Consider the following 57671-nt stretch of genomic DNA (forward strand, 5'->3'; position numbering starts at 1 on the left):
GGATCTGCTTGCCGCCGACTGTTACAACAAGGCGCTCCCGCACGGTCTGATTGTTCAGGTTCGTGAGGGGTTCACTTGGATCCGGGTCCATGACCGACTGGCTCGCCGTCCAGGAGGCAATCCATTGGGGCTGCTTGGGCTGCTGACTCGCCGCGAAATGGGAGAGCAACACAAGAGGAAGGAGCAGAATAATCTTTTGGAATGCAGGACTCTGTTGCAGACGCTTCGCCCTTTCCATTGCTATTTCATCTCAGAATAGACAGACGGCCGCATGAATACTTCGTCTACCTTGTACTTCCCGTCGACTTGCTGGATAAGAGGTATGGCGGCCGTGCGATAGGGCGGAAACGCCGGATCGGAATGCAGTGCGCTCCAGTTTGTCTCGGCGGCTTGACGGCTGGGATGATCGAGGAGGTATACAAAGGTGTTTTCCCACGCAGGATCTTTGCTGTCGGCTACCCAATATCCGACGGCTTTGAGGCCATGCTTGGATTGCAGTTTGGAGACATCCTGGAAGATGGATTCGAGGTCAGAAGTCTTACCGGGCAGCGTGTGGTAGACCATTAATTCGAAGACGTGATCCGAGTCTGCTTCTACTACCTGCGGGTGGGGTATGCGGGCAGAAAAGAACGTGCCGGCGAGGAAAGAGATTAACGCAATCGCTGCCACGCCTGACATTTTCACCATTTTGCGGCTGAATGTCTGATGGGAAACATTGGTGGTGTCCACAGAGGCTCCTCGCAAGTCTGAGTTTCCAGAAAGTCGAAGCATATCGGAGCAGGCTGTGCCTGCCAAGAGATATCAGACTGCCGGGGGCACGAATCCGGCTGCTGTGGGCCTTGCCACGCTACCGTTTTCTACCTTCACAATTTCGCCGTCGCGCATGTGGAGGATGCGGTCTGCCACCTGGGCGGCCTCGGGGTTGTGTGTGATCATCAGCACGGTCTGGCCCAGTTCGCGGTTGGAGCGCTCAAGCATGTTGAGCACGGCTTCAGAGTTCTTCGTGTCCAGGTTGCCGGTGGGCTCGTCGGCCAGTACCAGGGCCGGACGGGTGATGAGCGCGCGGGCGATGGCCACGCGCTGCTGCTCGCCGCCGCTCAGCTCGGAGGGACGATGCTTGAGCCGGCCCTTGATGGAGAGCAGATCGCTGAGGTGGTCGAGGAACGGATGATCAAGCGGCTCTTTGCGACCGCTTACGGTGTAGGCCACTTCAATATTGCCCATGGCTGAGAGCGTGGGGAGCAGATTGAATTTTTGAAAGATGAAGGAGATGCGGTGCTTGCGCAGCCGGGTGCGTTCGGCGTCATCCAGTGTGGCGAAATCCACGCCGTCGATGACGATGCGGCCAGTGGTGGCCTGGGTGAGTCCGCCCAGCAGATAGAAGAGTGTGGATTTGCCGGAGCCGGAGGGGCCGACGATGGCGACGAACTCGCCGCGCTTGATGGAAAATGAGACGCCACGAACGGCGGGAACTTCAAGCCGGCCTGACCGGTAGGTCTTGGTCAGCTTTTCGGCAACAATCATGGGCGAATCAGTTGGGTCCGGCACATGCATGATTGTATATGGGTGGGAGACTATTCCTTGACGGCATCCATGATGGTCTTAATCGGCAGGAACATTTCCAATCCAGTATCACCCTCTTTAAATGTTTGGAAACCAAACTTGTCTTTATAATAAGTAGCTACTTTTCTATCGAGAGCATCCAGCGTCAAGGCGTAAAGACCGGCGTGTTGGGCAATTTTAGCTGTACGCTGGATGGCATCCATCATTAAGAGCTTTCCAATACCTCTCGATTGATAGTCCGCGTGAATGCCAATCATGCCTAAATACACCGCCGGAACCGCTTCTACACGTTCAAACTTCGCATCAGACGTGTTATCTAAATGCAAGGCAGACTCGTCTTTGGCCCCAAGCTTGTACGAAGTTAGAGACAGATAGTAATAGCCAATAACATCCTGTGATGTGCCATAACAAGCCACAAACACGCGCACCATAAACGCATCATTGTTTTTGCGTGCGTTATTACGACAGTAGTTCTGGATGGTTTGATTTGTGCAAACAAAAGCCCCTCTCCGGTGTTCACTGGAGAGGGGCTCTATACGAATCGCATCTAAATTGAATGCCAGTTCTTCCTGGCTCGCGGAGACGAGAGCAGGCTCTTTAGTTGAGTTGTCGGCTCCGGTGGATTTTTGCATGTTTGAATGAGCTTATTATACTCAGCCTCGCTGATTTCCTGCACAGCGGGAAACCGCCCCTCTTCAACTAATAATGCAGCCATCTCTCCTCCTTCTCGGCGCGTTATGTCGACATTGTCGACAATCTGACAGGCCGTCGCTTAATGAATTCAATACAACCCAAGTGTACATCGACTGTGCTTCAAACTTCAATAGAAGTATTCGATTCATGCCACACTCACATCACCATCAATTCGCTTCATTGCTGCAAGTTTGATAGATGCTTGCCATGATGCAGCCACCATGAGAATACGAGAGGCAACTGCAAACAGAGTAGCGCCTTCTCGGCTTGCCTAATTGTGCATTAAATCGTCCTATAGGCAAGAATATACTTGACTCATCAGACCTAATCGGCTAACGTAGATACATGAGCACGGAACCCAAGACGCTACAGCAAGCAATCATCTACTTCTCCAACCCTGATAACTGTGTGAGCTACATGGTAGATCGGCGCTGGCCGAACGGTGTTATTTGCCCTACCTGCGGTCGCACGGATGCGGCCTATGTACCCGCACGGCGCGTATGGCAGTGCAAGACGCGGCATCCTAAGAGCCAGTTCAGTGCCAAGGTCGGTACGGTTATGGAAGACTCGCCGATTGGCTTGGATAAGTGGCTTGCGGCAATGTGGCTGGTAGCGAATTCAAAGAACGGCGTTAGCTCTTGGGAAGTGCATCGCTCGCTGGGCATCACGCAAAAGACGGCGTGGTTTCTCCTGCACCGCATTCGTTTGGCAATGGGCCAGGATACATCAGAGCCTATGGGCGGCGAAGGGCCATTCGAAGTAGACGAGACTTTCGTTGGGCCTGATCCTCGCAAGATGCATGCTAACAAGCGGCAAGAACGGTACAAGGCTCTCAGCGCCCGTCCCAAGACTCCTGTAATGGGAATGCTTGACCGTGACAGCCGTCAGGTTCGCGCCAAGGTTGTGCCGAACGTCAAGCGCGAGACTTTGCAGGGAGCAATCCTAGACCAAATCCAGAAGGGATCAACTGTCTACACTGACCGCGCTACTGGCTATGACAATCTAGCCGCTCAAGAGTACATCCATGAGACGGTCAACCATGTGGAAGAGTATGTGCGCGGTCAGATTCACACGCAGGGCATTGAGAACTTTTGGGCGCTGATGAAGCGTGGCCTCAAGGGAACATACATTGCAGTCGAGCCGTTTCACTTGGACCGCTACATTGGGGAGCAAGTATTCCGCTACAACAACCGGGCAACAAAAGACAATCCGCTGACTGATTCGGATCGCTTCGCATTCGCAGTCACACAGATTGTTGGCAAGCGTTTGACCTACGCAGAGTTGACCGGGAAGGAGTTGAAAAAACCGGACGCTTTCTAAGCGAGAGGCGAAGCGTCAGGGACGGGGGCAGCGGAAGGTTTAGACTTCCGTTTCGTTCCTTTTTTGGGGCCGCGCTTCTTCGGATTAGATTCTGCTTTGGCGCGGTATGCTGACTCACGTCGCTTCATCTCTTCGTGAGATACGGACAGAACCGCTTCCACTACTTTTGTGAACGCTGCGTATTCGGCAGAGTGTCTCATCTACTCGGATTTTAACACTCTCTACTGTAAGGCTGCTGTAGCAACCGCTATCAAGTCGTCCGTCCAAGATTCAAGCACAGTCCTTCCCCCAGGAGTGTAGTTGTTTAATTGAAATACTCTTGTCCTGGGATGCCGCCCCGTGAAGTTCCCAGACCGAATTGCCTGTTCTGCGGTTTGCTTTTTTCGGTGCGCATAAAAATTTCTTACTTCCCTCAGATAGTTCGCGGGCGAATTTACGGCACCTAATGCCGCCGAAACCGTAGTTAGGTTTTGAATGTTTAGCCTTTGTGCGGCGCGGATGCATTGATCTGACGCGTACCACTTTGGCTCGTTGAGTCTTCCACCAGATAGGCTCATCAGTACAGGAACAACGTCTCCCCTGCTCTTGATTGTGGGCAAGCTAGTGCTGAGTCTTATTCCCCCAAGTGTTTCAGTCCTGCCGTAAGCCGAGAGAACGATCAATTCTCGGCAGAACCTTGCCCATGAGTCGTGAAGTCTAATAACTACCAGTTCGCCAGCGAAGTGGCCTTGGCGGTGATCAGTACTTGCGCCAAACCGCGAGAACTCCTCGCGAAGCCACTCGGCTTCCCAAGTGAACTTACGTAATATGTTCTCAAAGGCGGTTCGGCGCATGACTTAATCAATCGATTCGGATGTAAGAGCCCTTACAAATTCCGGGAATCTCACGCGCCGACTGGCAATTTTATGTGCAAAGTCTCGCGCTTTCCAGAACGCTACGAAAGGCTCTGGTGGCTCATCTGCGCCAGAGGTGACGGATGCAAGGGTCAGAAGATTATCTTGCACCTGCTCAATATTCGGATTGAGTACCTTTCGCTCTAGCACTTCTGTCGGCTTTATGTCTCCGCTTGGGATTCCAACCATAGAGTAAGCGACAGCACTAAAGAGCATGAGAAGTGGAGCAGGATTCATTATCGACGTTCCCTTGAGAAACGGTCCATAGGCATCCCTAATCTTGCTCATTACTGCATTGAAGTTAGGGACGGTCTGGGCATCAAAGCCAGAATCATATTTGTTGTAAAGTGTGTCTATTTTTGGCTGCCCTCCGTCCTTCACTCCCTCAAGCAAAACTCCGAACATTTCAGCGGTAAGAGAGTCATCCATCATTCGAACTCGTTCCCTGACGCTAAGAACGTCAAATTCCTCCCAAAAACTAGCCCAGGCCCTTGAAGCATTTCGAACGGCCCACTTGAACTCCCCCTGATACTTTCCGTGGCGCTTCTCTGGGGCGTTGAGAGTTACTGTGTAGGAGTTCAATCGCGCGAATACTTCGAGAACATCATCTGTGGATGCGTTAAGCAATTGGTCTACGGCAATTGCGTATCCAAGAAAACTCTCCTGCTGTTCAGGGGTAAGAGTGGAATACTTTTTACCGGCGAACTCAGAAGCTCGCTTTGAAAGAGCGAAACCATCCTCAGCAAAGCTCATAATCGCTCGAAGGCGCTGTTGGCCGTCTACCACTTCCCTAATTGATTTCTTAGTGACGACATCGACGCGAGTCCTCAGATAAACCTTAGGAATGGGCAACTGGCGAAGAATTGTATCAATCAGGAACGTTTTAGCGGCAGGACTCCACACGTCTCCCCTTTGAAAATCGGGGTTTAGTATCAGAGCCTTTTTTTGGTGCCATTCCAGAAAGTCCGAAACGCGATATTGTTCGAGAATTGAAGGCATCCAGTTCCTTGAGGGCACGAAGCCAGGTGTGAGATCGAAGGTTTCAATCATACGCGACCCCCTTGCGAGAAGTCGCGCACAATGCTTTCGCCAGCTCCAGCGCCGAAAACGGCACAAGCCAAGGATAGCAGAGTTGATGAGACAGGTATATTATTACCGTCCTATATTATTCGATTCATTGATCTTAATTCATTTTTATGGTGTTTACTGATTGTGCAATAGAGCCGGTGAAAGTGGTTACTTTCTATAATAAATTGAAATTTTTTCCTTTTTTTCATGCGGCTGGCTGGACTTGCTCCCGGAGCTGGAGCTTTGTTTTCTGGCGTTCTTCGCGGGACTGGGCTAGGGCGATTTTGGCGTTGGCGTGCGCGATTTTGGCTGCGGATAGCCGCTGCTGGTCTTCTGCGCGAACGGTCTGCATGACGACCCTGGCGGTGGCCAGCATGGCATTGCCATCTTTCGGCTTGATGACGCTGATGGCGATGCCGTGGTTGATGCAGGTGGCGTAATCCTTAATATCCTGAATGGAGGCGAGATCAGGAAGGTTGGCGAGATAGTTCTCGGCGGCGATGTCAGCGGATTGGTAGTCGGAGACGTTGAGGCCTTTGCAATCTGCAATGGCGCGGTTGCGGGCCTGGCAGCAGCGTTGAACGGCGGGGTTGCGGGTTTCCTTGTGAATGCATGGACGTGCGTGGCGCATGATGGGTCTCCTTTGGACGGGAAAAACAGAAAGGCCGCGCGGGTGCGCGGCCTTCTGTTTTGCTCTCTATGTCTATTGTCTACAAATGGGGGAAATAATGTGCAAAGTGCGCGAAAAATCTTGACCTTTAGAATGAGTGGGTTAGAAAATATTTTCGGCGCGGGGGCTTGACAAGATTTCCACAGGGGCTGACTGAGAGGTGTGGGGCCCACCCTTGCGACAAAAACAACTACGTCGCAAGAATCCGCCCACACGGCTTTTGTGGCGCTACTGGGGAAAGCAACCACAAGAACAACCGCAGATCCTTCGATGCCCTCACCCCAGCGACGAAGACCTGTCGCCCGGAGGCCCCGATTCGCCTGAAAAACGGCTACGCTCAGGATGTCAGGCTTCAATAGGGACGCGAGTGGAAGCGCCGTCCCGCCCTTCCCTACCCCATCGCACAAAGATCGCACGCGGGTGACCCAGTGGCGCGATGAAACTGCGCCAAGGATGGGGCATCCGCCCAGTGTGGTAGTAAAAGGGCGCTAAAGCTGTCCAGAATCGGGCAAAAACGGGCAATTTCGGGAGAAATACCCATAAAAGCCAACAAAACTTGTGGAAAAGCCTGCTTTTTGCCTTGACTTTGAGTACCTTCAGGCCGCATGGTGTTGAACGGTAGGGTTCTCCGGACCCGCATGAATACAGGGGTTTCGTTCACACGTTGCCTCAGTCGACTCCCTCCATGCGGTCCCGGCGCGAGCGGTCTTGAAGTAAGTGGAAGGACACTGCGGCGAGCGGAAGCCCAAGGCAACATTTTGATCTTAAGGAGAATACGCATGGCATCTGGATTGACGAAAACCGCATTGACTCGCCACCTGGCAGAGAAGCTGGAATTGACCAACAAGCAGGTCGGAACCTTCCTGGACCTGTTGGCTGAGACCGCCATCAAGGAAACGAAGAAGAACGGTGTCTTCGTGATCCCCGGCATTGGCCGCTTGAAAAAGGCAGAGCGCAAGGCGCGCATCGGCCGCAACCCACAGACGGGCGAAGCCATCAAGATCAAGGCGAAGACCGTGGTGAAGTTCACTGTGGCGAAGAGCGCGAAGGACATTATCGCGCCCCCGAAGAAGTAGTTTCAGGTTCGTATGAAGAAGCGGGAGAGGCCAAGGCCTCTCCCGTTTTACTTTTGGTGCGATGTTGATGGTTATTCAGCGGGCGGGGCGGTGGGGAAGAAAGCATGCGCGACGAGCGAGAGGCCGAAACTGATGAGATAGGCGCGGCCGAGGAGGGTTGCGTCATAGCGCCACCAAAGAATGGCTGTGGTGAGAAAGACACCGATGGGGGTGAGCTCTGCGAGGACTGCTCGCAGCCAGTGGGTGGGGCGCGGCCCGATGGGGAGAGTGGAGCGCAGGCACGGGATGAGACGCGGCACCGATTGCAGATAAGCCTGATAAGGCGCGCCTAATTTGTTGCCGAGGAATTTTTCTTCGCCGAGGATGAGGCGGAGATCAAAGAACGGGACGAGGATGAGGACCAAGACCGCTCCCGAGACGGGCATGGCGAAGGCCATGGCGGCAACCATGAAGATGACGCCGAGGTAGAGCGGGTTGCGCACGTAGCGGTAAGGCCCGCTGGCCATGACCCTGCCGGCGTTCATGCTGGCGGCGTGAACGATGCCGGGGTCAAGATACGCGGTTCCCCAGACGCGGAGCCACACGCTGAGCGCGGCGATGAGCGTGGCAAAAATGATGACGATGGGCGTGGCGTAGGCAAAGCTCACCACGCCGAGGCGGCTTAGCTCAAGCGCAAGCCATTCGAGAAGCGAGATACGGCGGCCGAGATTCCAGTATTCGATCCATGGAGACCAGAAGCCGAGAATCACAAGGACAACGTGGATGATGACGCGGAGACGGAATTCAAGTGCGGATGCGCGCATAGGTTTCTCTATAGGCTATACGCGCAGGGCCTGTCGGGTTTCAATCAGCGCGCAGAGCGACCATGGGATCGACGGCGGCGGCGCGGCGGGCCGGGATCCACGCAGCTGCGAGCGCGACGATGAGCATGAGCGCGGGAACGGCGAAGAGCGTGACTGGATCGAAGACGCCGACCTCAAAGAGGAAGCTGCGCAACAGGTGGCCCAGAGCGATGGTGGCAATGATGCCTGCTGCACAGCCGATGGCAGCCATCAGAAGGCTCTGGCGGACAACATCCATGACGATTTGCCAGCGCTGCGCGCCGAGAGCGAGGCGGAGGCCGATCTCACGCACGCGCCAGCTGACGAGATAAGCGATGAGGCTGTAAACACCGACCGCACCGATGATGAGCGCGAGCGCGCCGAAGCCAAGAAGCAGGACGGCGAGTGCGCGGGGCGCAGCGACGGAAGATGCGACGACTTCATTGAGCGTGCGGACGCGGGTGACAGGAACGAAGGAGTCGATGCCGTCGACGGCGCGGCGCAGGCCGGCAGCGGCCTCTGAGGGTGTGGCCTGGCCGCGCATGAGCGCGAACATTACGGGCGGCGTGCGCTCCGGCGTGATGGGCAGATAAATCTGATTGCTGTATTCGTCTCCGAGACTTCCATCGCGCGTGTTGCGTACGACGCCGACGATTTCCACGGCCTTCTCGGGATACCAGACAGCGGGGAGGGTTTCATCCGTGAGGTTGAGTAAGTGCTTGCCTATAGGATTTTCATTCGGCCAGAGGCGTTCCGCCATGTGCTCGTTGATGACGGCAGCGCGTGTAGTGCCAGACAAGTCCTGCGTGCTGAGCAAGCGTCCGCGCACAAGCTTCAGGTCGAGCACATCAAAGTATTCGGGGGTTACGTTGCGGCTGGTGCCAAGCTGTGCGTTTGCTTGTGCGTTGCGGGGATGGTTTTCCGCATCGAAGGCGTAATTGCTGTCGCTTCCGTTGAGTGGCAGCGCATCGGTAAGTGCTGCCTTTTCGACGCCGGGGATGCCGCGCATGCTGGAGGTAAGTGCAGTGAAGAAGGAACTGCATAGTCTTCCCGACCATTGCGGAGGCGCATGCGGCGCTTTGCAGGCGTTGGAGTCGACCGAGACTTCGGCCGAGACGATACGGTCGGTGCGGAAGCCGGGATCGACCTGAGAGAGCTTGTAAAGGCTGTGGAGGATGAGGCCTGCTGCGGTGACGACCACGACGGAGAGAGCGATCTGTGCGATGACGAGAATCGTAGATGCGCTGAAGCGCGAGCCTTTGCCCATGAGGCTGCGGCTGCCGAGGCGCAGAGACTCGAGGAGGTTGAGTGAGGCCATGCGGATGGAGGGAATGATTCCGAAGAGCAGGCCTGCCAGGACCGATGCGCCGAGGGTGAAGAAAATGTCGGAGGGGCGAAGCGAAATGGTTTCGATGCGGGGTGTGCCTGCGGGAAGCAGGTGTACGAAGAAGTGGAGACTGAAGAATGCAGCGGCGAGACCGATGATGCCGGCGGTGAGCCCGAGGACCACGCTTTCTGAAAGGAACTGCTGAATGAGCCGGCGTGAGGATGCGCCGAGCGCACCGCGTACGGCGATCTCGCGCTCGCGGGAGGTGGCGCGGGCGAGCATCATGTTTGCGACGTTGGCGCAGGCGATAAGGAGGATGAGGCCCACTGAGCCGAAGAGCAGCAAAAGACGCGGGCGCATATTGCCGGTTTCGGATTCAAGCAGCGGGACGACGGTCATGTCGGATACCCAGGTATCGGGCATTTGCCATGGAAATTGAAGCACGGCGATGCCACGCAGACGGCGCAGTTCAGCCTGCGCCTGTCCAGGCGCGACGCCTGGAGCGAGACGGCCCAAGATATGGAGGGCGAAAGAATTCCAGGGATCGTAGACATCGGTGCGTTTGTAGGAGACGGGGATGAGGAAGTCGGTGTCTGCGTAAGGAAAGCGCACGCCGGCGGGAAGTATGCCGATGATGCGGCGGGAAACGCCGTCGATACGCAGCGTACGGCCGAGCGCAGAGGGCGCGCTGGCAAAGCGTCGCTGCCAGTAGCCGTAGCTGAGGATGACGTCGTTATCCTGGCCGAGGACTTCGTCGTCTTTCGAGAAGAACTGACCAAACGCAGGATGAATGCCGAGCGTGTCAAGCGCATTGACGGTGATGGTTGCGCCGAAGACGCGCTCGGGTATATCGGAGCCGGTGATATTGGACTCGATGTTGTCGCCGAAGCCGGCGATGGAGGAGAATGCACGAGATTCCTCGCCGAGCGCGCGAATGAAGCCCTTGGGCAAAACGCCGAAGGTGTTTCCCGTGACGCGCATGAGGCGATCCTGCTGAGCGTACGGGAGTGGGCGGAGCAGGATGGAATCGACCAGCGTGTAGATGACGGCGTTTGCGCCGATGCCGAGGGCGAGCGTGAGCACGGCGGTGAGGGTGAAGCCGGGAGATTTGCGCATCTGGCGGAGTGCGAAACGGACGTCCTGCAGGATGCCTTCAAGGACTGGCAGCGTGGCGCGATCGCGGTAGGCCTGGCGGGCTTGTTCTTCGCCGCCGAGCTGAATGAGTGCCTGGCGGCGAGCTTCTTCCGCAGGAAGGCCGGCGCGGAGATTGTCTTCCGTATGCATGGCGATGTGCTCGGAAAGCTCGGTGTCGATTTCCGCGCGCGTGTGGCCGATTTGCAGCGTAGCGAAGAGGCGCACGATCCAGGCTCTTAATTTGCGCATGATTCTCCTATTCAGTCCTCAATGCGTCGGTTGGATTGACGGAAGCGGCTCGCCGGGCAGGGATCCAGCAGGCCAGCAGCGCGACACAGCATAAGAATGCCGCAGACGCCGTGTAAATCAACAGGTCCGCTGCGCCGCTATTGAGCAGGGCAGACTGTGTGCCCATTGCCGAGTTGGTGTAAGAGAAGCCGGCGACCGCTCGCGCTAAAGCTACGGCACAAAGCATGCCGGCGGCGACACCCGCTACTGTGACGATCATTCCTTTGCGCACAACCATACGCAGCACATGGGACGGTTGTGCGCCAAGAGCCATGCGCACGCCGATTTCCTGCGTGCGCTGAGCCACCCAGAATGCCATGACGCTATAAAGTCCCGCGGCTGCAAGCAGAATGGCAATGCCGCCCATGACGGCCATGACAGTGGCGGCAATCTTCTGCGGATAGAGCGATGCGCCGATGAATTCCTTGAGTGGCGCAGCGTCGAAGACCGTGACATTGGGATCGATTTCGTGAGATTTTGTGCGCAATGTGGTCAGCACATTGTTCAGGTTTCCACGCGCACGAACATAAAATGCCAGATTCATGTCGGCGCGATAAATCTGGCGGAAAGGCACGTAGAAATAGGGCGTCGCGCCTTCATTGAGGTAATGGTATTTCGAATCCCTGGCTACTCCCACAACACGGAACGTATCTCCCCAGCCCTTGATCTTTTTGCCGATGGGGTCGCGGCCGGCAAAGAAGCGCTTCGCGAAGGATTCGTTCACGATGATCGATCCAATATCCTTCGTTTCGTTGTCGTCCTCGGTAAAGTTCCGGCCTTCCACAACAGGAATGTGCATCAGCGGCAGATATCCGGGCGAGATCACGTTGCGGAAGATGTTCATGTTCTCTCCGAGATGTCGCGGGTAACCCTCAATGTCGAGTTCTTCCCACCAGCTAGGCTCAAAACCGAGCGGTACGCCGTCGGAATATGCAACGTCGGTTACCCCTGGAGTCGAAGCCATTTGCTCCGCCAGCTTTCGGCAGAATTCCTTGCGATGCTGTACGTCATATCCGTTGGTGTTGAGGTAGAACTGGCTCAGCAGCACGCCATTGGGATCGAATCCCGGGTCGACATGCATTGTTTGCTCAAAGGCGTGCGCAAAGAGCCCGGCACCCACAAGCGTGATGAGAGCCAGCGCAACCTCCGCCGTTACCAACGCGGAATGCAGGCGGTTGCGCGAACGGCCTGCGGTTCCTGAACGCCCGCCATTGTTGAGGCGCGAGCTGAGGTTCAAGCGGCCCACCTGAAGCGCAGGCAATAATCCCGCCGCGAGCGCCGTGAAAATGCATAGCCCCGCAGTGAATGCAATGACTGCAAGATCAGGCCGTGCATCCGCTGCAATCAGCGCCTGTGAAGGCCCGGGCGGCATGAGCAGCTTAAGCGACCGACCGAGCAGCGGCGTGGCTGCAATGCCAAGCAGTGCACTGCATGCGGTGAGCAGCAGAGTTTCTGTAAGTACCTGGCGGATTAGCCGTCCGCGTCCGGAGCCCAGTGCAAGGCGCGTGCTGAATTCCTTCTCGCGATTGGCCGCACGCGCCATCAACAGATTTGCAACATTGACGCATACGATGAGCAGGACCAGAATGCTGACGCCCATAAGAATGCGCAATGGTCCGGCGAGAAGGCCCTGCGGGCCGTGCGGCGACTCCGCCAGTGGCAGCAGAGTTGCGCTCATGCCCTGGCTCACATCGGCATTTGCGATGGCCATGCGATCTGCGAGCGCCTTCAGTTCCTGACGTGCCTGAGGCAGGCCGACACCGGGCCGAAGGCGTGCGATGCCCAGCATGTTGCGGTTATGGCGGTCACGCAGCATCCATTCATTCACACTGTTGAGTGTGGGCTGCTGCATGTAGGGAATCCAAAGATCGTAAGAAACTACAGGCAACGATCCGTGAAACTGCGGAGCCGCCACTCCCACCACGGTGAGTTCGTGCTGGTTGACGCGGATCGTCTTGCCGACGATAGAGGTGTCCGCGCCAAGATGGGAGCGCCAGTAGCGATCACTGACGACCACGATAGGGAAGCTGTTCACCGTATCGGTGTATTCCGTGGGAAGAAACAGGCGGCCTATTTCAGGCTTTACCCCGAGAACGGCAAAGAAGTTGCCGCTTACTAATTCTCCCCATACGCGTTCGGCATGATCTTCACGGCCCACGCTAAAGGCATTGGGGCGTGATACCGCAACGCCGTCAAGAAGCTTGAGATTCTTGCGGAAGTCAATGAAGTCCGGATAGGAATTCGGTACCAGTTCTCCATTCGGTGTAACGGATTCCAGAACGACAAGCCGGCCTGGATCGGTGACACCTCCTAGCGGCTGCAGAAGGACGGAGTTGATCCATGAAAACGCTGTTGCGCTCGCGCTTATGCCGATTGTCAGCATGAGCACGGTGGAAATCGTGAATCCTGGAGATTTGTGTATTTGGCGCAGCGTGAACCGGACATCCTGCAGGATGCTTTCGAGGATAGGGAGCGTGGCGCGGTCGCGATAGGCCTGGCGAGCTTGTTCTTCTCCGCCGAGCTGGATGAGTGCCTGTCGGCGAGCTTCTTCCGCAGGAAGGCCGGCACGGAGATTGTCTTCTGTGTTCATGGCGATGTGCGCGGAAAGCTCGGTGTCGATTTCCGAACGTGTGTGTCCGATATGCAGCGTAGCGAAGAGGCGTATGATCCAGGCTCTGAGTTGGCGCATGATTACTCCTGTGCGGGCGCGAGGAAGCGCGCGAGGATGGCAGTGGTCTGCTCCCATTCAGCGGCGGCTTTGCGGGCCTGGCGCTGGCCGGTCTTGGTGAGCTCGTAGAATTTTGCTTTGCGGTTATTGTCGGATGCGCCCCAGCGTGAGCGGATGTAGCCTTCCTGCTCCAGCTTGAGCAGGGCGGGATAGAGCGTGCCGTAGTTGAGCTGAAGCTTGTCGCCACTGGTCTGCTCAATGCGGCGAGCGAGGCCGTAGCCGTGCTGTGGGCCTATGGTCTCCAGAGTTGTGAGGACCATAAGAGCCAGTGTTCCCTGCCAGACATCAGATTTTCCGCCCATGCGCGTTCTCCTATGGTAATCCAATAGAAGAGACGATACACCGATTCCTATGGGGAAGCAATACGAAAGATTTGGGATACTCATTCAGCGTCAAAGGCGGATGGAAAAATAGCTGTGTTAGCCTGACGCCAGTTCACTTTCATATTGGTTTCCGGAGAATGCCCATGCGTTCGTGTCTTTTGATCCTTGGCGGTATGTTTTTTGCGGCTATGCCTGCGATGGCACAAGTACCAGCAGATTTGCCTTCATCTGTGCAGGGTCAGCTACCGTCGCTTATAGAGACATACAAGCATCTGCACCAGAATCCCGAGCTTTCGCACCATGAGGAGAAGACCTCGGCTTACCTGGGGGGGGAGTTGCGGAAGCTGGGCTATACGGTGACGGAGCACGTGGGCAAGTACGAGGACGGGACACAGGCATTTGGGATTGTGGCGGTGCTGGAGAATGGCGCGGGGCCGCGACTGCTGATTCGCTCCGATATGGATGCGCTGCCGGTGGAGGAGAAGACGGGGTTGGAGTATGCCTCAACTGTGAAGACGACGAATGCGCAGGGGCAGAATGTAAGCGTGATGCATGCGTGCGGGCATGACATCCATATAACGGTACTGCTGGGGACGGCGCGGGAGATGGCGGCGCGCAAGAGCAAGTGGCATGGGACTCTGATGCTGGTGGGGCAACCGTCAGAGGAAACGATTGATGGCGCGAAAGCGATGCTGACAGACCATGTCTATGAACGATTTGGGAAGCCGGATCTGGTTTTGGCAGAACACGTGACGAACAATTTTGCGGCGGGAACCATTGCGGTGAAGAGCGGTACGCTGATGGCCGGTGCGACAAGTGTGAACGTGACGATTCGGGGAGTTGGGAGCCACGGTTCAGCGCCGCAGACAGGCAAGGATCCGATTGTGCTGGCGGCGGAGTTTATTCTGGCGGCCCAGACGATTGTGAGCCGGCAGATTGATCCTCAGACGCCAGCAGTTGTTACCGTGGGCACGATTCACGGTGGGACGAAGAACAACATTATTCCCGAAGAAGTGACGATGGGGCTGAGCCTGCGATCGTTTTCCGATGAGATTCGCGCGAAGATGGTAAGCGAACTTGATCGCGAGGCGAAGGGATTGGCGGAGGGGTATGGGATTCCCGCGGATCGCATGCCGACAGTGAAGGTGTTTGAAAATACACCTGCCACCATCAACGATCCTGGGCTCAACGCAAAGATCAGAGCGAGTGGCGAAGCAGCGCTGGGCAAGGAGAATGTGCGGGATGCGCTGCCACTGATGGGCAGCGAGGATGTGGGACAGTTCTCGCTGGAGGGGAAGATTCCGGCGGTGATGTTCTGGGTGGGCGGCGCTGACGCACAGAAGCTGGAAGAGAGCCACAGGACGGGAGTTTCGCTGCCGAACAACCACTCGCCGCTGTTTGCGCCGGTTTATGAGCCGACGATTCGAACGGGCGTGACGGCGGTGACGGCGATGGCGCTGGACATATTGAAGTGATGCGCTGTTTCGAAAGCGCTACTTTGACGGATCGACGAGCGCTTGATAGACGGCGGCGTGGGTCTTGTATTCGAGTGGGTGATTGTCCGGACTGGTCATACGCTGGATCATGCCGACGAAGACGATGTCGTCGGTGGGATCGACCCAGAACCAGGTGCCTGCTGCGCCATCCCAGAAGAATGTGCCCTTGCCGTCGGTGAGGTCCGCCTCGGGAGGGTCAAACATGACGGCGACGTTGTACCCATAGCCAAAGCCGGGGCGCATCTGCGATAGACCAATGCCGAATTGGCCGTTTGTGCCGTTGATGACGGCCTCGGACACATGATTGGTGGACATGAGTTTCACAGTGGAAGGCGCGAGAATGCGCTTGCCGTTAAGCGTGCCGCCATTGCCGAGCATGGATGCGAAGCGGTAGTAGTCCTCAATGGTGGAGACGAGGCCGCCGCCTCCGGAAGGCATGGTTGGCTGCGCAGTGTAATCGGTGGGGATACCGTTTTCCGTGGGCAGGGCGACGATCTGCTTCTGAGTGTCGTCGTAGCGGTAGTTGGTGGCGAAGCGCTTGCGGTTATCGGCGGAAACATAGAAGGCGGCGTCTTTCATGTCGAGCGGCATGAAGATATGGTCGCGCATGAAGTCGGGAAGGGACTGGCCGGAGAGCTTTTCGACGATGTAGCCCTCAATATCCATCGACATGCTGTACAGCCAGCCTTTGCCCGGCTGGTAGTTGAGCGGAATTGTGGCAATCTTGTCGACCATCTCCTGAAGATTCTTTGATTGCTGTACGTTCAGGTCGGTGTACATCTTCCCTACGAGCCCTTTGCCGGACCACGAATAGGAGAAGCCAGCTGTGTGCGACATCAGTTCGCGCATGGTGGGCGTGTGATCGGGATCAACCAGAATCATCTTGCCGCTGGCATCAACACCATTGAAGACCTTGAGGTGCGCGAATTCAGGGATGAACTTTGAGATGGGATCGCTGGGCAGCCACTTACCTTCTTCGTAGAGAATCATCATGGCCACGCCGGTGACGGGCTTGGTCATGGAGTAGTCGCGGAAGATAGTGTCAGTGGTCATGGGCGTGCCGGTGGCGAGATCGCGCTTGCCGTAGGTGCGGAAGTCGACGACTTTGCCGTGGCGCGCGAGAAGCGTGATGGCGCCGGAGAGTTGCTGGTGGTCGACTTCATCCTGAATGAGCGCGTGCAGGCGCTCGAGCCGCTCGGAGGAGAAGCCAACGGACTCGGGCTTGACCACGGTGAGGTCGAGAGTTGTGTGCGTTGGCGCTGGAGTATGCGCAGGCTGCTGTGCTGGAAGAGAGATAGCGACGGCGACGAAGAAGGCGCAAGCAGCAATGGTGGAGTAGCGATTCGGCATGTGTTTTCTCGGGTGGTGAATAGCGAAACCTTTATACCAGAGCTACGGCGGAGATGCCGATGAGCTTGGAGCGCACGCGAAGACTGCCGGCTGATTCCCTACAATAGAAAGCTGCATGAGTGAGATTGAAGACAATCCGATTGCCGTTGATACGATTGCGGCGATTTCTACTCCGCCGGGGCGTGGCGGGATCGGGATCGTGCGGCTGAGCGGGCCGGAGGCGGCGGAGATTGGCGTGCAGCTTGTGCGGCTGCGGCAGCCGCTGGAGCACGCGCGCGCGCGGCTGGCCGATGTGCTGGACGCAGATGGCACGGATGCAGAGCGAATTGATGAAGCGATGGTGACGTACTTTGCCGCGCCAAACTCGTATACGGGCGAAGAGCTTGTCGAGATTGCAGCGCATGGCTCACCGGTGGTGCTGGAACTGTTGTTGCGGCGCGGCCTGGAGCTCGGTGCGCGATTGGCGGAGCCGGGCGAGTTTACGCAAAGGGCATTTCTGGCGGGAAAGATTGATTTGACGCAGGCGGAGGCGGTGCGCGACCTGATTGACGCGCAGACGCTGACGCAGGCGCGGGCAGCGGCGAGCCAGATGGGCGGCGCGTTGAGCCGGCGCGTGGGGCCGCTGAAACAGGACCTGGTGGAGTTGATTGCGCTGCTCGAGGCGGGGATTGATTTTGCCGAGGACGATGTGGAGGTAACGGGCCCAGATGAGATTGCTCGACGGATTGGCGAGCTAACTCCGCCGCTTGAGGCTCTGGCGGGGTCGTTTGCGCGGGGACGAATTGTGCATGACGGATTGACGCTGGCGATTGTGGGCAGACCGAATGTAGGCAAGAGCTCGCTTTTCAACCAGCTTGTTGAGCGCGATCGGGCGATTGTGACGGCGACGCCGGGCACGACGCGTGACACGGTATCTGAGCGGATTGCGCTGGACGGAATTCCGCTCGAACTGGTGGACACGGCCGGCTTGCGCGAGGCGCGCGAAGAGGCAGAGCAGATGGGCATTGCACGCAGCCGGGAGGCGCTGGCGGATGCCGCTCTGGTGCTGATCGTGCTGGACTCAACGCAGTCTTTGAACGCGGAAGAGCGCGAGCTGTTGCGCGCGGTGGAGGGGCGCGCTGCACTGATCGCGGCCAACAAGAGCGATCTCAAGAGTGAGGCTGCCGCAGAGATGACGGAGTTTGCGAATCTTCCCGTTGTTGCAACGTCTGCGCTGACGGGCGAAGGGATTGCTGAACTGCGCGAACGAATTGTGACGCTGGCGACCGGGGGCGCGGCGAGTGAGCCGGGGATGCTGACCAGTCTGCGGCATCACGGGGCGGTGACGACGGCGATTTCAGCACTGAAGGATGCTTCAGGAGCGAATGAGAGTGGCATTCCGCACGAGATGATTCTGATTGATCTTTACCGTGCATTGTGGGCGCTGGACTCGCTTACCGGGCAGACCACGCCGGACGACATTTTGAATCTGATTTTCTCGACATTTTGTATCGGAAAATAAAACTACACATCATTGAATTGAGTCTCATATGATCTCATATTACCGAGTAAGCATAATTTATTCAGTAATATACATATCTCATCTAGTCTCATTCAAAGCGGATATGATCTGCGCACGCGACAAGTCGGGATTTTCTTCATGGACCTCGAGGACAGCCATAACTTCGCTCAAATCACTGCACTCTCCAGGGAGACTCGCTACATCCATCTCGCAAAGCGAGCGCGAAAAGCTCCACTCAGCAGATGACGTCCCCGCACAGTAGTAAGCAGCTGAATAGTTCCCTGGTGTACCCGTGCCAAAGGAAGCCGCACCGAACATGAAGAACAACTGTGTTGAAAACGCATTGCAATCTTCGCTCCCGGCACCCCAAGCAGTGCAGAGCCTGATTGCTTAATAACCGAAAATCAGAATTCAGAAATTGACGTATTCACTGGTTGCAGCGCCGCTAGGGCGCTAAAAGCCCTCTGGCGTATGCGAGCGACCTCAAGGAAAGGAAATAGTCAAAGCGTGCATTTACCGCATCTACGGATGCCTGCGTGCTCTGAAGCTGCGCCTGACTCAGCTCGACTATAGAACTGAGGCCAAGCTGGTAGCGAGTATGGGCTAAGTTGAGAGCTTGTGTCGTCTCTTTTTCAAAGTTCTGAGTGACTCCGATGCGCTGATAAGCCGTCTGCGCAGCGAGAGCAGCAACGCGGACGTCACGCGAGATTGAATTGCTGAGGTCCTCCTGGCGCTTTTCGTCGGCCTCTTCACGCAAGTGCGCTTCTTTTGTCTCTGCGGAGATGCGGAAGCCGGTGAAGAGCGGCAGGCTGAGGTTGACGCCTGCCGCCGCGTACCAGTTCTGGGTGAAGACTCCATCGGGCCGGACGGGGGTGACACCGCCGATGGCGGCGGCCGAGATGGAAGGAAGGCGCTGCTCCTGCTGGGCGCGGGCGAACTTCTGGTCAGCCTGCGTCTGAAAGCCGGCAGCAGCAAGGTCAGGGCGCTGAGCGTGGGCCTCGACGATGAGCGCATCGGTCAGTGCAGGTGGAGGCGAGATGGATTCGGAGTCTTCAGCGGCGCGGTAGTTGGAGTCAGGCGTGGCAAGGAGCGCAGCGAGTACAGCGCGGGCGGAGGCGACGGAGTTTTCCGTATCAAGCTGGAGGAGTTGCGCCTGGGACAAATCAGCCGCGGCGATGTTGAGATCGAGCGTGCTCTTGAGATTGCTCTTAGTCAATGCCTGGGTGAGATTGAGGACATCCGTGCGGGTCTGCACGGTTGCTTTTGCCACGTTGAGAAGTGACTGCGCATCGAGCAGGCGATAAAAAGCCTGGTCTGTGGCAAGAAGAATGTCCTGCTCGGTGGCGAGTGCGGATTGCTGCTGCGCTTTTTCACGCAATTTGGCGTTGAGAATGAGGTTGTGTGTGTGACCGAAGTCAGTGATGAGCTGTGAGAGCGTGCCGCCTGCTCCGGCATGGGTGTAAAGCGTGGAGGGATTGAGCGTGCCGGCGCCGATGCGGGTGGCGTCCTCAGCCTTCACTGCGGTGAGGTCAGCGTTGATCTGCGGGAGCTCTGCGGACCGTTGCTCGCGCGTTTGCTGCGCGGAGGCAAGGGCGACGAGATGTGCCGCGGTGATGCGGGGATTATTTTTGAGCGCCAGCTGTTCGGCCTGGGTGAGGGTGATGGGCGTCTCCGCCGGTGAGGAGCCTACCGGCTGCGGTGTCTGCGCAGGTGCCAGGACGGTAATTGCCAGAAGTGCAAGTGCGGATATATGAAATCGCATTATGCCACTGCCTTTCCGTGTCTGGCTTCAAGACGCCTGTGAATGAGCAGATATGCGCAGGGAACGAGGAAGACCGTCACGATACCGGAGACGGTAAGTCCGCCGAGGATAGCGCGGGCCAGTGGCGCATACTGCTCGCTGCCCGCCTCCAGCGCGAGCGCCATGGGAATGAGGCCGAGCACCGTCGCGAGCGTTGTCATCAAAATGGGGCGCAGACGGACTTTACAGGCTGTGATGATGGCTCGCTCCAGAGGCTCACCTGATTTACGCAGCTGGCCAATGAACTCGACGATCAGGATGGAATCGGAGACGACGATGCCGGTCATCATCAGCACTCCCATGAGGCTCATGATGTTGAGCGTGGTATGCGTGGCCAGCAGGAATAGCAGCACGCCGGAGAGACCTGGAGGGACGGCGAGAAGAATAATAAAGGGATCGAAAAACGATGCGAACTGCGCCATGAGGATGAGAAAGACAAGCACTACGGAGAGAATGAGCCCGATGGCGAAGGAACGGAAAGACTGGTTCATACTGACGCTGGAGCCGCGGATGGACAGGCGCGTTCCAGCGGGCGGATGCGAAGCACTGACGATCTGATTCACGGCCTTGCCGACTCCGGTGAGATCTTCTTTTTCCGGCATTACATAAATGTCAAAAACGCGCCGCAGTTGATAATGGTCCACCTCGGTCGGGGTGTTGATAGCGCGAATCGAAGCAACACTTTCAAGTGGAGCTGTGTTCTTCCCATCTGCCGAGCGCAGCGGAATTTGTTTGAAGTCTTCCATGGTCTTCACCTGCGTTTCCGGATATTGCACAGTGAGCATGTAGTTGTTGCCGTTTTTGGGATCGACCCAGTAGCTGGGCGCGACCATGCCATTGGAGGTCATGGCAGTGATGACGTTATCGACGATCATCTTTGGCGTGAGGCCTTGCAGGCTGGCGCGCTCACGGTCAATGTTGAGCGCGAGGCCAGGGTAGTCGATGTCCTGTGGGATGAGGACATCGCTGACGCCAGGAACGGCGCGGAATTTGCGGCCGAGTTCTTCCGCTGTCTGATATCCGCCATCCATGTCATTGCTGCTGACCTGCACATCAAAGGGAGCAGGCAGTCCCTGGTTGACGATGGAATCGACGAGACCGCCGGACTGGAAGTAGGTCTGCACATCGGGAAGATTTTGCGCGAGCTTGCGGCGGACGCGCTCCATGTATTCAAAGCTGCTGACGGAGTGTTCTTCCTTCAGGCTGACCTGCACAAAGGCGGTGTGCATGCCGGAGTTGGAGGTGTAGATGGCGGAGAGATCGGGCGTGACGCCGATATTGGAGACAATCATGTTGAGATCCCTGGGGGAAACGACGGAGCGTATCTCGTCTTCCACACGGCCAACGTAACGGTCGGTCATTTCAATGCGCGTGCCGGAGGGGGCTTTCACGTTGATGAGGAACTGCCCGGAGTCTGTACGTGGGAAGTATGCCTGCCCGACGAAGGGAAAGAGACCGAAGGTCAGCACGACAAAGACAGCAAAGACGGCAACAACCTTGACAGGACGCGCAAGACAGTAAGTGATGGCGGTGTCGTAATGTCTCTGCATCCAGACAAAGGCCTGGTTGAAACGATAGATGACGAGCGTGAAGAGATTTCTACGGCCATGGCCGCTGCTCATGTGCTCTGGAGCAGGATCGTCAGATTGCGCGGCAGAATGTTCGGCATCGTGGCCCGAGTGGCGGATGAAGCGCGAGCAGAAGAGCGGCACCACAGTCATGGCGACGAAATAGGAGCACATGAGCGCGATGACGACGGCCATTGCGAGTGAACTGAAGAGGTATTTGCTGATGCCAGTGAGCAGCACCACGGGGAAGAAGACGATTGAGGTGCTGCAGGATGCGGCGAGCACGGCAAGCTGCACCTCGCGGCCACCCTCCTGCGACGCTTTGACGCGGTCGGGCGTCATTTCAAAATGGCGGAAGATGTTTTCCAGCACAACGACAGAGTTGTCAATGAGCCTTGAAAGCGCCAGCGCAAGACCGCCCAGGACCATCGTGTTGATCGAGCTGCCGAAGGCGTCAAGCACGAGAAATGTTGCGAGACACGAGATCGGGATGGAGAGCAGAACAGCAACAGTGGCGCGAACGTTACCGAGGAAGAGCAGGATCATAAGGCCGGTAAGCGCCAGGCCGATTACTCCCTCGCTGATGACGTTCTTCACTGCGGTTTTTACGAAGACGGACTGATCGAAGACCACACTGGTCTTTGCGCTGGGCGGCATGTCGAGCAGATGCGCCACTGCATCGCGTATGCCGCTGACGATGGTGATTGTGTTGGAATTGCCCCCCTGCTTGAGAACTGGAATGTAGACGGAGTGCTGACCGTCGACGCGGACGATATTCGTTTGCAACTGGCCGCCATCGACGGCGTGACCGATATCGCCCACCAGGATCGAAGCATTGCCAACGCTTCTCAGCGGAATGCTATTGACCTCATCTGCCGTAGCTACCTGACTGTTTGCGTAGATGTTGAAGTCCTTGGGGCCAATGCGGACATCACCGGCTGGCAGGATGAGGTTCGAGTCGTTGACGGCATGCACGACATCCATGACGCTGAGTTGGGCGGCCTGCAGCTTGACCGGATCGACGTAGACCATGATCTGCCGGTATCGTCCGCCATATGGTTGCGGCACAGAGGCGCCAGGAACATTCGCAATCTGGTTGCGCACAGTGAATTGTGCAGTGTCTTTGAGCGCAGTCTCGTTAAGGCCCGCGCCTTTCAGCGTGACAAGGCAGACAGGAAGATTGGCAGCGTCAAAGCTCAAGACAACCGGAGGCAATGTGCCGGGCGGAAGGCGGCGCAAGTTCGCCATGGCCAGGTTGGAGATATTGCTGACGGCGGCAGTAGGGTCAGTGCCAGGCTGAAAGTAAACCTTGATGAGGCTGACGCCGGGCAGAGAGCGGGATTCGATGTGATCAATATTGCTGCCCAGCGTGAAGAAGCGCTCGTCGGTGTCGGTGATGTCAGACTCGATCTGCGCTGGCGGCATTCCGGAGTAGAAGGTGGCAACCACAACTACGGGAATGTTGATCTTCGGGAACAGATCGACCGGCATTCCAAGAACCGCAACTACACCCACTACGACAACGACCATGCAAAGCATGAGAATAAAGAAGGGATAGCGAATGGCAAAGAAGGACATTTATTTGGCCTCCTTTGCATCTGTATCGTGGTACTCCACCATGTCCGCCGAGACTGGACGCGGCTGCACCCGATCGCCGGGCCGCACCGATGCCAGCCCGCCTACGATGACCTGATCGCCGGGCGCGATGCCGGAGAGAATCTCCTGACGATTAGCGCCGCTGATGCCGAGACTCACGGCGCGACGCTCAACGAGGTTGCTCGCGTTGACGAGGAGCACTGAGGGTTGATCGCCTTGCACGATGGCCGCGGTGGGAACTATAACCGCATCGGATTTCTGCTCAAGATTGAAAGCGACCTCGGCGTACATGCCGGGAGCAAGAGTTAGCGATGGGTTGGGGACATCGACTTCCGTGAGCATTGTGCGTGTCGCAGTGCTGACGTCGCGCGTAAAGCGCACAACCTTGCCGGGAAACCGCGCGCCGGTGGCCTGAATGCGCACCATCACCTGCGATCCTTCATGCACGAAGGGAACGTCTTCTTCCGGCACGGGCATGCGGAGACGTAGCACGTCGCTCTGCGCAAGACGAACAACAGCCTGGGCGTTGCTTTCGGAGGTTCCAGCGGGAACAAGGGAGCCGGTATCTGCATAGCGCATGGTGACGACGCCGGTAAACGGCGCAGAGATGGTGGCGTACTGGACCATGCTGCTGACGCGCATCTTGTCGGCTTTTGCCACACCAAGCTGACCCTGTGCTGCGGAGACAGCGGATTTTGCCGCGTCCACCTGCGCGGCGGCCGAGCGGTCTTTCGCCAGTGCGTCATCCAGTTCCTGCGCGGCAATCAGCCCCGGCTGCTGGTCAGAAGCCTGCTTTAGCCGCTCGTAATTTGCATGCGCGGCGGCGTAGATTGCCTCATCACGGGATACTTCACGCTGCATGCGCGCAATTTCATCCTGGGAACGGGCCACGCCGGCCTGCGCGCCTTCCACCTGAGCATCCAATTCAGGAACTTCAAGAATGGCCAGGGTCTGGCCCTGGTGGACGCGGTCGCCGATGTCAACGTAAATATGCTGCACGTAGCCGGAGACTTTGCCGTGCACGTCGATTTCCTGAAATGGCTGAAAAATACCGGCAAGAACGAGTTGACGGGCGATGGGCCCGCGGACGGCCGCGACCACGGAGACGGCGTGTGCAGTATGTTCTTCCGCGATATCTTTAGGCGATCTGGAGCGATGAAGAATAAGGGCGATCACCACGACCGCCGCCGCTACGCAGAGTGCGTAGACAAGAATACGTTTGCCGCGCATGGGCAGAAACCTCTTTCAACGGAATAAAACTGGATTGACAATTCCCCGGGACTGCCGGAGACAATTTATCCGTGAAGAGGAAATGGAGGAGGGCGCAGAAACTGTGCGGGAGGAAAATGAAACTGTGCAAGCCACTGAGGCTCGCTTTCGGATATTTTGGAAGCGCAAACAAGCTGTAGGCCAAGCGCAAATGTCAGCAGGGCGAGGTCAAGTAGCAGAGTAGACTCTATCCATCGATGCGGCATCGCCGTCGATTCCACTTGATCTTTATTTGCCTTACCGGATTCCGTCAGGAGCTTGGCTACAGGCACCTTGTTATGAATGGGAGAGGACTCGTAAAGCGACATCTTGTATGCGGTTCCCCAGAAAAAAACCCCAATTCCAAGCGCCAGGATAGCCAAGGCAAAGCTGCGCCTTGTCCATTGGGCCAGGTTCATGCTTCGATGAATTGAGGTAAATTTCTCCAAGCCTTTGTCCGCGAATCAACCAGTTGTAGACGGGACTTACTTTGCTTACAGCCCACTTCAATACATTCTACATTTTAAGGCCTTGTGAAGGTTGAGAATTGGTGATGACGCCGACGCGCCTTGCGATAACAACATTGGAGATCGAAATATAAGGTGCAGAACCTTTTAGGCCTCTGCTGGGTCTCCAGAAACACTCTAATTTCTATAATGTGCATAAATATTGCTGATTTCCTGGATTTCGACGTTCTGTATTGGAAAGTAAGCTTATGTTTCGTCGAGCCTCATGGAATCTCGTCGAAGCGCGCTATAAATTGGCCTCTACTTACCCGCGCTGATTTCCAGAAAAATACACACGCTGCTCCCGGCTTATACACTGCAATCCATGAAATCTCTACACTTTCTCCTGGGTCTCCTCCTGGGGGCGACCGGAACTCTGGCTCTCTCGGCTCAGGCTACCGCTGCCCAATCCGAAGTCTTCACGCATTCCACGCAGATGATCGTCGTCACTACATCCAGTTGGAACGCAGTCGATGGCCGGTTGCAGCGCTTTGAGCGCAACACTCCCAATGAGAAGTGGAAGCTTACTGGCAAGCCGATTTCCATTGTGGTGGGCAGGAGCGGCATGGGGTGGGGCATTGGTCTCCTTGCGACGGATGCTCCTGGAATCCGCACTGCCTCTGAGCCGGAAAAGAAGGAAGGAGATGGCAAATCTCCTGCAGGCGTCTTTGCCCTGGGTACCGCATTCGGCTATGCGCCCCAGCCATTGCCGGGACTAAAGCTTCAATACCTGAGCCTGACTTCGTCGACTGAATGTGTCGATGATGTGCGCTCCAAATATTACAACCGCATCGTGGACCACTCCACAATCACTTCCGACTGGAACAGCTCCGAACATATGCGAGACGCGGGGCAATCGTACAAATGGGGCGTGGTCATTGATCACAACAGCACCGTGAGGGGAAGCGATGACCGTTCCCCCGTTACTGCAGGCGGTTCGTGTGTCTTCATGCATATCTGGGCAGGCCCTAGTCAGGGCACGGCGGGATGCACCGCCATGCCGCAAGGCGAGTTGGAAGGCGTGCTTCTCTGGCTCGATCCAGCGCGCAAGCCATTGCTGGTGCAACTGCCGGCGGCGGACTATGAACGGCTGGGCTCTCGTTGGAGATTGCCACCAATCGTCAGTGAGTATCAGCGCTGAAGGCGCGCCTCACTGTCATGCGCCAGTTGTGCCAAAAGCGGCGCAGGGGTCCAGTTAACGATTCCGCTCTGCACACCCTCTGCCGAAAGCCGGCTCACCAGATAGACCCGATCCGGACACATCCAGTCTGATTCTGTCCGGATCGAGTTTTGGCGATGGATACCTCAGAATGAGAACTTGAGTGCGCCCTGCAGAATGCGCGGCTGTGCCGCATTGACCACCTGACCCCATGTTGAGCTTCCGATCGTGCCATCGACTGCCTGTGGGCCGAAGAACTGAGCATGATTGAAGATGTTGAATGCTTCCACTCGGAACAACAGGTTTTTCGATTCAGTGAAGGACAGGTTTTTGGCAACCGCCATATCGTAATTGTCCTGTCCTGGGCCGTAGAAGAATCTCCGCTTTGAAGTTCCGGGTTCTCCCAGCTTATTCATCTGGAAATCAGAGGTGTCAAAGTAGTTGTGGCCCTGTGAACGCGGATTACTATTCAGATGCAGCGAGCCTCCGTTGTAATCAGGCTCGTCAATGCTGCTGTTGTTCACTCCATTCGGATTTGTTCCGATCAGAGAGTTATCTCCGTTGTTGATCATCGTTACAGGGAAGCCTGTGGAGAAGCGCGTAATGCCTGACAGCGACCATCCTTTGGTCAATCGGCTGGGATGGAAGAACAGATCGAAGGGAAGCTGGTAGTCATAGCTCACCACAAAGTTATGCTTCACATCGAACGCTGAGATGGCATAGCTCAATGCGGGATTAAATGGATTAACTTCCTCGCCGATGTTCGACGACTGATCCATGGATTTGCCGTACGTGTAGGAAGCATCTAACTCAAGCCGCCCGGCTGTGTGTCGCGCGCTCAGATCCAGCGCGTTATAGTTGGCGTGGCCAATATTCGATTGCAGCGCGTTGCTGCCGAAGTTCGGTCCCAGCGGCCCGCGCGTACCGTACACAGTTCCACCGCCTGCGGGATAGTACACCGTATCCTCGCCAAAGGCCTGGCAGGTCACTGTGCCGAACATGACATCGCTCGATTGGTTCAGGCTCAGGCAGAGCGCTGGATTGCCGGAATTCGATTCGACGAGCACGCGCTGGCGGTGCGATCCGGAGCCGATATAGCTCGCGCTCAAAACAGTCTTCGGTCCCACCTGGCGCTCGATCGCGAGCGACCACTCCTCCGTATACGGCGTGTGGTTATGAATGTCATATCCGGGAATGCCGCTGATCGGCTCGTAGGCTGCCCAGTTGATATTGGCATCGGGTTTGCTGCGCGACGAGTTCAGCGGCGCGAACGTGTATGGAAACGGCTGGCCGTTGTCGGTGCCGTCCGCAGCATTGACGAAGGGTGTTGCAAACAGCGGCGGCGCTGGGCTGCTGTATGTCGTTCCGTAGGGCGCATTCGCGGCCAGAACGCCGATCTCAACCGCGTCGATTGCGTTATAGAACATGCCGAAGCTGGACCGTATGCTGGTGGTTCCAGGAGCGCCTAAAAGCTTCCGCAGGAAGGTTCCGTCCGGTGCGTCCGGAGACCATGCGATGCCGATGCGCGGTGAGAAATCGAGCGCGTCGATCGGCGAAAGCGTGTTTGGTATTCCGGGATCGCCTGGATACAAAATTCCCGGAGGCGCGCCTGGAAAGACCACCGACTGCACGCCGGGGACGAAAGTTGAAATCTGGTTGTACTTCTCCGACCATGGCGCGATGCGATCCCAGCGCAGGCCGTAGTTCAATGTCAGGCTCGGCAGTACACGCCAGCTATCCTGAGCAAAGACACCGAAGTATTTATTGCGCGCGAAGAACGGATTCAACTGGCTCTGGTTGTACTGGCTAGGCACGCCGATGAGAAAGTCCGCAAAGTCTACGCCCGTTTCCTGCCCCGCAAAGACGAAGTTGCCGTTGAACTGTGCAACGGGATCGGCGTTCACCTGATCGGCATGGAACTCGATTCCAAATTTCATGGTGTGGCTGCCTAACACTTTGGAGAAATTGTCCGCCACTTGATAAGTATTGTTGACTTGAAGGAGTTGATTGGCCGCGGCTCCAGTCGAGTAGGAGTTGAAGTCCAAGTTCTCCACACTCTGCCCCTTGGGATCGAGCGCTACGATGCTATCGGTTCCATCCGCGTTGACGAAGCCCTGCGAGGCCAGACTTACGCCGAGGCCGCCGATGGGCTGTCCAAGGTTGGTATTGTCGCGCATGTAGCTCAAGTGAAGGTCATTCACCATTGTCGTGCCGAAGCTCTTCGTATCGCCGAGCGTGAGCAACTGCGCACGCCCACTGGTGGCAGCGGAGAAGCCAGGGACGTTTGCGCCGCTTTGCGCCACCGGATAGGGATTGACGAGATAGAAGTCGTCAATAAAGTAATACGCCGACATCAAACCCCATCTCGTATTGGCATCGACTCGCGCTCCGGCTTTGTCATCGCGCACCGTCTGGTCAAAGGAGGATGTGGCGTAACCCAGCGAGGTGTTGGGGGCCGGGATGTACTGCAGCATTCGCTGCGCAGGCACAGACCATGCGGCCTGCGGAACTACAGCGTTTGGAAATACACACGTGGTGGTGGACTGACAACCGGGTAGATAATATGGCTCGCCCGATACCACCTGATAACCCAGCCGCTGCGTCAGAATGTTGGCAAAATTGGGGCCGCTGACGATTCCGTTGAGCAGATTTCCTGATGGACCAGTGGTGAAATCGACAAGATTGCCCGTGCGATCCGCAGTGGATGGCACCGCAATATTGCCAGTATCAATACCCTGCGTTTGCCGCGTGCCCTGATAGTCGATGAAGAAGAAAGTCTTGTCACGACGGATAGGTCCGCCGAGCGTTCCGCCAAACTGATTCTGCTGAAATACGCCGCGAGTGGGCGAAAAATAATTGCGCGCATCGAGATCGGTGTTGCGCAGAAAGTCGAACGCATTGCCGTGCAACGAATTGCTACCTGATTTTGTGACCACGCTGATCTGGCCACCGGAGAACTCGCCGTACTCCGCATCGAAGTTACTGGTGATGATGCGAAACTCCGCAATCGCATCGAGATTTGGAATAATAGCGGTGCCGGCGTTGACATCTTCCTCTGCGTCGCTGCCATTCACGCTGAAGTAGTTCGCCGTTTCGCGCTGGCCGTTCACGGAGAGATTGCCCGGATTCAATGTGCCGGATGGGTTCAGAACAGTAGCGCCCACGTCCTGCACTGTCGTTTCCGTGATGGCAGTCTGCGGCGCCACACCGGGCTGCAAAGACAACAGATCCGTAAAGCTGCGGCCGTCCAACGGAACCGCTGTCATTTGTCGTCCAGTGATGACTTGCCCTAACTGCGTGCTGGTTGTCTCTACGTGGAGTGTGTTGTCGGTGACAGTCACGCTCTCAGTAACGCTGCCGACCTCAAGCACCGTGTTCAGCGTGAGCGCCCCGTTGGTGTCGAGCGTAATATCTTTCCGTTCATACCTGCTGAATCCCGCAGCTTCCGCTTCGAGAACGTAATGGCCGACGGGTAAAACGGGAAAGGTGTAATAGCCTTTCCCATCCGTGTGAGTCGCGTGCGAAATACGTGTGCTGATTTCCGTTACTTTCACCTGCGCATTTACGATCACACCGCCCGACGAGTCTTTCACCGTTCCGGAGATGCTCCCTCCCACGCTAGCCCACAGCGTGGCGGCGCACAGGATCGCGAGAACAAACGAGGCTCCGGCAATTCTGGCAGTCAAACGTATGGCTCTGCTCAACATCATCTTTCTCCTGATTTTTTTCTTGTCAGCTAAGCGGCAGATGCCGTCATTGAATCGTGATGGGAACGCTGACGCTGGCCTGGTATTGGCCTGAACTGCTTCCAGTTCCACTGGCCCCGGTACCAGTAACGACGACTGTGTAAGAGCCCGGCGCTGTCCCCAGATCGGTCTTCGCTGCTCCTCCGCTGCACCCGTTCACAATGCCGGCAAAGGCAATCAGTGCAAGCAATCCAAGCATCACGTTGCCGCTTCTGCGCCGCGGCAGAAACAGCAGAACGATGCAGGCAAGACTTGCACCGCTGCCTGTGGCCAGCCATCCCGGAATTCGATTTGCCTTGCTGCTGAGCGGATGCGCGGGTGTTGTGTTGACCGTGAGCTGTACGGTGCCTGAGCCAGTGATGGAGCTCGGATTGACGAAGCATGCGGCTTCCGTCAGACTCGACGGCAGTGTGCACGTAAGATTGATTGCCGCGGTGTAGTTGTTGGCCACGCTTACGACAACATTGGCGATTGCTGCAGAGCCGACGGCAGTGGTTGTTCCAGAAGAAGTCATTCCGAATTGCGAAACCGTAACTGGGATCGACGCTGAAGTCACTTCCGCGTAGGCCGCGTCACCTTCATAAAATGCTGTCAGATTGTTGCTGCCCACGTTGCCGTTGACCGCGGTGCTCAGCACTGCCTGCCCGTTGGCGATCGTTGCGGGATTGCCTACGTTTTCTCCATTCATCTGGAACTGCACCAGGCCAGTTGGAGCAGGGTCTCCCGTAACGGCATCTGCTACGTTTGCCGTGAGCGTCACGCTCTGGTTAGGGGCAATGCTTGCGGCAGAAGCAGCTACTGCGGCGGTTGCGGCGGTGCCCGCAGGAAGCACTTGAATCGCGCCCATCATGCCGCCATCTTCATGCTCCAGGATGTGGCAGTGGTATACGAAGGTTCCCACGACATTCGGATCGCTGAAATCCATGCGCACGGTGATGCTGTGATACGCGCCTGTGCCGCTCCAATACGGAACGTCATAGGTATCGCGGAGTGCGGGATCATTCACCGGCTGGCCATCAATTGCCATGATCTGAAAATGCAGCTGATGGATATGGAAAATATGGTCTTCCTGCGCGCGATTTTCTATCGTCCAGTCCTCTACCGTGCCGGCATGCACAACTATGTTCGGCGGTTGATTCATGGTGAACAGCGCCGGTGTCTGGCCTTCTTCCGTGATGTAGAAATTTGTCGTGCTATCGGGATCGGCCGGGTTTTCCAGGACTTCGGAGAAATATAAGTTACGTTGAGCAGTCGGCGTCAGATTAGCCAGGCTGCCATAGAGAGATGCGCGCCGAGCCGTAGCCTGTGCGTGCGACGCGACGGCAGCCGCAGACGGCAGATGCCGAACAACGCCAGTCTTCGCGGCAGTCGATTCTTCCACCCCGTTCTGGCTCACGATATTCGCAATGGGCCGGGCGGGATCAAAGTCCCCATCCGGACCTGTGTTCTGGTATTGCGTCACCAGTTGCGCCGTATCTCCGACATTCGGCGTGGTGACCACAAACTCTGCGCGGCTGCCGGGCCCCATCTGAATGGTGGTCAGGCTGCTGGCGGTCCCCGATGAAAGCGGATACCCATCGATTGCATAGATTTGCATTGGCTGCGGAGTTCCATTCACGATGTATTGCAGATTCAGAATGGTGTCAGCGCCGCTATTCACCACACGCCACAACTCCTGCTTGCCCGGGTCGGTTTGGATGACCGCCGGAGTATAGCCCGGGTAGGTGACCGGAACGTAATTGAGGGACAAGTCCCAGGCAGGAATATTCGCGTCGTTTATCTCAGAGGTGGGAAGCAGTTGATCTCGGATCACAAAGGTGTGCTCCGTCATTCCCGCCAGCGCTGGAAATACATTCTCCAGCCCCTGCACAATCAGCGCGCCTGTTGCTCCGCCCTGTACCTGTCCCTCAGAGATGCCGTGCGGATGCGGGTGATACCAGTAAAGCCCCGGTGCTTCCGTTGCGGGAATCGTCACGTTGTAGTCGAAACTCGCGCCTGGCTGCACGAGCGTGTGAACAACTTCATCCTGTCCGCAGACCGGAGCAATATTCGTTCCGTGAAAATGGATATTGGAAACATTTGTGCCCATGCTTCCGTTACATGCCGGGCTACTGCTCGTGGTCGCGTCATTCGAGAGCGTCATCTTCATGCCCGCCATACTCTCGCTACTGCTGGACGTGGTGGTGGCTGCCGGAAGATCGTTCTGGAAATGAATGATGAGGTTGTCGCCTGGGTTGACGATCAGAGTCGGCGCCTCAAGGCCTGTATTGGTCACAAAACAATACCGCACCAGTCCCTGCGAATCTGTCACGCTGAGGAATTTCATCGTGACTTCCAGCACGCCATTCTGGCTCTGGAGAACCGGAGGGTCAGAAACGGTGGATCCTGTCGTGAAGCGAGCGCAGACCTGGTCGGCTGCGGTCGTGCCGATGGCTGCAGGCGCTGTCAGCTTCGCCAGATCTTGAGCTGAGACTGCGCCGCGTCCCGGATATTGGCGCTGGGACTGGCCAGACGCTGCCGCCGTAAGCAGCATAGAAATCAAAACTGTCAGAAAGAGAACGCGGGCACGCCGCGGCTGACAAATGGAACCGTTCTTCATGAACCTGCCTCACAAAGGAAAACAATTGGCCGTTTTGTGGCAAGCAAAAGCTATCCGCCACAAATAACGATTGAGACTTTGCGGGCATGGTCCCTATATATAGTGAAGGCAGCCCGCAGTCGATCTGGCTGTGGTCCCCAGGTTCTCGCGGTCTCTGCCAAGAGTTGGCCGCGAGAGCCTGGTTCTAAAACTTCGGACTTCAATTCGCAAATTTCAATTACAGGCTCTTGATCTGCATCCAGCCCGCAATTAGATATGCGACTGATTCGGTCCGTATTCAATATACGACAATATTGGTCTCATATGGAAGCAGCTTTTCCTCACTTCATGGAAGATGACTCACGATGTGAGATGGAGTTGCGGAATGCTTCAGGCGGTCCTGAGCGTTTTGAATCGGCGGCAACAAATGCTAAATGCCGCCTTTCGACACATTCCTGCTTGGCGATTCGCAGTCGGATTCAAAGGGCAGCGCCCGAGTGCGTAGTATGGAGGTCGCTGCAGTTTGTTAGTGACAGAAGATGCGCCGTACAGGTGGTAAAGGCGTTGCATTCAAGGAAGCCATCCATCCACATGCGGCGAACATCCAACGCAAGAAGACGAATAGAACGTAACTGAGCACGTTTAACGCCCTGACCCTAACCGCTAAGGGCGTCTGCCTGAATTAGTCTCTAGATAGAAATTGAGGCGCTTGATGACAATCTCCCGCTCCGATGCGCTGGTAGTTTTTGGCGTAACTGGTGATTTAGCCCACAAGATGATCTTCCCTGCGCTTTATGCCATGGTGAAGCGAGGCACGCTCAAGGTTCCTGTAATTGGAGTTGCGTTTCCGAATTGGAGCCTGGAGCGGCTGCACAGGCGCGTGACTGACAGCATCAAGCGAGCTGGTGGAATTGATGATGAGCGCGCCTTTAATCGTCTTTTGTCTCTGCTCAAGTACGTGAGCGGGGATTACAACGACAGCGGTACATTTGCGGCGATCAAGACGGCATTAGGGAGCGCGCGGTGTCCGGCGTATTATCTGGCTATTCCGCCTTCGCTGTTTGAGACGGTCATCAAGGGACTGGGCGCGGCGAAGTTATCTGAGAACGCCCGCGTTATTGTTGAGAAGCCGTTTGGTCGCGACCTGGCTTCAGCGCGCGCACTTAACCGCGTAGCGCGGTCTGTATTTCCGGAAGACTCCATCTTCCGCATCGATCACTTCCTCGGAAAGGAAGCGATCATGAATATCCTCTACTTCCGGTTTGCCAATTCATTCCTTGAGCCGATCTGGAACCGCAACTATGTCGCCAGCGTTCAGATCACCTTATCTGAGGACTTCGGCGTGGGAAAGCGTGGCGCGTTTTACGAAACCGCCGGCTGCCTGCGTGACGTAATCCAGAATCATCTCTTCCAGATTGTTGCGTTGCTCTCTATGGAACCGCCCTCGGGCCGAGATTTTGGAGCCGTGCACGATGAGCAGGCAAAGGTCTTCAAGGCTATGCGTCCTCTAAAGGCCGCCGACATGGTGCGCGGCCAATATGCTGGTTATCGTGATGAGGCCGACGTGGCGAAGCGTTCTGATGTTGAAACATTCTGCGCGTTGCGGTTATTCATTGACTCATGGCGCTGGGATGGAGTGCCGTGGTATCTACGCTCCGGCAAGTATCTTGCAGAAACTGCAACCGAGATATTGGTGGAGCTGAAACCGCCTCCGCAAAAGCTTTTTGCTGATGCAACTTCAGCAACCGCCCGGAACAACTATCTACGCTTCCGCCTCTCTCCCAACTCTGCCGTTGGACTGGCCGCGCGCGTCAAGCTTGCAGGCCAGGATTTTATCGGAGAGCAGAAGGAGCTTTATCTGCTGGAAGAACAGCCGGGCGAGGAAGCACCTTATGACCGGCTTTTAAGCGATGCCATGGCTGGCGATGGGGCACTTTTCATTCGCGAAGATGCTGTTGAGGCCGCGTGGACGGTCGTCAATTCGGTCCTCAAAAAGCATCCCAAAGTTCGACCCTATAAACGTGGCGGGTGGGGACCGAAAGAGGCTGACGCCATGATCGCCGCCGACGGCGGCTGGCATAATCCCAGCGGCACGAATCCAGCCGAATGATGCTTGTGCCTTCACCTGTATTTCTGCCGCACGCATCGCAGGCGGCCGCATCGATACATCACTCGACGCTGCAGATAGCGCAGTTTGTTGCGCCAAGAGCGCATCACTCGCTGTTGCCCAACTGGCTCACGCACTTGGGCGGGTTGGGGCTCTTTGTTGTTGCAATCATCGATTCCTCTATCGTCCCCCTTCCCCTACCCGGCAGCACTGACCTGTTTTTACTCTGGCTGATAGCGCACAGCGGTAATCCCTGGTTGCTGGCGCCGATCGCTGTCGCTGGTAGTCTCGGGGGCGGTTACACGACCTGGCAGATTGGACGCAGAGGCGGTGAAGCTGCTCTACACCGCTACGTGCCTGCACGCCTTCTTGGGCGAATTGTTGGTTGGGTCGAGCATCATCCTGTCCTTGCAGTGTTTCTTCCGGCCATACTTCCGCCGCCGATTCCGCTGTCACCATTTGTGCTTGCATCCGGAGCGCTTGGCGTTTCGCGCGGACGATTCCTCGCAGTATTCGGCGCGGCACGTGCTCTTCGCTACTCACTGATTGCCTGGCTGGGAGTGGCCTATGGCCGTCACGTGGTCCGGTTGTGGACAGGAACGCTGCAGAAATGGTCGACGCCGTTGCTTTGTGTCTTCGTGGCGTTATTAATTGGCGGTATCTGGATGGCGATATCGAAGGCTCGCAGACTGCGGAAGTCTGATGCCGCGGAGAAGCCTGCGTTGCAAGCCAAAGCAGTTCAGACAGACTGAGTTGTCGCGTCTGCTCTATCCGCGTAACTGGTCAATTTGCCGGAACTTTCGAGTGAGAAATCGTGTTCGATTTCTTGAGCCCTGCCGCTACGGCCTTGGTCAGAGATCCGCTGGAATCGTCGTCATTGAGCGCCCACACATAGGCGCCCCCGAGCTTCTTTTCCCGGATATAAGCTGTCTTGGTCGCCACCGAAGCGGGAGTGTCATAGGTGTAGAAGATCCCGCTCGACGGATTGTAGAGCATGGCTGCAACTCGGGCCGAATCGTACCAGGCAGTGAAGCCGTTCGTCCCGGTGAATTTTTCAATCGTCGTGTAGGTCAGAAATCCCGGAGTCAGGATCGTGTCGCAGCCGGGGGATGGGTCTGCTTTGTTCGGGCGCGGACAGATGCCCGATCCATCGACCAGAGGTACGGGAGCCGGGCCAGTGGCCTTCTGGTAGAGGCCATGGTTTACGTTGGCGACGCCTTTCCATCCGACGGCATACAACGGCAGGCCCATTGTGTATTTGGCTGCGGGGACACCGGCCTTCAAATACGCCTTTACAGTCGCGTCGATTGCGGGCGAGCCATCGAGTGAAGGCTTTGCTGCGGCAGCGTAAAGCGAGGATGCCTGATTCGTCTGCTTATCGTCTGGAGTGGCTAAATCGTAGCCATCGATGGTGAGGAAATCCACTTGCTCGGCGGCGGCTTTTAAATCGATGTTGGCATATTTCTTCGGGTCGGATGGAGAGTCGAAGGTCAGAACATACCGTTTGCCCGTGCTCTTCGACAGAGTGTCGAGCTGGGTGCGGAACTCTTTTAGCAGTGCGGTGAAATTCTGTTTATCTGCCGAGGATGGAAACTCCCAGTCGATGTTGAAGCCATCGAAGAGGCCTGGGGCGTGAACGCCGGGAGCAATGTTGCCTTTGACAAAGAGATCGATGCACGAGGAGGCCAACGCCACGCGCCCAGCGGGCGTGGCGGCAGCGCTCACCCAGCCGGCAGAGTTGCCAGCCTGCCCTCCGAGTGAGATCAGCACCTTCAGATGCGGATGCAGCTCCTTGAGTTGAAGAATGGCTCCGAAGTTCCCATACGGAGGAGCGGTATAGGGCTTGCCACTCACACTTGGCAGGGACGAGTCGAGATAGGCCGCGGAGGGATCTTCGATCGCGCAGGTCGGCGTCGAAGTTGGAGTGACATCGCCAAAGGCGTAGATGAGATGTGTCAGCTCATTGGCAACGCCATTCTTTTGCAAATCCGCCAGTGTGAATCCACCATAGTGAATTCCCCACTCTTCGAAGTAGCCTCCGATGACCTTATCTGCGCGGGGTGCCTGTGCCGGCGAAGAAGAAATACATACCAGAAAAGCCAGCCAATACAGAGCCGTCCGGAAGGGGCGGAAATCTTTCGTCATCGCAAACATCTCCTGAATTTCGCAATGTTCGCGCTCACGAAATATAGAACCATTGCATAAGATTTGAAACCGGGATTTTCCAATTGCCTCGTCTATATTACAGCCAGCCGAAAGTATGCTGACCCGGCGCCCTCAACAACTGGGTCTGGAGCAATGAGCGGCGGGCCAACGATCGTAATCTCACTGCGGAATTACCGGCAAAAGAAGAGCGCTGGGATGACCGGCATCGTGGTAGATCGTGTTGGATGCTTTTGTCATTTCCGTGTCAGAACTGCCGTCGCGGCCTGTATTGAGGTTGCGGTCGAAGCGCGGAAAGTTACTGCTGCTGACCTCGACGCGGATGCGGTGGCCCTTCTTGAAGACATTGCTGGTAGACCAGAGATCAATGGCAAATTCGTAAGCCTTGCCGGGTGTAAGAGGCGTGGCCTGTGCAGTTGACTGACGATAGCGAGCACGTACGATGCCTTCGGTCAGATTCTGCGCAAAGCCTTCTGGCGATACGTCGACGAGTTTGGCTGTGAAGTCGGTGTCGACGGCAGAAGAGGCGGCGAAGAGCTCGAGTGTGACGGGGCCAGTCACTTCGAGATCGCGGTTAAGCGGCGGTGTTGAATAGACGATAACGTCGGACCGGTTTTCTAGCGTGGTCTGGTCGCGGGGACCTGCCGCTAGATGGTGAGCGTCGCAGCAAAGAGGACCGCCGGTGGTGGGCACGGGATTGGCAGGATCGTAAGTATAGTGATCGACGGTTTCTGCGCTTTGTTGCGCGAGCGAGAGCACGCCATCCCCGGATGCAGTATTGGCACTGCCGCTGGAGTGCAGGAAGTATTTCGTCTGCTTTGCGCGCGCGGGAGGCCAGGAGTCTTCATCGCGCCAGGAGTTCTGGCCCATGACGAAGATGCGAACTGGCTTGCCAGTAGCGAAGCGGTTCTGCTTGCCGAGAAAGAGATAGTCATACCACTCGAGAGTGGCGGCGTTTTCGTCATACTCGGCCGCCGCGGTTCCGAAATCAACGTCACCGATTTTTCTACCTCCGCCGGCGTGGCCGCCAATGGTGACGAGGAGCCTTTGCCCTGCGCGAGCCTGAACATTGCCCGCGTGATCGCGCAGGCCGATGTAATTGCGTAGCGAACCGCCCTGAAAGATGTCGTACCAGGCGGCGATGGTGAGGGCGGGAACCTGAATCGAGCCGAACTGCTCCTCAATGGACCACTGCTTCCAGTAGTCGTCATAGGCCGGATGCGCGAGCCAGTCGAGGTAGTAGGGCGCGAGTTGCTGTGTTGCGCTGGCGGAGCCAAGGTCGAGAGGCAAGTTGAATAGAGGATAGTTTTTGAGCGGCAGAACTGTGCTGCCTGTCACGGCATTCGTGTTGGCGGTAGCAATGCGGTCCAGCGTGTCCTGCGCCAGGCCGGAGGTCCAGGATTGATTGAACCATTGCTCGAAAGCGCCGCCCTGATAGGTCCAGTTTTCATGGTAGTTACTGGCTGTGACAACCGGGCAGATGCCCGCCAGATGAGGAGGATGAGCGATAGCGGCGAGCATTTGCGTTGCGCCCACATAAGAGCCGCCGAACATGCCAACTTTTCCGTTTGAATGAGGGAGAGAGGCAACCCACTCGATGGCGTCGTAACCATCCGCAGTCTCATGCTTGAAGGGATACCACTCGCCGTCGGAACGATAACGGCCGCGCACATCCTGCACGACGATGATGTAGCCACGCAAGGCGGCCTGATGTGCAAAGCCCGCGGCGTTGTCTTTGTTATATGGGGTGCGCTCCAAAAGAACAGGGTAGGTCTGATCGGTATTCTGGCGATAAATATCGGCGCGCAGAATTGCGCCGTCGCGGGTCTTCATCTCAACGTTGTGCTGGACCGTGATCTCAGGAGCCGGCTGGCTGGTGGCGGGAATGCCCGCAATGCATGAGAGAAAAAGAACGCAAAAGCGGAAAGCATATCTGCGCATATCAATCCTTGAGTAGGGTAGTAATTCGATGGTGCGGCGAACGGCTCCGATAAGAATGCCCTCTCTGAGTGAGGCCGTGCAAGTGGAGCTGAAAAAGTGGTCTGCAGTTGATTTCAGGCCAGGCTACAAGCAGCGGCAAGCAGGAAAACGAGCGGGGCATTCCAGTTGATCGCAATTTCGTTCATGGAATACGCCCGCTGGTCATCGATCCACATGCGCATGGGCGGCTGCTTGGGCACCGTGCGCGCGACTGTATCCGCAGGATGAGCATTGGGACCACCGGAAAGGAGGCCGGGCCACGGAGCGTCGATGCCATCCGCAGCGCTCGGGCGATGATGCGGATGCTGAAAGGGATTTGTTCCCACGCCAGTGACCCATGAGACACCGAAGCAATTGCGGCCAAGCAGGTAATGCAGGTTTCCCAGTGCTGCTTCGCGGAAGCGTGGAGTGGGTTGGAGATGGTCGGCGATGAGCAGCAGCAGCGACTGATTTCCGGCTGTGCCGTTTGAGCCCCAGTTATACTGCTCGGCCGCCATGGTGGTTCCGTAGCCGCCGGAGTCTGCGCGGTCGGCAAGCGACTGTGCCGCGTTCAATGTCTGCTCGATAATTTGCGCGCGGAGAGATGCAGCCTGAGATTGGTTTGTGGATTTACGGCTAGAGAGAAGCCACGTCCAGTATGCCATTGGAGCAACCCAGGAGAATCCCGGCACCCAGCGCGAGCCCCCACGTGCAGTCACCGCAGGCTGAAGTGTGGCTGCTGCGAGGAATGCCTGTTCATATTGGGCTTCGCCGGTGGTGCGCCAGAGTTCCGCTGAGGCCCACAGAAGCTCATCGCTGCACCTGTTGTCGCCGTAGCCGCCTGTGCTAATACCCTTGGGGTTGTTGAACACCACATTCGGATTGGCTTGTGACCATTTCCATGCTTTTCTTGCAGCCTCAAGACATTGCTGCGCAAAGACTGGGTCATACGGCGCGTAGCAGCGGGCTGCGATGGCGGCGACAGAGGCCAGATCGGCTGTGGCACAGGTGCTCTTGTAAGGCTCCGAGCCGGTACCGATGATGTAGCTGGTCAGCGTGTCCTGCTCCGGCATGATGAAGGCGCAGAACTGCTCGCTGGTCTGCTTGTGCCAGACGCCGCCATCGGCATCCTGCAGGGAGAGCATCCAGGCAAGATTCCAGCGGACTTCCGCGAGGTAATCCGGTATCTTGCCGCCGGATTCAGGAATGTCGAGGTGCAGCTTTGCGAGCTGATGCGGGTACAGCTCCCAGGCCCAGAGAAGCGTTCCCGTCGAAATTCCGCTGTTGACGATGTAACGGCCGTAATCGCCTGCGTCGTGCCAGCCTCCGGTATTGGCAAATGGACCAGTCTTACCGCTTGTAGCATGGAAAGCGCCGTCGGCATGACAAGCTGCGTGATGGTACGGGCCTATTGTGACCGCAGTGCCGCAGCGCTGCCCATGAAAACCGAGCATGGAAGTGCGTAGAGCATCCGTGAAGGATGCGGCATCGATCGGAAAAAGATCGCTCTTGAGTGAGCCTGAGATGAGACGGTATTTACCCGGATGTGTGAGACCGGAGAAGTCAGCCAGAACCACGCTGTCGCCGGAAAGAGCATCGGTGAGAGGCGCGGAGACGGACGCTTCGAATACGGAATGCGTCAAGTCGCTTTCAGTGACGATGCGAAAGGTTTTGGCAGCATTCGAGGCAGGCAGGGTGGCGACTTTACGCCAGTGCGGCGCGTAGCCAATCTGGCTGAGGACAGCCGAAGGAGGTCCAGTCACCGGATCTTGCGCACGCAAGCCTTTCGTTTCTGCAATGGCTGCGAGACTGGAGAGTCCCAGGTATTTGAGAATTGTGCGACGGCGCATGCAGCGATCTTACTGGAGCAGGGAGACGCAATATTTTTTGTCAGTTGAAAGTCAGTTTCAGGCCTCCTCGACGAGTCATAAAACATTTATAAAATTTTTTCTGGACAGAGCGCTCAGGCTCGGAGTAATCTTCCGCCACATTGAAGTTCTTGCATTGTTGAGCAGTTAAAGAGAAAACAGACCGTGCTATGCGTCTCCGAGACGTGATGGCCGGCCCGGAACGAATGCGGGATTGATACGGTTCACCCAGCGCCTTCACTATCTGCAACAGAAGTGAAAGGAAAGCGGAACAGGCGCGAGAGCACTTTGTATCGGTTTCTCCAGCTTGCAAATCCGTGTACAAGATAGTTCCACGCATTCGCTAAATGCGCGATGAGGGGTTGTGTGTCTGCCAGCGCTCGCGGCTTGAGCTGAAGCAGGTGCAGTAGGATCGCGCGAATTTGCTGTCTGCTTCTGTTACTGCTGTCTTTTATCGCCTTGATAACAACATTTTCAGAGAAATTGTGACCTTTTAAGCGTGGTCCAGGGTCGTCTGTTTCTGATTCTCACCCCAACGAGCGAAAGTATGCTCGCGGGGGAATGCGGGATTGTGTCGACTCGGCTTTACTGCTTCGGGCTATATCTTTTCTGAAATGCTTTTGGGCTCCCAATCAGACAAGGAGGGACGCACTATGTCCGCATTTACCTACCCGGGCGTTTACATTGAGGAACTGCCGAGCGCAGTCCACACCATTACCGGGGTCGCTACTTCGGTTGCAGCGTTTGTAGGTTGGGCCGACCAGGGATCTGTTACGCAGGCCACACTTGTGGAGAGCTGGTCCGACTTCCAGACGCAGTTCGGCGGATTGGATTCGCGCAGCCTGCTGGGCTACGCGGTGAATCAGTTCTTTGCCAATGGCGGTGGGCAGGCATACATTGTGCGGCTTGTGTTTACAGACGCCAAGACAGCTTCATCCTCAGGCGCAGGCGGGTTCAAGATCGGCGGACTTCCGGTCTTTGCCGCGAATCCAGGCGGCTGGGGCAGCAACATTGCCCTCACGGTCACGCTCAATCCGGCGGATGCTACGCGCTTCAGCATCCTGGTGCAACAGGTATCCACCACAGGTGGCCCGACGGTCACCCTTGAGAATTTCGTCAATCTCTCACTCAATTCCGCGGACCCGCAGGGTAATTATTTTGTCACGGTGATTGACAGCGAATCGACCAACATCACGTTCATCGATCCGTCCAATCCCACCGCTACTTTGACCCCGGGCACCACCATCGCGGCCATGAGCCTGACGCAGTTGAAAGGCGGCAATGATGGAACGCCGCTTACGCCAAGCACCGGGAATTTTGAAACCGCACTGACGGCGACTGGCGCAGGTGTAAACCTGCTGAGCAATGTCTTCTTCAATCTGCTTTGTGTGCCCGGCGAAACCACGCCGGCGGTTGTGACAACTCTGCAGGGGTTCTGCGCAGACCCTTCCAACCGCGCGTTCTACATTGTCGATCCGCCTTCGACGGCAACCTACGCCGCGCTCAACACTTCAGGGCCCGGAGCAATTGTCACCGCGCCGAACGCGGCCAACTCCGCATTGTATTTCCCATGGGTCTCGGCACCCGATCCGCTTGCTGGCAATCGACCAAAGATGGTGCCGCCATGCGGATTTGTGGCCGGCATTTATGCGGCAACAGATGCGGCGCGCGGTGTGTGGAAGGCTCCCGCAGGCATTGACGCGGGGCTGACTGGCATCAACGGTCTGCAATACAGCCTGACTGATCAGCAGAACGGGGACCTGAACAAGCAGGCGATCAATTGTCTGCGATCGTTTCCGGTTTACGGAAACATTGTTTGGGGTTCACGCACGCTGCTCGGCAATGATCAGGTGGGGTCGCAATGGAAGTATGTGCCGATTCGCCGCTTTGCTCTCTTCCTGGAGTCGAGCCTGTATCAGGGCACGCAGTGGGCGGTCTTCGAACCGAACGACGATACGCTGTGGGGTCAGTTGCGGATGAACATTGGCGCATTCATGCAGGGACTCTTCCAGCAGGGCGCATTTCAGGGAACTACGCCGCAGCAGGCTTACTTTGTGAAGTGCGATTCCGAGAACAATCCTCAGGCAAGCATTGACCAGGGAATTGTGAGCGTGACGGTCGGATTTGCGCCGTTGTATCCGGCGGAGTTTGTGGTGATTCAGATTCAGCAGATGGCCGGCCAGTCGTAGTCGTAACGGCTAAGCCCAAGACACCTGAGACATAAGAAAAGAGGATTTACGGTATGCCTCCATTCTCTGTAAACACGACGCGCCTGGACCCCTACAAGAATTTCAAGTGGCGGGTGAAATGGGACGGCAAATATTGCTACGGCGGCAGCAAGCTGACCGGGCTCAAGCGCTCCACAGAAGTTGTGGAGCATCGTGCAGGCGGCGATCCTTCAACCGCTCACAAGTCACCGGGTAGGACCAAGTACGAGGCCATTACGCTGGAACGCGGTCTGACGCAGGACCTTGCCTTCCACGATTGGGCAGGACTGGTGTGGAACTTTGGCGCGGCACTTGGCTCTGAGGTTTCGCTCGCCAGCTTTCGCAAGAATCTCTATCTGGAGCTTTACAACGAAGCCGGCCAGGTGGTGATCGCATACAAGATTTACCGCTGCTGGGTCTCCGAGTATCAGGCGATGCCGGACCTCGATGCGAATGCCAACGCTATCGCCATTGAGCACATCAAGATCGAGAACGAAGGCTGGGAGCGCGACACAAGCGTCACCGAGCAGCAAGAGCCAACGCTGACAACGGTGAACACGTAAAGCCGAAAGAAGGCTGAATGAGAACGCTCTCCAATCTCGACTTCCTCGAACTTTGGGAGCGCGGGGCGGTGTTGCATCCGCTGGACCGCGCGCTGCTCGCCATCTCCATGGCCGCGCCCGGCGAGGACTACGGCACACTGGCCGCGTGGCCGCTGGGCAGGCGCAACGTCGCGCTGAACCAGCTGCACCGTGCCTGCTTTGGCCAGATGCTCACAGGCTGGGTTGCCTGCCCGGAGTGCAGCGAGCGTCTGGAGTTTTCCCTGGACGCTGAGAAACTGTATGGCGATGTGCAGGAGATTGCGGGGGAGATCGTCATCGATGGACGGAGGTTTCGTCCGCTTACAAGCAGAGATCTTGCCGGAGTTGTGAACGAGAGCAATGAACAGGCTGCTGCGCTAAAGCTGATGCGACAGTGCTGCCTCGATAGCGGCGAGTTTGACGGCAGCACGTTTTCGCTGGAAGAGATTGATGCGATCAGCGAGCAGTTAGCGCAGGCTGATCCGCTGGCGGAGACGCTGCTGGAGTTGCAGTGCGCGGAGTGCGGCCATTGCTGGAATGAGCCGCTGGATATGGCTGCGTGGCTGTGGACAGAGGTTGAAGCGCGTGCGCGACGCCTGCTGCTGGATGTTCATACACTGGCCGCCACGTATGGCTGGTCAGAAGCTGAGATTCTCTCGCTGAGCGAGCAGCGCCGCGGGCTGTACATGGAGATGGTGCGGGCATGAGGAGCTATCTGCATCGCATGGCTGCGAACGCATTATCGCGCGAACGCTCAATTCATCCCGTCCTGGGTTCGCTCTGGGCTTCGCAGCGAAGCGCAGATTCATTCGAGGCTTCGGGGGAGACGCTTGTGCCTGGCGCAAGACCGCAACGCGCGCAGGATGCCGAGCAATCGCAGACGCCAATCCAGCCTCGGTCTCTGGTCCAGAGTGCGCGCATGGAATCGATGGATGTAGAGAGAGAGCAGCGTTCGGCTGAGCATAGTTCTGAATTTATGCCGCAGACCAGAGCAGAAGTGGCAATGCCAATACATCCTTCATCAGAGACCGCGCAGGTTCATGCGATGAGCGCGCTTCCACGTGTGGCATCTCAGTCTGAAGGCGATAGCGGATTGCGGGCGGTGGGATCAGAGTTCCAGCAGCGAAACTTCAAGCCGCTGGTGCCGGAATCTTCGGAACGGGCTCAAGCTTCGCAAAACGTCGCAGTGCCAGCAGTAGCGGCTCCGCGTATTGACTCCTTCAGGCGCCAGGCGCTCGCGCAATCCTCGCGCGGGCCGGATTCCATCGAGATTCATATCGGTCGCATTGAAGTGCTTGCTGCGCAGCCGCAGCCTGCACAGCGTCCGCCGGTGCAACCGGCGCGCAAATCGCTTGACCTGGGTGAGTATCTTCGCCGTGGCGGAGGAACCCGATGAGCAGCGCGCTCGCTCTCTCCGCCGTTACTTCTGTGCTGCAGACAAGCCTGGGACTTGTCTACAACAGCTCCGCGCTAGGCACCATTACTGTTTCGGCGATAGCGCCGGATCTCGTTGAGTCGAAGTATGGAATCGGCCCTGACTCCGGGCCGCTGGTGAATCTCTTTCTGCATCAGGTAACGCCGAACGCCGCATGGCGCAACATTGATTTCCCGTCATTGGCCGCGGATGGATCCACCAGGCTCAAGAATCCGCCGCTGGCTCTGGATTTGCACTATCTGCTTACGGCGTATGCTTCCGACGATACCGAGGCGGAGGCGCTGCTGGGATACGGGATCCTCATGCTGCATGAGAATCCGATTCTGCCGCGCGCACTGATCACCAGCATTCTCGGCACGCTTTCTTCAAGCACGTATAACGATGCGCTGAAGGCTGCCGGGCTGGATGCGCAGATTGAAATGATCAAGCTGTCGCCCGCGACGCTGGGCCGCGAGGAGATGGCATGGTTGTGGACGGCGCTGAAAGCTGATTACAGGCCGACATTTCCGTTTCAGGCTTCGGTTGTGCTGATGCGGAATGACAATCCGGCGGTGTTTTCGCTGCCGGTGCTGACACGCAATATCGTGGTGCAGCCGGGCGTTTCAGCGCAGCTCTTCGGCCTGCAGCCGCCGAACGATCAATCTCCCACGCTGGTGGGAGACACGGTTCAGGTCAATGGCTCAGCGCTGAGTACCGCGAGCCAGATTTCGATCGCCAATCCGACGACGCACGTTACGTACGCGTTTGCTCCGGCATTGGGCGGCGCTCACGACACGAGCGTGAGCTTTCAGGTGCCCGAAGATCCTGCGAACTTACCCTCAGGCGTATGTCAGCTCAGCCTGATCTTTAAAAATGCCAGTGGGATCGTCACGCAACATACCAGCAATGTGGTGCTTGGCATTGGCCTGAAGGTTGCTGCGACACCCGTGCCGTCTGCCGCCGCCAGCGGTGGAGGGACGCTGATATCACTCACCTGTGATCCGCAGGTGCGGCCCGGCCAGAATGTCTATCTGATTCTCAGTTCGCAGACAAATAGCAATATGCAGGTTGTTGCCGCGCAGCCGTTCACCACGCAGACAGCTTCACTCAGCTTCCAGTTCACGCCTGCATTGACAGCGGATACATACGCCGCACGGCTGCAGGTCGATGGAGTGCTTGCGCCTGTCGCCTCTAACTGGAAATTCACGCCTCCTGCCACTTTGGCGGTACTGCCATGAGTGCGACCGCAACAACTCGCATGACGTCGAGCGCGGTTGGCAGCGAGCAGTCGTGGGCCGAAGCGAATCAGGCATATCTCGTGGCGGAGTTTGCTCGCCTGCGAATGCAGGTAGATGGCGGCTCACAAATCCCGGACAGTGATAGCAGACTCACGATGGATCCTCCGGCGGCGATCGACCGGCTTGCTGAGATATTTGGCCTAACGGCCTTTGAGCGCGATCTGCTTCTGCTCTGCGCGGGCGTAGAGATGGACTCCGCGCTCGCGGCCCAGTGTGCGGAAGCGCATGGCGGGCAGCAGAGATGCGCGTTGACATTCGGCCTGGCGCTGGCCTCGCTTGCTGAACCGCATTGGAGCGCGCTTACACCTGCGGGACCGCTGCGCCGCTTTCGTCTTATTCATCTTGACGCGACGCACGGATTGACGGCTGCACCGATTCGCATCGACGAGCGGGTGTTGCATTTTCTGGCGGGAATCAATCAGCTCGATTCACGGCTTGCGTCGATTCTTACACTTGCCAAAATGCCGGATGCGGCGACGGAAGAGCACCAATTGCTTGCGGCCACGCTCGTGCCGATGCTTGCGACCGCAGCGGCGCAGCCACAAGTGCTGCATCTCTGCGGAGACGATCCGCACGGCCAGCAGGATGTGGCAATGCTTGCCGCCTACATTGCGCGCCGCCCGCTCTTCATCCTTCGCGCGGAAGATATTCCCGCGGATGCGCCAGCGCTTGATCTGCTGATCGATCTGTGGACGCGGGAGGTTGCACTGCTGAGTGCGGTTCTGCTGGTTGAGACGGGCGCAGCAGAACTTTCTGCATTTGCAAAGCGATTTCTCGATAGAGCCCCGGGAGACATTTTTCTTACAAGCCGAGATCCTCTGCTGCTGAACCGTAGTGTTGCGCGGTATGACGTGAACAAGCCGCGTCCTGCGGAGCAAAAGCGGCTCTGGCAGGAGTCAATCGGGCCGGAGGCGGAAAACCTGAACGAATTGCTTGATCGTCTGGCAGGCCAGTTCTGTCTAAGCGCGCGCACCATTCAGGCCACTGGGGCAATGGCGCGCGAGCATGGACCGGACGAGTTGTGGAACGCATGCCGCTCACTTTCCCGCCCGCGGCTTGAGGACATGGCACAGCGCATTGTTCCAGCTGCGGAATGGAGCGACCTGATTCTGCCGGAGCCGCAAATGCAGGCGCTGCGGCAGCTTACTGCGCAGGTTCGCTGCCGAGTAAAGGTAAACGAGACGTGGGGCTTTGCGGCCAAGGGACGGCGTGGTCTTGGTGCGAGCGCGCTCTTTGCCGGCGAGAGCGGCACGGGCAAGACCCTTGCGGCCGAGGTATTGGCGCATGAGCTTGGGCTTGATCTCTACCGGATTGATCTGTCCGCGGTGGTGAGTAAGTACATCGGTGAAACGGAGAAGAATCTGCGGCAGGTTTTTGATGCAGCGGAAGAGGGCGGCGTGTTGTTGCTCTTCGACGAAGCGGATGCACTCTTTGGCAAGCGCACCGATGCGAAAGACCATCGTGACCGTTACGCGAACATGGAGGTAGGTTATCTTCTGCAGCGCATGGAGGCATATCAGGGGCTGGCGATTCTCACCACGAATCTCAAGTCTTCGCTGGATCGCGCATTTCAGCGCCGGCTGCGCTTTGTAGTTGAGTTTCCGTTTCCGGACGTGACGCAGCGCGAGGCTATCTGGCGCCGCGTCTTTCCCGCGGAGACGCCTACGCAAGGGGTTGACACGGCTGCGCTGGCGCAGCTCAAACTGCCGGGCGGCAGCATTCGCAATATCGCGCTCAACGCCGCATTTCTTGCTGCGGATGCAAACAAGCCGGTGAGCATGGCACATCTTCTGCAAGCAGCACGACTCGAGGCCCAGAAAACAGATCGCCCGCTTTCGGAAGCTGAAGTCCGGGGGTGGAGATGAGCCGCATCCACATCACCATCGATCGTCTGGCTCTGCAGGGATTTGACCCAGCAGAGCGCGCTGCGCTTGTGGAGGGACTGAAAGGTGAGCTTACGCGTGCGCTGGCAGATCCAGCGGCACGTGCCGCGCTCAAATCGCGTCGTACGCCGGTTTTGCGGCTTGGAAGCCTTGAACGCAAGTCTGGCCCTTCGGGCAGCAGAACCTTTGGCACAAAGATCGCCCGCGCGATTCAAAGGAGCGTGAAGCCATGAGCCAGAGAATGTTGGCGCGCAAGCCGGCAAACGCTTCTGCTGAGACACGTGGCGCATCTTCCGGACTGAAGGTGAACCGGCCCGGCGACACATTTGAGCAGGAGGCCGATCGTGTTGCTGGCACCGTTGCATCAGGCGGCCGGATTCCTGCGTGGTCCATCGGTCGGGTAGGTATGAGCTCCAGCGCAAACACGGTACAGCGCGATGGCCCGGACGGAACCAACCCACAACAGCAGGCTCCTGCGCCGAACAACTACGGCGATGCTGCAAAGAAGGCCGCAGAAGCTTTCATGAAAACCGATGCGGGCAAGAAGCTGGAAGCGGCGGCGAAGGATGATCCGCTGGTGAAGGGCGCGTCGGATTTTGTCGGCACGCTCCCGGGCAAGATTATTGTGGGTGCGGCGGCTACGGGAACAGTCGCAGCGCTGGCCGCAACGCACAAGTCACTGCCGCTGCAGCTCCCCGCCATTCCATTGAGTTCGATCAGCCCTAAGCTCAAAGACATGAGTGTAAAGGTGGATTATGAAGGCCCCGTGGATAAGCCCACAAAAGGAATGCTGACCTTCATTTACACCCCGGGCGCCGACAAAAAGAAGAAGAAAGACGATACGTCGGCACGAATTCAGAGGGAGAAGCAGGAACTCCAGGCGAGCATGGATATGTTTCGCCCCAAGGATGATGTAGTCGATCAGGTAGCGGTCTCAGAGCACGGGCGGTTTGCGCCCTACGCAAAGCAGTCCGCGAGCGCGCAGGGACAGGCGCAGCCGCAAACGCCACTGGATAAAAAACTGGATCTGAAGCCTGCGGATGCCGCGGCGCCGATTACTGACGATAAAGGTAAAAAAGACGAGGCGCCGTTACAGCGCAAGGCCAGTGGCAGCGAGGGAGTGCTGCAGCGCAAGTGTTCCGCCTGCGGCGGAGCAGCGGGATCGGGCGGCGAATGCGAAGAGTGCAAAGCAAAGCAGGTGCAACGGAATTCTACAAATGCAGGACCTTCCTCAGCGCCGTCTTCTGTCGAGAATGTTCTACACTCCTCCGGCGTTCCGCTCGATCGCAGTGATCGCTCTTTCTTTGAATCGCGCTTTGGCATGGACTTCAGCAAGGTGCGAATCCATACCGGCGCTGAGGCCGCGTCTTCCGCCAGGGATGTGGCGGCAAGGGCATATACGGTGGGCGACAGGATTGTATTTGACAGTGGGCAGTATTCGCCGCACTCGGCGGAAGGGCGCAAGCTGCTGGCGCATGAACTGACGCATGTGGTGCAACAGGGCGGAGCTTCCTCTTCCTCCGCCGGGCCGCTGGAGATTGGCCGAGGTAACGATGCGTTCGAGCATGAAGCGCATCACGCGGCGGGAACGGCAGGGCATAAGCATCATTCCATGCCGGCGCGGCAGGCTCCTGTCCAAAAGCGCTCCTCGCGGGCGGTGCAAAGGTATGAATCAGGCGAGCATGCAAAATTCGGCGAGACCGGCGATGAGTTGAACGCGCTTGCTCCCAAGGCATTCATGTACAAGGTGAAGTCCGGCGAAGTGCCAAAGAAGATCGCGCAGAAGTTTGGTATTACAGAGGACCAGCTAAAAGAAGTCAACAAGGATAAGTGGCATAAGTGGCAGTTGACGGACGACCCTTCATCCAAAGTTGAGGGCTTCAGGGCCGGCGATGAGATCACAATTCCGCCGGTAATGAACGCCGCAGTCAAAGATGCACTAAAGGTCAAGGAAGTGTCGCTGGTGGTGAATGGCGTGACCCTCGACTACGGCGAGGGTATGACTATGGGAGATTTCTATGAATCTCCCGAACAGATGATGGCTGCTCCCGTTGCCGAGTTACAAAAGCTCTCCGAGCTGATCAAGAAGGAGAAGGCCGGCGTAGCTGGAGTTACGGTCAAAGACGAGGATTGGGATAAAGCCACCGGAGGCAGGTATCTCAAGATCGCAGAAAAGAATGAGAGCCACTTTGCTCCGTCCAATCCAGCCTTCGCGCCGGTTTCAGGCAAAAGCACCGCGGACCACAAGTCCGAATGGGAGAAGAACCATGGCAAGGCGTTGGGCAGGTCTCAAATCGGAGACAAGAATGACGCCCTGACCATCAATGCATTTGCGGACCACTTCCTCACGGATGCTTTCGCAGCAGGCCACCTCATCAACAAGCGCGACGTGATGGAAAAGTTCGAGGGCAATATGCCGAAGACGCCAGCTGGAGACTTCGCGGCCCCGTCCAAGGCATTTTTCGATGGGGTTGCCAGCGCCGCCTTCACCGGCCCCGTGCAGACCGAGTTCTCAAAGGAACGGACCGTCGCGTGTTTCTCCTGGTTCGGCGATCACCCGGAAGCTTCGTGCAACGACACGACAACCGCCCATGGAAGGATCGACAGCGTGGAGCATTTCTCCACGCTCCTGCAGGGCATTCACAAGAAGGAGCCGAGTCTTTTTGAGAATGTTGTCGCAAAAGGCGTCCACGACAACCTGAATGCAGCGGGCGTGCCGGTGGAAAACAATAAGGGCGATAAGTGGACCCTGAGCGGCGACAAATCATTGAATGCCAAGACGCTGGAAATCGGGCGCAAGGCAGTGGCCCAGTCCCAGATGAATGTATTGGAAGTTTTCAAGCAGACTCAGACTCTCGATCTGCCGCCCCTGTTCAAGAAGGTCTGGGATTACGTGCCGCATGCGGCTCCCGGCGCGGGAGAAAAGCAGGTAAAGGACGCGGTTGACTCTGGCACTGATCCCAAATCTGCAGGACTGAGCAGCGCAGCAGTCGCACTCATCAACGTCCACTTCAAGAAGATCATTACGGAACTAGAAACCCGAGGCATTTTGATGAAATGAGCCCATTTGCCTATGCATGCGCGCGATAGAAACGAAACTCGCATTCGACACACTGATTGAAACAGGGAATGTAAGAAGATTTGCCGGAGACCGAAGATGGCTACCACATCCCCAATCTCGCCGCGATTAGTTAAAGGCGGCATCGTCACGATGGACCCCGACACCGCCGCGGTACAGAGCGTGATTGCTCTGCAGTACAACCCGGACTCACTCTCGCGGACACTGCAGATTCAGGCAGTGCAGGGCGGCCAGGATGGCGTGCGCGTGGATGCCTTGCGCCTGCGCGGACCGGCAATTGAAACCATCAAGGTGGAGGCAGAGCTCGATGCCACCGATCAGCTCGAGTTTCCAACACAATTTCCTAATGCCGTGCAATACGGGCTGCAGCCGCAATTGGCGCAGCTTGAGATGCTGGTGAATCCCACGGTTGAGACGCTCAATGCAGATAACGCAATGGCCAATGCGGGAACGCTGGAGATTATTCCCCTGGAGCAGCCGCTGACGCTTTTCGTCTGGAGCAGCAATCGCGTTGTGCCCGTGCGCCTGACGGATTTCTCCATTACGGAAGAAGCCTTCGACACATCGCTAAATCCGATTCGCGCCAAAGTGAGCCTGGGCATGCGCGTGCTGAATGTGGATGATCTCGGCTTCGATCATCCTGGCGGCCACATCTTTATGACGTACCTGAGCAACAAGGAGCAGCTGGCCGCAAAGGCGGGCAGCGCAGCTCTCACAGTTCTCGGACTCGGAGGCATTCCATGAGTTCTCCCCTTACTGCATTTCTTCAGCTTGGACTTGTTCCGCCGGTGACCTTTCCTACGGACAGCCGCTACTACAGTTATTCCACGCTCACATTCACCACGCCCGCAGGCCAAAGCGTGAGCTATCTTGCGCGGCGCATTGTTCCACAGCCGGGCGCGCCGAACTACGCCACCGTGGCGAAGCACACCGTGATGCAGGGGGACAGGCTGGACCTTATTGCCGCAAAGTATCTCGGCGATCCGCTGCTTTTCTGGCTGCTCTGCGACGCCAATGGCGCGGTGCGTCCGGAAGATCTTATTGCCACGCCTGGGACGACGATCGCCATCACCATGCCGCAGGGCGTTCCCGGAGGGACGAGTGTCTAGTGCAACACTCAGCAGCGTTCAGCTTTCGCTACTGATGGGCCCCATTGCGCCCACGCCGGTGTCGAGCGACATCATCGAGTCGCTGGCCTCAGCAGAAGTGCGCATTGATGATGTGGGCCAGAGCGGTTTTCAGCTTGTCTTCAGCATCAACAAGCAGTCGTCGCTGCAAACGCTCTTTATTCTCTCGGGTGCGGTTCCGCTGCTGTTTATGCGCGTGATTTTGGTGGCCACCGTTAATGGAACAGCGAATGTGCTGATCGATGGCGTCATCACTAACAACCAGCTTTCGCCCGGCGACAAGGGATCGAACTCCACGCTCACCATCACCGGCAAAGACCTGACCGCGCTGATGGATCAATCGGACTGGAGCGGCTTTCCGTATCCCGCGTGCCCGCCGGAGGCGCGCGTTGCCATCATCTGTGCGAAGTATTCCATGTTCGGCTTGATTCCCTTCATCATTCCCAGCATCATGATCGACGTACAACTGCCCATTGAGCAGATTCCTATGCATCAGGGCACGGATTACAAATATGCATCTCAGCTTGCGGCCGATGTGGGCTACGTCTTCTACATCGATCCCGGCCCATCCCCGGGCATAAGCAAAGCCTACTGGGGACCACAGATGAAAGTAGGGCCCGTTCAGCCTGCGCTGAGCATCGACATGGATGCTTACACAAATGTCGAAAACATGAGCTTCACCTTTGACCAGGAGAAGAACAAGATACCGCTGCTCTACATCTACAACCAGGAGACAGGCATCAGCATTCCAATTCCGATTCCGCCGATTACGCCTCTGAATCCACCGTTGGGCGCGGTCATGGGACTGCCTACAAATCTTCTTCCTCCGGATCTGAAGCCCTGGCGCGATGACGTGCCCAAGCTGCCGATTCCGCAGGCCATTATGCAGGGCCTTGCGCAGGCGGCGGAAAATGCGGAAGCCGTGACCTGCGAGGGATCACTGGATGTGACGCGCTACGGCGGCGTGTTGAAGGCGCGGCAGCTGGTGGGTGTGCGTGGTGCGGGGACGGCCTATGACGGCCTGTACTACGTAAAGAGCGTTACGCACAAGATCAAGCGCGGTGAATACAAGCAGAGCTTTACGCTGACCCGTAACGGCCTTGTCTCCACTGTCACTAACGTGAACGTATGAGGAACCACGCATGAGCCCGGATTCGGCACAGAAGAAGCGCTATTACGGCAAATACCGCGGCCTGGTGATCGACAATATCGATCCGCTGCAGACGGGCCGTGTCATGGCGCAGGTTCCGGCAATGGCAGGAGAAATACCCTCCACGTGGGCGCTACCTTGCGTACCTGCTGCAGGCATTCAGTCGGGCATTTTCATCGTGCCGCCTATTGGCTCCCAGGTGTGGGTTGAATTCGAGCAGGGTGATCCTGATTATCCGGTATGGACCGGAGGCTTCTGGGGCACTGCCGCGGACGTTCCTGCTCTTGCCATCGCGCCGCCAGCCATACCGCCAGGGCAAAACATTCTTCTGCAAACTACAGGCCAGAACATGATTCTCATCAGCGATTCCGCGCCCACGCCAGTCACCGGCGGCATCATTCTCAAGTCCACTACCGGAGCCATGCTCGTGGTCAACGACACGGGCATTTACATCAGCAACGGCCAGGGAGCGATGATCACGCTTATTGGCCCCACCACCGATGTGAACATCGGCGCACTGACGGTGATTTGATGCCAGCACCCGTACTACATCAGGGAGCCACAGTGCTCTGCTCGCATGGCGGGCAGGCAATGCCCACTGTGCCGGACCCGCGCGTGCTGGTGAGCGGAATGCCCGTGGCCACACTGTCCGCGCCGTGGGTTGTGGCCGGATGCCCGTTTCCTCCACCCATAGCAGGCAACGGCCCATGCGTAACTGCGCAGTGGGTGATGGGCGCAGTGCGGGTTACATCGCTGGGCCAGCCGCTGCTCATCATGACCGGCATGGCTATCTGCGTGCCCACTGGAACGCCACTGATGCCTGTTGTAGCGCAAACGCGCGTGATTGCGACATAAGAGAGGCCGCTATGAGCACGATGAATATCGCGTTTCCTTATCAATTCGACGGGCGCGGCCGCACGCAGGAGGCGGCGATTGCGGATTACGTCAACCAGCTTGTCGAGCAGGTGCTGTTTACCTCGCCCGGCGAGCGCGTGAATCTGCCGGACTTTGGCAGCGGCCTGCTGCAGCTTCCTTTTGCGCCTAACAGCATGGAGATGGCCGCGGCTACGCAGTTTGCCGTGCAGGGCGCGCTGCAGAAGTGGCTGGGCAGCTATATCAGGGTGAAATCTGTGGTTGCATCCGCGCAGGAGTCCACCCTCACCGTCACCGTTTCATATGCGCTGCTGTCGAGCGATGTGACACAGGTGCAGACCTTTGTTTACGGAGGCCCGACGGGAAGCTAGTGATGATCTACGCCTGCTGCAATACAAATCGCAAAGCCGCTGTGCTGGGCAATCCTACGCTCAATGGCCTGGACTTTCTTGAAGTCCTGGATCTTGAAGCCATTCCGCTGGGCCTGCCGCGCCAGCAGACGCTCGTGCTGCACTTACTCAAAGCTCCGGCCGCCACGATTACGACGGACAATATACTCATCACCGGCGGCGAAAGCATTACCGGCATCACTGCAGCGTGGGTAGCAACGCCTTCCACACTCGTCAACCCGCTGCCCTTCACGCCGCCTGTTCCGCTTACTTCTGAAGCGACGGCCTACTTCACCGGCCTGCAGGATGCGTCAAACGTCATTATCGTGGGCACCAGTGAGGCAGGAGATTTTTCCACCTACACGCTGCAACTGGTAAACGACGCGTCCACGGCTCCGCTAGATACATTCGATCTTTCTGCCGCACTGACCGGCTTCGATCCGCAGCTTACGGAACTATGCTTCTCCTTCAAGATCGAGTGCGGACCGGATTTCGACTGCCAGCCGAATAATGCGCCCTGCCCGCCTGATCTGCCCACGCCTCCGCCTATCAACTATCTGGCCAAGGATTACGGCAGCTTCCGCACAATCCTGCTGGACCGCATGAATCAGCTCCTGCCCAACTGGGGCGCAACCAGCGAGGCTGACTTCGGCATCGCTCTTGCGGAGCTTGTTGCATACGTCGGTGATCGGCTCAGCTACTTTCAGGACGCGGTGGCCACCGAGGCATACATCGAAACTGCGCGCCGTCGCGTTTCACTGCGCCGTCATGCACTGCTGGTGGACTACCACGTTCACGACGGTTGCAATGCGCGCGCATGGATTGCGGTCAACGTGAACGCGAACCCCGGCACGCCGGTTTTCCTGGACCGCACGCTGACGCGCTTCTACACTTTTGCGCCGGGAATGCCGAGTTCACTTGCCGTGGGCGCAAACAACGAGGAAGCCGCGCTGATTGCCGGCGTGCAAGTCTTTGAGCCTCTGAGCGACGCGCTGCTCTTTGCTGAAAACGCGCAGATGAACTTCTATACCTGGGGCGATAACAGCTGCTGTCTGCCCGCAGGTGCAACAGAAGCCACTCTCGTGGGCACATTCGGCAACATGGAACCGGGCGATGTGTTGATCTTCGAAGAGGTAAAGGGTCCGCTCACCGGCAATCCAGCCGATGCCGATATTCGCCACCGTTGCGCAGTGCGCCTCACGGCCGTGCTGGCGAAAGATAGCAGCGGCAATCCGATTGTCGATCCTCTCTTTGATATCAAGGGCAACGCCATCACCGGCACCACGCAGACACCGCAACCCGTTACGGAGATTCAGTGGATGCAGGAAGATGCGCTGCCATTCGCTGTCTGCATCTCCTCGAAGTATCTCGATGAAGATTCCGACGAGCAGACCGTGACCAACGTCAGCATCGCTCTTGGCAATATCGTGCTTGCAGACAATGGCCTTACGCTCACCGGAAAAAGCCTCGAATCCGCTCCCCTGCCATCGATCTACTATCCCAACACTTCGGATCGCTGCGAGCCCGCCGCAGCCACACCGGTTCCCGCGCGATACAATCCATCGATTCCCGACAGCCCACTCACACAGGCCATTCCGGTAGCTGTTGTGGCATTGGCCGGAGCAGGGAATCCGGTGACAGCAAGCCCGGTGCCGCTGACGGGCACCAGCATTCCGTTGCCCAATGCAAGCGGCTTCATCTCGCTTACGCTGGAGACCACGAATCCCGGCGCGTGGCCGGCGCTCTTTGGTGTGTTGGTCAAGCCAAATACCGGCACTCCAACCAACATTGATCTTTCTGTTGTCTACAATCCTCCTGGAGGAGCAGCGGGCTTCAATAAGCAGATCACCGTGGAGAGCTTTACGGATCTTTCGCTTTCCTCGGCAGATCCCGCTTACGTTGTTACCAAGGTCAACGCTGCATCTCAGTTCATCAAGCTCGCGGCTCCAGCCGGCGCGCCTACGCCAGCAGGATTTCCGGCATCTCCAACAATGCTTTCTGCCACCGGCTCGATCAATCTGCAGGACACCAGCGCCACTCCCGTAACGTATCTGACCGTGCAGCCTACTGCTCCGGACGCATGGCTCTCACTCTTCGCCGTGACAGCCCAACCCAATGCAAACCCTGCTTATTTCGATCTCGAGATCGTCTACAATCCTGCTGTTGCAGTCGGCGTTACTCTGCCGGTTCCAGTGGAGCAGTTCACGAATCTCTCGCCTGCCACCGCAGCAGATGAGGTTGATTCGGAATCCTCGCTTGTGCTGGTGCAGAGCTTTGCGCAATCGCTTGATTTGTCGCTCTCGGCGTCTGAGTTGCTGAATCTCAATCCCTCCAGCGCCATCCCCGCCATCACGCTTTCCAGCACGCTCAACAGCGTGACGCAAACCTGGACACCTGAGCAGAACCTGCTTTCAAGCGGTTCCGCCGACACTAACTTTGTGGTGGAAGTGGAATCGGATTTAAGCGCGACGCTGCGCTTCGGCGACGACACAAACGGCAAGTTCCCCGCAACAAACACAGTCTTTACAGCCACGTATCGCATCGGCAACGGCACGGCCGGCAATGTGGGCGCGGAGAGCCTGAAAAAACTCGCTGCGGGTGACGCGCGCATTGCGGGTTGCACAAATCCGCTGCCCGCAAGCGGAGGAACCGATCCGGAAACTGCGGATCAAATTCGCCGTCGCGCACCGCAGGCATTCTTCACGCAGGAACGCGCCATAACGATCCCAGACTATGAGGCGGCAGCGGAATCGAATCCAGTCGTCGAGCAAGCTGTTGCGTCGCTTCGCTGGACCGGAAGCTGGTACACGGTCTTCATCGCAGCCGAGCCCCAAACTACGGGTCAGTCCAGTGGCCAGCAGAGCAGCGGACAACTCACAACCGCGCAGCTAAAGAGCGTTACCTCTACCGTCAATGCGCTGCGCCTTGCTGGAGAAGACCTGCAGCTTGATGGTCCGCAGTATGTCTCGCTTCAAATTGCCCTCGAAGTCTGCGTCGATCCCGACTACTTTATGCGCGACGTAGAGACTGCGCTCTCGACTGTGCTCGGCAGCCAGCAGGGCGGTTTCTTCTATGCGGGCAACTTCACCTTCGGCCAATCGGTATATCTCAGCCCCATCT

General features: G+C 57.2%; 42 protein-coding genes (2 of these 42 only partly in view). 22 read left to right on the forward strand and 20 right to left on the reverse strand.

All coding sequences use genetic code 11. The features are described from left to right. The 4 genes from VO84_RS07770 to VO84_RS07785 all read right to left on the reverse strand — a co-directional run. On the reverse strand, window positions 1-172 hold the start of the coding sequence (locus VO84_RS07770; RefSeq protein WP_197413953.1) for an SGNH/GDSL hydrolase family protein. Its footprint begins 1049 nt before the window's first position; 172 of the gene's 1221 nt are visible here — the first part of the coding sequence; the start codon lies at window positions 170-172; the stop codon falls past the left edge of the window. Window positions 173-240: 68 nt separating this feature from the next. Continuing rightward, a complete protein-coding gene (locus VO84_RS07775) occupies window positions 241-729 on the reverse strand; it encodes an NIPSNAP family protein (protein WP_058187065.1) in 489 nt (162 codons plus the stop codon). A 72-nt stretch (window positions 730-801) separates the two neighbouring features. Continuing rightward, window positions 802-1554, reverse strand: a complete 753-nt coding sequence (locus tag VO84_RS07780; RefSeq protein WP_058187067.1) for an ABC transporter ATP-binding protein — start codon at window positions 1552-1554, stop codon at window positions 802-804. Window positions 1555-1574: 20 nt separating this feature from the next. Beyond that, a complete protein-coding gene (locus tag VO84_RS07785) occupies window positions 1575-2195 on the reverse strand; it encodes a GNAT family N-acetyltransferase (RefSeq protein ID WP_058187069.1) in 621 nt (206 codons plus the stop codon). 406 nt (window positions 2196-2601) lie between these two features. Here VO84_RS07785 and VO84_RS07790 point away from each other — a divergent pair, with 406 nt between their 5' ends. Next, complete coding sequence (locus VO84_RS07790; protein ID WP_058187071.1) at window positions 2602-3576, forward strand: IS1595 family transposase; 975 nt, start codon at window positions 2602-2604, stop codon at window positions 3574-3576. Window positions 3577-4412: 836 nt separating this feature from the next. On the opposite strand, the gene VO84_RS07795 is transcribed toward VO84_RS07790, so the two are convergent. Beyond that, entirely contained in the window at window positions 4413-5519 is a 1107-nt protein-coding gene (locus VO84_RS07795) for a DUF262 domain-containing protein (RefSeq protein WP_058187074.1), read from the reverse strand. A gap of 223 nt (window positions 5520-5742) precedes the next feature. Next, window positions 5743-6168, reverse strand: coding sequence for a hypothetical protein (locus tag VO84_RS07800; protein ID WP_058187076.1), 426 nt, complete (start codon window positions 6166-6168; stop codon window positions 5743-5745). Window positions 6169-6986: 818 nt separating this feature from the next. On the opposite strand from VO84_RS07800, the gene VO84_RS07805 reads away from it, so the two are divergent. After that, window positions 6987-7283 (forward strand): HU family DNA-binding protein, encoded by a 297-nt coding sequence (locus tag VO84_RS07805; RefSeq protein WP_058187078.1) that lies wholly within the window; start codon window positions 6987-6989, stop codon window positions 7281-7283. Window positions 7284-7354: 71 nt separating this feature from the next. On the opposite strand, the gene VO84_RS07810 is transcribed toward VO84_RS07805, so the two are convergent. From VO84_RS07810 to VO84_RS07825, 4 genes are read right to left on the reverse strand one after another with little or no spacing between them, the layout of a single operon-like run. Next, the gene (locus VO84_RS07810) at window positions 7355-8086 is read right to left on the reverse strand and encodes a methyltransferase family protein (protein WP_058187080.1); all 732 of its coding nucleotides are present in this window, start codon (window positions 8084-8086) and stop codon (window positions 7355-7357) included. A gap of 40 nt (window positions 8087-8126) precedes the next feature. Beyond that, the gene (locus tag VO84_RS07815) at window positions 8127-10814 is read right to left on the reverse strand and encodes an ABC transporter permease (protein ID WP_231737833.1); all 2688 of its coding nucleotides are present in this window, start codon (window positions 10812-10814) and stop codon (window positions 8127-8129) included. A 7-nt stretch (window positions 10815-10821) separates the two neighbouring features. After that, window positions 10822-13542, reverse strand: coding sequence for an ABC transporter permease (locus tag VO84_RS07820; protein WP_058187082.1), 2721 nt, complete (start codon window positions 13540-13542; stop codon window positions 10822-10824). A gap of 2 nt (window positions 13543-13544) precedes the next feature. Then, complete coding sequence (locus VO84_RS07825; RefSeq protein ID WP_058187084.1) at window positions 13545-13883, reverse strand: PadR family transcriptional regulator; 339 nt, start codon at window positions 13881-13883, stop codon at window positions 13545-13547. 164 nt (window positions 13884-14047) lie between these two features. Here VO84_RS07825 and VO84_RS07830 point away from each other — a divergent pair, with 164 nt between their 5' ends. Next, complete coding sequence (locus VO84_RS07830) at window positions 14048-15379, forward strand: amidohydrolase (protein WP_157439789.1); 1332 nt, start codon at window positions 14048-14050, stop codon at window positions 15377-15379. Window positions 15380-15397: 18 nt separating this feature from the next. Here VO84_RS07830 and VO84_RS07835 read toward each other — a convergent pair whose 3' ends face one another. Next, complete coding sequence (locus VO84_RS07835; RefSeq protein WP_058187086.1) at window positions 15398-16750, reverse strand: serine hydrolase domain-containing protein; 1353 nt, start codon at window positions 16748-16750, stop codon at window positions 15398-15400. 115 nt (window positions 16751-16865) lie between these two features. Here VO84_RS07835 and mnmE point away from each other — a divergent pair, with 115 nt between their 5' ends. Then, a complete protein-coding gene (gene mnmE / locus VO84_RS07840; RefSeq protein ID WP_058187088.1) occupies window positions 16866-18251 on the forward strand; it encodes a tRNA uridine-5-carboxymethylaminomethyl(34) synthesis GTPase MnmE in 1386 nt (461 codons plus the stop codon). 445 nt (window positions 18252-18696) lie between these two features. Here mnmE and VO84_RS07845 read toward each other — a convergent pair whose 3' ends face one another. The 4 genes from VO84_RS07845 to VO84_RS07860 form a co-directional block, all read right to left on the reverse strand. Beyond that, a complete protein-coding gene (locus tag VO84_RS07845) occupies window positions 18697-20013 on the reverse strand; it encodes a TolC family protein (RefSeq protein WP_058187090.1) in 1317 nt (438 codons plus the stop codon). Next, window positions 20013-23198, reverse strand: a complete 3186-nt coding sequence (locus VO84_RS07850; RefSeq protein ID WP_058187093.1) for an efflux RND transporter permease subunit — start codon at window positions 23196-23198, stop codon at window positions 20013-20015. The genes VO84_RS07845 and VO84_RS07850 overlap by 1 nt, the downstream gene beginning before the upstream one ends. Further along, window positions 23199-24446 (reverse strand): efflux RND transporter periplasmic adaptor subunit, encoded by a 1248-nt coding sequence (locus VO84_RS07855; protein WP_157439790.1) that lies wholly within the window; start codon window positions 24444-24446, stop codon window positions 23199-23201. A gap of 65 nt (window positions 24447-24511) precedes the next feature. Beyond that, window positions 24512-24913: a hypothetical protein gene (locus VO84_RS07860; RefSeq protein ID WP_157439791.1), complete on the reverse strand. Its 402-nt coding sequence runs from the start codon at window positions 24911-24913 to the stop codon at window positions 24512-24514. A gap of 382 nt (window positions 24914-25295) precedes the next feature. On the opposite strand from VO84_RS07860, the gene VO84_RS07865 reads away from it, so the two are divergent. Beyond that, window positions 25296-26111: a L,D-transpeptidase family protein gene (locus VO84_RS07865; RefSeq protein WP_058187097.1), complete on the forward strand. Its 816-nt coding sequence runs from the start codon at window positions 25296-25298 to the stop codon at window positions 26109-26111. Window positions 26112-26275: 164 nt separating this feature from the next. Here VO84_RS07865 and VO84_RS07870 read toward each other — a convergent pair whose 3' ends face one another. After that, window positions 26276-29839 carry a TonB-dependent receptor gene (locus VO84_RS07870; protein ID WP_157439792.1) on the reverse strand — a complete coding sequence of 1188 codons (3564 nt, stop codon included), beginning with the start codon at window positions 29837-29839 and terminating at the stop codon, window positions 26276-26278. A gap of 43 nt (window positions 29840-29882) precedes the next feature. Further along, window positions 29883-32474 carry a multicopper oxidase domain-containing protein gene (locus tag VO84_RS07875; protein ID WP_058187101.1) on the reverse strand — a complete coding sequence of 864 codons (2592 nt, stop codon included), beginning with the start codon at window positions 32472-32474 and terminating at the stop codon, window positions 29883-29885. 691 nt (window positions 32475-33165) lie between these two features. Between VO84_RS07875 and zwf the strand changes: the two genes are divergently transcribed. Continuing rightward, the gene (gene zwf, locus VO84_RS07880) at window positions 33166-34563 is read left to right on the forward strand and encodes a glucose-6-phosphate dehydrogenase (protein WP_058187103.1); all 1398 of its coding nucleotides are present in this window, start codon (window positions 33166-33168) and stop codon (window positions 34561-34563) included. Window positions 34564-34568: 5 nt separating this feature from the next. Beyond that, window positions 34569-35312 (forward strand): YqaA family protein, encoded by a 744-nt coding sequence (locus VO84_RS07885; protein ID WP_157439793.1) that lies wholly within the window; start codon window positions 34569-34571, stop codon window positions 35310-35312. A 31-nt stretch (window positions 35313-35343) separates the two neighbouring features. Here VO84_RS07885 and VO84_RS07890 read toward each other — a convergent pair whose 3' ends face one another. From VO84_RS07890 to VO84_RS07900, 3 genes are all read right to left on the reverse strand, one after another. Continuing rightward, on the reverse strand, window positions 35344-36705 hold the full coding sequence (locus tag VO84_RS07890; RefSeq protein WP_058187107.1) for a glycoside hydrolase family 18 protein: 1362 nt from the start codon (window positions 36703-36705) through the stop codon (window positions 35344-35346). A gap of 180 nt (window positions 36706-36885) precedes the next feature. After that, complete coding sequence (locus VO84_RS07895) at window positions 36886-38664, reverse strand: CocE/NonD family hydrolase (protein WP_058187109.1); 1779 nt, start codon at window positions 38662-38664, stop codon at window positions 36886-36888. A gap of 113 nt (window positions 38665-38777) precedes the next feature. Continuing rightward, window positions 38778-40532 (reverse strand): glycoside hydrolase family 9 protein, encoded by a 1755-nt coding sequence (locus VO84_RS07900; RefSeq protein ID WP_082661832.1) that lies wholly within the window; start codon window positions 40530-40532, stop codon window positions 38778-38780. 671 nt (window positions 40533-41203) lie between these two features. Here VO84_RS07900 and VO84_RS07905 point away from each other — a divergent pair. The 15 genes from VO84_RS07905 to VO84_RS07975 form a co-directional block, all read left to right on the forward strand. After that, window positions 41204-42739: a phage tail sheath family protein gene (locus tag VO84_RS07905; RefSeq protein WP_058187111.1), complete on the forward strand. Its 1536-nt coding sequence runs from the start codon at window positions 41204-41206 to the stop codon at window positions 42737-42739. Between the two features lie 53 nt (window positions 42740-42792). Continuing rightward, on the forward strand, window positions 42793-43320 hold the full coding sequence (locus tag VO84_RS07910) for a phage tail protein (protein WP_058187113.1): 528 nt from the start codon (window positions 42793-42795) through the stop codon (window positions 43318-43320). A gap of 17 nt (window positions 43321-43337) precedes the next feature. Beyond that, window positions 43338-44045 carry a hypothetical protein gene (locus VO84_RS07915; RefSeq protein WP_058187115.1) on the forward strand — a complete coding sequence of 236 codons (708 nt, stop codon included), beginning with the start codon at window positions 43338-43340 and terminating at the stop codon, window positions 44043-44045. Beyond that, window positions 44042-44734: a hypothetical protein gene (locus VO84_RS07920; RefSeq protein ID WP_058187116.1), complete on the forward strand. Its 693-nt coding sequence runs from the start codon at window positions 44042-44044 to the stop codon at window positions 44732-44734. The genes VO84_RS07915 and VO84_RS07920 overlap by 4 nt, the downstream gene beginning before the upstream one ends. Beyond that, window positions 44731-45990, forward strand: coding sequence for a DUF4255 domain-containing protein (locus VO84_RS07925; protein WP_058187119.1), 1260 nt, complete (start codon window positions 44731-44733; stop codon window positions 45988-45990). Before VO84_RS07920 ends, VO84_RS07925 begins: the two co-directional genes overlap by 4 nt. Further along, window positions 45987-47915 (forward strand): ATP-binding protein, encoded by a 1929-nt coding sequence (locus VO84_RS07930; RefSeq protein ID WP_197413954.1) that lies wholly within the window; start codon window positions 45987-45989, stop codon window positions 47913-47915. Before VO84_RS07925 ends, VO84_RS07930 begins: the two co-directional genes overlap by 4 nt. Then, window positions 47912-48166 (forward strand): hypothetical protein, encoded by a 255-nt coding sequence (locus VO84_RS07935; RefSeq protein ID WP_058187121.1) that lies wholly within the window; start codon window positions 47912-47914, stop codon window positions 48164-48166. The genes VO84_RS07930 and VO84_RS07935 overlap by 4 nt, the downstream gene beginning before the upstream one ends. Then, window positions 48163-50994 (forward strand): eCIS core domain-containing protein, encoded by a 2832-nt coding sequence (locus VO84_RS07940; protein WP_058187123.1) that lies wholly within the window; start codon window positions 48163-48165, stop codon window positions 50992-50994. The genes VO84_RS07935 and VO84_RS07940 overlap by 4 nt, the downstream gene beginning before the upstream one ends. 96 nt (window positions 50995-51090) lie before the next feature. After that, a complete protein-coding gene (locus VO84_RS07945; RefSeq protein WP_058187125.1) occupies window positions 51091-51756 on the forward strand; it encodes a hypothetical protein in 666 nt (221 codons plus the stop codon). After that, window positions 51753-52121, forward strand: a complete 369-nt coding sequence (locus VO84_RS07950) for a LysM peptidoglycan-binding domain-containing protein (RefSeq protein ID WP_058187127.1) — start codon at window positions 51753-51755, stop codon at window positions 52119-52121. Before VO84_RS07945 ends, VO84_RS07950 begins: the two co-directional genes overlap by 4 nt. Continuing rightward, window positions 52114-53271, forward strand: coding sequence for a hypothetical protein (locus VO84_RS07955; RefSeq protein ID WP_231737834.1), 1158 nt, complete (start codon window positions 52114-52116; stop codon window positions 53269-53271). Before VO84_RS07950 ends, VO84_RS07955 begins: the two co-directional genes overlap by 8 nt. A gap of 10 nt (window positions 53272-53281) precedes the next feature. Further along, window positions 53282-53821, forward strand: coding sequence for a phage baseplate assembly protein V (locus tag VO84_RS07960; protein ID WP_058187129.1), 540 nt, complete (start codon window positions 53282-53284; stop codon window positions 53819-53821). Next, window positions 53821-54144: a hypothetical protein gene (locus VO84_RS07965; protein WP_058187132.1), complete on the forward strand. Its 324-nt coding sequence runs from the start codon at window positions 53821-53823 to the stop codon at window positions 54142-54144. The genes VO84_RS07960 and VO84_RS07965 overlap by 1 nt, the downstream gene beginning before the upstream one ends. Window positions 54145-54155: 11 nt before the next feature. Then, complete coding sequence (locus tag VO84_RS07970) at window positions 54156-54533, forward strand: GPW/gp25 family protein (RefSeq protein ID WP_231737835.1); 378 nt, start codon at window positions 54156-54158, stop codon at window positions 54531-54533. 2 nt (window positions 54534-54535) lie between these two features. After that, window positions 54536-57671, forward strand: the 5' portion of a protein-coding gene (locus tag VO84_RS07975; protein ID WP_058187134.1) for a putative baseplate assembly protein. Its footprint extends 194 nt past the window's final position; the window shows 3136 of its 3330 coding nt (coding positions 1-3136); it begins with the start codon at window positions 54536-54538; its stop codon lies beyond the right edge, outside the window.

The organism is Occallatibacter gabretensis (assembly GCF_001449115.1).
Taxonomy (GTDB): Bacteria; Acidobacteriota; Terriglobia; order Terriglobales; family Acidobacteriaceae; genus Telmatobacter; species Telmatobacter gabretensis.

What these genes read in the sequence shown, in the direction of transcription:
- VO84_RS07825 (WP_058187084.1), bottom strand. Translation starts at nt 13,883, where the DNA reads ATGGGCGGAAAATCTGATGTCTGGCAGGGAACACTGGCTCTTATGGTC.
- VO84_RS07845 (WP_058187090.1), bottom strand. Translation starts at nt 20,013, where the DNA reads ATGCGATTTCATATATCCGCACTTGCACTTCTGGCAATTACCGTCCTG.
- zwf (WP_058187103.1), top strand. Translation starts at nt 33,166, where the DNA reads ATGACAATCTCCCGCTCCGATGCGCTGGTAGTTTTTGGCGTAACTGGT.
- VO84_RS07925 (WP_058187119.1), top strand. Translation starts at nt 44,731, where the DNA reads ATGAGCAGCGCGCTCGCTCTCTCCGCCGTTACTTCTGTGCTGCAGACA.
- VO84_RS07800 (WP_058187076.1), bottom strand. Translation starts at nt 6,168, where the DNA reads ATGCGCCACGCACGTCCATGCATTCACAAGGAAACCCGCAACCCCGCC.
- VO84_RS07910 (WP_058187113.1), top strand. Translation starts at nt 42,793, where the DNA reads ATGCCTCCATTCTCTGTAAACACGACGCGCCTGGACCCCTACAAGAAT.
- VO84_RS07835 (WP_058187086.1), bottom strand. Translation starts at nt 16,750, where the DNA reads ATGCCGAATCGCTACTCCACCATTGCTGCTTGCGCCTTCTTCGTCGCC.
- VO84_RS07795 (WP_058187074.1), bottom strand. Translation starts at nt 5,519, where the DNA reads ATGATTGAAACCTTCGATCTCACACCTGGCTTCGTGCCCTCAAGGAAC.
- VO84_RS07890 (WP_058187107.1), bottom strand. Translation starts at nt 36,705, where the DNA reads ATGACGAAAGATTTCCGCCCCTTCCGGACGGCTCTGTATTGGCTGGCT.
- VO84_RS07895 (WP_058187109.1), bottom strand. Translation starts at nt 38,664, where the DNA reads ATGCGCAGATATGCTTTCCGCTTTTGCGTTCTTTTTCTCTCATGCATT.
- VO84_RS07945 (WP_058187125.1), top strand. Translation starts at nt 51,091, where the DNA reads ATGGCTACCACATCCCCAATCTCGCCGCGATTAGTTAAAGGCGGCATC.
- VO84_RS07970 (WP_231737835.1), top strand. Translation starts at nt 54,156, where the DNA reads ATGAGCACGATGAATATCGCGTTTCCTTATCAATTCGACGGGCGCGGC.
- VO84_RS07930 (WP_197413954.1), top strand. Translation starts at nt 45,987, where the DNA reads ATGAGTGCGACCGCAACAACTCGCATGACGTCGAGCGCGGTTGGCAGC.
- VO84_RS07810 (WP_058187080.1), bottom strand. Translation starts at nt 8,086, where the DNA reads ATGCGCGCATCCGCACTTGAATTCCGTCTCCGCGTCATCATCCACGTT.
- mnmE (WP_058187088.1), top strand. Translation starts at nt 16,866, where the DNA reads ATGAGTGAGATTGAAGACAATCCGATTGCCGTTGATACGATTGCGGCG.
- VO84_RS07965 (WP_058187132.1), top strand. Translation starts at nt 53,821, where the DNA reads ATGCCAGCACCCGTACTACATCAGGGAGCCACAGTGCTCTGCTCGCAT.
- VO84_RS07960 (WP_058187129.1), top strand. Translation starts at nt 53,282, where the DNA reads ATGAGCCCGGATTCGGCACAGAAGAAGCGCTATTACGGCAAATACCGC.
- VO84_RS07830 (WP_157439789.1), top strand. Translation starts at nt 14,048, where the DNA reads ATGCGTTCGTGTCTTTTGATCCTTGGCGGTATGTTTTTTGCGGCTATG.
- VO84_RS07870 (WP_157439792.1), bottom strand. Translation starts at nt 29,839, where the DNA reads ATGATGTTGAGCAGAGCCATACGTTTGACTGCCAGAATTGCCGGAGCC.
- VO84_RS07935 (WP_058187121.1), top strand. Translation starts at nt 47,912, where the DNA reads ATGAGCCGCATCCACATCACCATCGATCGTCTGGCTCTGCAGGGATTT.
- VO84_RS07950 (WP_058187127.1), top strand. Translation starts at nt 51,753, where the DNA reads ATGAGTTCTCCCCTTACTGCATTTCTTCAGCTTGGACTTGTTCCGCCG.
- VO84_RS07785 (WP_058187069.1), bottom strand. Translation starts at nt 2,195, where the DNA reads ATGCAAAAATCCACCGGAGCCGACAACTCAACTAAAGAGCCTGCTCTC.
- VO84_RS07865 (WP_058187097.1), top strand. Translation starts at nt 25,296, where the DNA reads ATGAAATCTCTACACTTTCTCCTGGGTCTCCTCCTGGGGGCGACCGGA.
- VO84_RS07905 (WP_058187111.1), top strand. Translation starts at nt 41,204, where the DNA reads ATGTCCGCATTTACCTACCCGGGCGTTTACATTGAGGAACTGCCGAGC.
- VO84_RS07780 (WP_058187067.1), bottom strand. Translation starts at nt 1,554, where the DNA reads ATGCATGTGCCGGACCCAACTGATTCGCCCATGATTGTTGCCGAAAAG.
- VO84_RS07850 (WP_058187093.1), bottom strand. Translation starts at nt 23,198, where the DNA reads ATGTCCTTCTTTGCCATTCGCTATCCCTTCTTTATTCTCATGCTTTGC.
- VO84_RS07900 (WP_082661832.1), bottom strand. Translation starts at nt 40,532, where the DNA reads ATGCGCCGTCGCACAATTCTCAAATACCTGGGACTCTCCAGTCTCGCA.
- VO84_RS07940 (WP_058187123.1), top strand. Translation starts at nt 48,163, where the DNA reads ATGAGCCAGAGAATGTTGGCGCGCAAGCCGGCAAACGCTTCTGCTGAG.
- VO84_RS07855 (WP_157439790.1), bottom strand. Translation starts at nt 24,446, where the DNA reads ATGCGCGGCAAACGTATTCTTGTCTACGCACTCTGCGTAGCGGCGGCG.
- VO84_RS07815 (WP_231737833.1), bottom strand. Translation starts at nt 10,814, where the DNA reads ATGCGCAAATTAAGAGCCTGGATCGTGCGCCTCTTCGCTACGCTGCAA.
- VO84_RS07875 (WP_058187101.1), bottom strand. Translation starts at nt 32,474, where the DNA reads ATGAAGAACGGTTCCATTTGTCAGCCGCGGCGTGCCCGCGTTCTCTTT.
- VO84_RS07920 (WP_058187116.1), top strand. Translation starts at nt 44,042, where the DNA reads ATGAGGAGCTATCTGCATCGCATGGCTGCGAACGCATTATCGCGCGAA.
- VO84_RS07915 (WP_058187115.1), top strand. Translation starts at nt 43,338, where the DNA reads ATGAGAACGCTCTCCAATCTCGACTTCCTCGAACTTTGGGAGCGCGGG.
- VO84_RS07820 (WP_058187082.1), bottom strand. Translation starts at nt 13,542, where the DNA reads ATGCGCCAACTCAGAGCCTGGATCATACGCCTCTTCGCTACGCTGCAT.
- VO84_RS07805 (WP_058187078.1), top strand. Translation starts at nt 6,987, where the DNA reads ATGGCATCTGGATTGACGAAAACCGCATTGACTCGCCACCTGGCAGAG.
- VO84_RS07790 (WP_058187071.1), top strand. Translation starts at nt 2,602, where the DNA reads ATGAGCACGGAACCCAAGACGCTACAGCAAGCAATCATCTACTTCTCC.